This window comes from Brevundimonas sp. NPDC055311 (assembly GCF_053645695.1).
The window spans coordinates 1-57,264 of record NZ_JBSHMV010000006.1 but is presented as its reverse complement, the minus strand read 5'-3'; the positions used below and the strand labels follow the sequence as shown (position 1 = coordinate 57,264).

The window sequence follows — 57,264 nt, the reverse complement described above, 5'->3', positions numbered from 1 at the left end:
CGTCAATCTCAATCTTGGAGCGATAAGCCGGGCAGGCGGTCTGATCAACTTCGTGCTGCCGGGCGGCGGTGCGATCACGACGACCAACGCCGACGGCGTCCTGGGCGGCTGGGCAACCATCAACGGAACCGACTATGCCAAGGTAGTCGACGGCGGCATTATCGCATTCGACAACAGCGATTACGTCAATAAGGACGACGCCGGTGATTGGGTGACTGGCGATATCGTCAGCGATTCCGCGAATGCGGCAGATACGCCATTTGAAGGCACGGTGAGCAGCAACCTCCAACTCGGCGGCCTTCGTTACACCGCTGCGGCAGATTCGGTCGTCACGATCGGCGCCGGAAACACGCTTGGAATCGACGGTACGATCATCGTCGCCCCAAGCACGCTCGCCACGAACCAGCGTATTACGGGCGGCTCCATCACTGGAGGCGCCGGTGGAGGGACGTTCGGCATCCAGCAGAACGGCACTGGTACGTTCACCATCGATTCCACGATCGTCGACAATGGCGGCACCGGCTTCGTCAAGAGCGGCAGCGGCACAGTTCGCCTCAACGGCGCCAACAGCTACTCTGGGGGCACGACGCTGAGCGGTGGCCGGTTGGAAGTGGCGAGCCTGGCGAATGGCGGGGTAAGCAGCAGCATTGGCGCGTCGAGCGCCAGCTCGTCGAACCTAGTGCTGGAAAGCGGCACGCTTGCCTATGTGGGCGGCGTGGACGTCGTATCCGACCGCGGCTTCACGTTGGTGAATGGAGGTAGTCTGCGCGCTATCGAAGTCGGAGCGGGACGTTCGGTAGAGTTCGCCGGCCAGGTGACGAGTCCGGATGACGCCGGTCTGACCAAGGTCGGTTCGGGCACATTGGTTCTGTCGAACGACGCCAACGACTATGTCGGCGTCACGACCATTAGCGGCGGCACCCTTGAGGTTGACGCGTTGGCAGATGGCGGCGTCGCCAGCGGGATCGGCGCATCTTCGTCCGCTTCCTCCAATCTGGTCATCCAGACCGGCGGTATGTTGCGGTACACCGGGAACACGGCGACGACCGACCGCGGCTTTACGATCAACGGGATCGCGGGCGCTGCGGTCGACGTTGCAAATGGGGGAACGACCCTCACCTTTGAAGGCAATGTAGTGGGTATCGGCGCTGCTCCGATGACCAAGGAGGGCGCCGGCACATTGGTTCTGGCGGGCACCAACACTTACTCGGGCCCTACGAGAATCAACGGCGGTACGTTGCGGGCGGGTTCAACGCAGGCGTTTGGTAGTCCAAGCCTTGTGACGTTGGCGGACGTCGCTGGCGCGACGCTCGACCTTGATGGTTTCAACAACAAGATTGGCGGCCTGTCGGGTGGAGGCGCGGCTGGTGGTACCGTGCTTCTCGGAGGAGCCACGCTCACCATCGGAGGCTCAAACGCCACATTCAATGGCAGAATCAGCGGCTCCGGCGGCCTTGTCAAAGACAACACCAGCACTCAGACAATGGTCGGCTGCAGCAACGATTATACTGGTGTCACCAGTATTATCCGGGGAACGATAAGCGTCGACTGCCTCGCTGACGGGGGACAGGCGAGTGGAATCGGTGCGGCAAGCGCCGATGCTGGCAACCTCGTTCTCAGAGACAGCGGTATACTTCGCTACACGGGCGGTGACCAAGCGACGAACCGCGGTTTCACACTGGAAAACTCGTGGGGCTACGTCGATGTGAGCAATGCGGCAACGACGCTGAATTTCAGCGGAATTGTCGAAGGGCCTGGGCATCTCGCGAAACGTGGTAGCGGCACATTGGTGCTGAGCGGCGCAAACACTTTTGCCGGCGCGGTGGCGGTTGAGGCTGGGACGCTTCGGGCCGGCTCGTCGGACGCGTTCGATCAGGGCACCAGCTACCTGCAGATGTCCAATGTCGCAGGGGCGCTGTTCGACCTGAACGGTTATGATGCGTCATTTAGATATCTGCTCGACGGTGGCGCGACCGGCGGTAACATCGATCTGGGCAGCGGTACCCTGACGATCTCCAACGGAGGGAGCTATGGCGGGGCGATCTATGCGGGAGCGATCACCGGCACCGGCAATCTCGTCAAGAATGGCGGATCGTATCAGCGGCTGACCGGTTGCAATAGCGACTACACTGGATCCACCATCATCAACGCGGGTATCCTCGAGGTCACATGCTTGACCGATGGGGGGCTGGCGAGCTCCATGGGGTCGTCAACTGCTGCGGCAAGCAGCTTGATCCTGAATGGCGGTACGCTGCGGTACGCCGGCGCAGGGGGCAGCACCGACCGCCAGTTCACGCTGGGGCCTGTTTCCGGCAATGGACTCGACGCATCCGGGACGGGTGCGATCAATTTCACCAGCACCGCGCCGCTCACCTTCAGCGTGCTGGACCGCGCGCAAACGCTGACCCTTAAGGGCACCAACACCGACGATAATATCCTGGCCGTACAGATCACGGATAACGGCACAGGTTTGACGTCATTGACGAAAACCGAGGCCGGCACCTGGATCCTCACCAATCCGGCCAGCACTTATACGGGTGTGACGACGATCAGCGGCGGCGTTCTCGGTGTCGACAAGCTGGCCGATGGCGGAGTTGCGAGCAGCATCGGTGCGTCGTCGGCGGCCGCGTCCAATCTGGTAATCGGCAGTGGATCGACGCTGCGCTATACCGGGGCAGGCGATACAACCAATCGCCTGTTCACGCTGGCCGCAGGCACCAGCTTCATCGAGTCCTCGGGCACTGGTGCGATAATCTTCACTGACACCGGGCCGGTCACTCTGGCAGGGACCAATCAGGCGCGGACCATTGCGCTCGGAGGCACCAATACCGGCGACAATACGCTGGCTGGCGCCATCGGGGATGCGGGAACCGGCGTCACGACGCTTGCCAAGAACGACAGCGGCAACTGGATTCTGACCGGGAACAACACATTCTCCGGCAATACCGTCATCAACGACGGCAATTTGATCATCGGCAATGGTGGAACGACCGGCAATGCCGGAACCGGCAATGTGTTCGTGACGTCGGCGACCTCGACGATGTCGTTCAACCGCTCGGACACCTTCAACTTCACCGGCGCGATCAGCGGCCCCGGCAGCATCGCGCAGATCGGCAGCGGGACGACGGTGTTGACCGCGACGAACAGCATCGGTGCAGCTCGGGTCGACGATGGTACGCTGCAGGTGGACGGCCTGCTCGGCACCGCGACGTTCGCCATGAATGGCGACGGCGCCTTGGTCGTGAATGGCACCGTGCAGGGCGCGGCCGGGACGGTTTCGACATTCACCGGCGATGTCGGGGCGTCCATGATCACTGTCAACGCTGGTGGCACGTTGCGTGCGACCGGCGACCTTGGCGACGGCGATGACGTCTTCACTCTGGCGGGCACGCTTGATACGGGGGGCGCCGCCTTGAACCTGGGCGGCGGCAACGACGTCTTCATGCTGAATGATGGCGGGGTGATCACCGGCGCTGGCGTCAATGCAGGCGCGGGCACCGACAGCCTGATCGTCGACAATGCGGCCGCCCGGATTTTCGACGGGGCAAGCGTCTCCGGGTTCGAAAGCCTCGCGAAGCAGAGCACCGGCGTCCTGACCCTGACCGGTGATCACAGCTACAGCGATGGGACGACAATCGCCGCCGGTACGCTTCGCATCGGAAACGGCGGTGCGTCGGGCACGCTCGCCGGCGACATCGCAAACAATGCTGCGCTGGAGTTCAATCGCTCCGGCACGGTGACGATTGCGGGCGAGATATCCGGAACCGGTTCCGTTGAGCAGCTCGGATCGGGCACAACGATCCTGACGGCCGACAACGCCTACACTGGCGGCACGACCATCACCAATGGCGCACTGCAGCTCGGCAATGGCGGAACCAGCGGCTTCGTCACCGGAGACGTGGCGAACAACGGCTCGCTCATATTCGATCGCTCGGACAGCGTCGGCTTCGACGGTCTGATTTCCGGCACGGGCGCGGTGACGCAGAACGGTTCTGGCATCGTTACGCTGACGGCTGACAACAGCTATAGCGGCGCGACGACGGTGAACGCCGGTACGCTGCTGATCAACGGCGACCAGTCGGCTTCCACCGGCCCGACCAGCGTGGCTTCGGGCGCGACGCTTGGCGGTATCGGCACGATCGGCGGCGATGTGAACATCGCCGGAGGCGGCATCCTAACTGCCGGAAGCAATGGGGTTGGCACGCTCTCCATTGCGGGCGGCCTCACGATGGATTCGGGCTCGGTCCTCAACATGGAGTTCGGACAGGCCGGCGCCGTCGGCGGCGGGCTCAATGATCTCATCGAGGTCGCCGGCGACCTCACCCTCGACGGCGCCACGATCAATGTGAGCGTCCCTACCGGCGGCATCTTCGGGCCGGGAATCTACCGCGTATTCAATTACGACGGCGACCTTCTCAACGATGATCTCGCGCTTGGTGCAATGCCGGGTGGAAGCGACGTGTCCGTGCAGACCGCGGTCTCCGGGCAGGTCAATCTCGTCAACTCGGCCGGCCTTTCGCTCAGCTTCTGGGACGGCGACGGCGGTCCGAAGTTCAACGACGCTGTCAACGGCGGCAATGGCACCTGGCATCTCGGCGGAACGGACAACAATTGGACGGGGTCGGATGGCGCGATCAACGCTGCCTATGCGGACGGCACCTTCGCGATCTTCGCCGGAACCGGCGGAACCGTCACGATCGATAACGGCTCCGGGCAGGTCACGGCGTCCGGCATGCAGTTCGCGAGCGATGGCTACCTGATCACCGGGGATGCGCTCACCCTGATCGGTCCGCAGTCCCTGATTCAGGTGGGCGACAGCTCCGTGGTCGGCGCAGGCTTCACCGCCACCATCGATGCCGATCTGACCGGCGCCACTCAGCTCGTTAAGACCGACGCGGGCATCCTCGTTCTGTCGGGCACGAACAGCTATACGGGCGGCACGCTGATCGAGGGCGGCACGGTCCGCATTTCGAACGACGCCAATCTCGGCGACGCGGCGGGTGGGTTGACCCTCGACGGCGGCACGCTCAACACCACGTCCAACATCGCTTCCGCCCGAAACGTCACCCTGGCAGGCGCGGGTACGGTGCTGACCGACAGCGGCACGACGTTAGAACTTGCCGGCCCGATTGCGGGGGCGGGCGCTCTCACCAAAGATGGTGCAGGTACGCTTATTCTGACCGGCGATGCCGAGCATGATGGCGGCACCACCATCGCGGCGGGAACCCTTCAGGTCGGCAATGGCGGCACCATCGGTAGTCTGACCGGCGATGTGCTGAACAATGCCTCACTGATCTTCAACCGCTCCGACGACACCAGCTTCGCGGGCGCGATTACCGGCACCGGCAGTCTCACCCAGACGGGCGGCGGCGTTCTGCGCCTGACAGGCGCAAGCGACTTCAGCGGCACGACCCTCATCGAAAGCAGCGAGCTGCGGTTGGAGAATGGCGGGAGCGTCAACAGCGGCCTAACGAGGCTTGCCGGACCTGACTCGACCCTGACCGTCACCGGTGCAGGTTCTTCGCTCATCACGACGGAGTTGAGGCTGGGAGCCCCAACCGGCGGGAACGTCACGCTCAACATCGAGGATGGCGGTCAGGTTATCGCGACGGGAACGTCGCAGGTGTCGCTGGGCGGCGCCGTTTTAGCCGGCAACCCTGCGCACGATGTCACCGTGAACGTGTCCGGCGCGAATTCGTTGTGGCAGGTGGGCGGCAATGTCACTGTCGGCTTCAACACTGCGTCAACCGCGCGCGTAAATGTCACCGATGGCGCGACGGTCCGTTCGGGTAGCCTTTCGATGGGCCCGGCTCTGCTGTCCATGACGAATCCCTCGGATATTACAATCTCCGGCGCGGGTTCCAGCTGGACGACAGGCGGCCTTTCCGTTTTCCGTGGAACACTATCCCTGCTGGATGGCGGCCGGCTCGACGCCGCCACTGGGCGGATCACCGCCGCGAGCGCTACTCAAGATGGCCAAGGCCGCGTTCTCATCTCCGGCGCAGGCTCGGCGCTTGCGATCGCGGGCGCCCTGGATATTGGCGGGGGCGGGAAAGAGGCAATTGTCACCGTTGCCGACGGGGGACAACTGAATGCGGGCGGGTTGTTGACCCTCGCCAACATCGCAGCAGGTAGCGGTACGCTGAATATCGGTGCGGCGGCGGGCGACACGGCCGCAGCGGCCGGCACGGTCGATGTGGCGGATATCGCCTTTGGTCCGGGCGCTGGCACCGTTAATTTCAATCATACCGCTGCCGCCTATGATTTCGGCGCCGCCATGTCGGGCGCCGGTGCGATCAACCAGCTTGCGGGGGTCACGCTGCTGAGCGGCGACAGCACGAGCTTCTCCGGTCTGACGTCGGTTTCGGGCGGCGGGCTCTACGTGAACAACGCGCTGGGTGGCGATGTCACCGTGGCGACGGGCGGTACGCTCGGCGGAATCGGGACCATCGGCGGCAATGTGACCGTGGCCGATGGCGCGCTCAATCCAGGCAACCTCGACGCTGCTCCGGGAACGCTCACCATCAACGGCAATCTCGATCTGGCGGCCTCTTCCACGATCAACGTCAGCTTCGGCGAAGCCAATGTCGTCGGTGGCGGTTTCAATGACCTGATCGAGGTCGGCGGAGACCTGACGCTCGGCGGGACGCTCAATGTGGAGACCGCGGCAGGCGGAAGCTTCGATCCCGGCGTCTATCGGGTCATCAACTATGGCGGAACGCTGACAGACAAGGGGCTGGCAATCGGTACGATCCCGTCGCCCGACTTCTATGTTCAGACCTCGGTCGACAAACAGGTGAACCTGGTGAACACGGCCGGCCTGCAGTTCCGCTATTGGGATGGCGTCGGCACCAAGAATGACGGTGTCATCGACGGTGGCGACGGCCTGTGGCAGCGTTCCACCGGCAATGATAACTGGGTCGATGACGGTAATATCCCCAATGCGCAGTTTGCAGACGCTGCCTTTGCGGTGTTCATGGGAGCTGCCGGCACGGTAACGGTCGATCGGAGCCTCGGCGAAGTCGAAGCCTCCGGCATGCAGTTCCTCACCGATGGCTATGTGATCGAGGGCGACGCAATCACCCTTGCCGGTTCGCAGGCGACGATCCGCGTGGGCGACGGCACGGCGGCCGGTGCGGGCACAAGCGCAACGATCGCGTCCGAGCTCACGGGCGCGGCCCAGCTGGTCAAATCCGATCTCGGAACGCTCATCCTCACGGGCGACAACAGCTATACCGGCGGCACCGCGATCAAGGGTGGTACGCTGGTGGTGTCCGCCGATGCCAATCTTGGCGATGCGGCAGGCGGGCTGACCTTCGACGGCGGCACGTTGCAGACGACAGCCGACCTTGAAACCGGCCGGGCGGTTGAACTTACTGGCGCGGGCACGCTGTTGACGGACGTCGGCACGACCCTGGGTCTCACCGGCGTGGTGAGTGGTGCAGGCAGTCTGATCAAAGACGGCGCGGGCATACTGACGCTATCGGGAGCCAACAGCTACACGGGCGGCACGCGAGTCACCGCGGGGTCCCTGTTCGTGAACGGCGACCAGTCTGCGGCCACGGGCCTGACGCGCGTGGACCTGGGCGCAACGCTTGGCGGGAACGGCGTGATCGGCGGCGACGTCGCGATCTCCGATGGCGCAACGCTCAATCCGGGCGGCGGCGACGGCCTGCCGGGCACGCTGACCATCGGCGGCAGCCTGTCGCTGGCTTCCGGCTCGACGCTGGCCATGCAGTTCGGCGAGGCCAACGCGGTGGGTGGCGCGCTCAACGACCTGATCGAGGTGGGCGGCGACCTGGTTCTTGACGGCACGCTGGATGTGACCATTCCCGCGGGCGGCACGTTCGGCCCTGGCATCTACCGCGTCATCAACTATGGCGGCGCACTGACGGACAATGGTCTTGATCTGGGCGTGATGCCGGCAGGCGGCGCCAGCACCGTGCAGACATCGATCGCGGGTCAGGTGAACCTCGTGAACACCGATGGACTTCTGCTCAACTTCTGGGACGGCAATGCTGGTCCGAAGTTCAACAATGCCGTCGATGGTGGTGACGGCGTGTGGCAGAACAGCACCGGCAACGATAACTGGACCGATGCCGACGGCGTGGTGAATGCCGCTTACGCCGATGAGGCTATCGCGATCTTCGCTGGCACGGGCGGGACCGTCACGATCGACAACAGTCTGGGCGAGGTGCGTACGGCGGGCATGCAGTTTGCTGCCGATGGCTATGAAATCAGCGGGGAGCCGCTGACGCTGGTCGGGCCCCAAAGCACGATCCGCGTGGGCGATGGTTCAACGGCGGGCGCCGCGTTCATCGCCACCATTGCGGCCGACCTTACCGGCGATACACAGTTGGTGAAGACCGACGCGGGCACGCTCGTTCTCGCAGGCGACAACAGCTATACGGGCGGCACGGCCATCGAGGGCGGTACGCTGGCGGTGTCGGCCGATGTCAATCTCGGCGATACGGCAGGCGGGTTGACCTTCAATCGCGGCACGCTTCAGACGACGGCTGATATCGAAAGTGATCGGGCCGTGTCCTTTGCAGGTAACGGCACGCTGCTGACCGACGAGGGTACGACCTTCACGCTGAATGGCCTGCTGTCCGGTGCGGGCGGCCTGACGAAGGACGGGGCAGGCACGCTCGTGGTCGCCGGAAACAACACCGGATATACCGCTGCCACCACGGTTGCCCGTGGTACGCTTTCCGTGAGCGGCGTGCTTGGCGGCAGGGTCACGGTCTCTGAAGCAGGACGTCTGGAAGGCACCGGACAGGTCGGCGCTGTAACCAATAGCGGCGTGGTTGCGCCGGGCAGCGGCATCGGCACGCTCACTGTCGCCGGCGATTATGTCGGCAACGGCGGCACGCTCGAGATCGAGGCGGTCCTTGCCGGAGACAACTCGACCACGGATCGGCTCGTGGTGGGGGGCGGCACCTCCGGCAACACCCAGATCAACGTCATCAACCGTGAAGGACTCGGCGCGCAGACCGTCGAAGGCATCAAGATCATCGATGTCGCCGGCGCATCCAGCGGTACGTTTGTTCTCAACGGTGACTACGTGTTCCAGGGCGAACAGGCGGTCATCGCCGGCGCGTTCGGATATCGTCTGTATAAGGGCGGCGTTTCCAGTCCTACGGATGGCGATTGGTATCTGCGTTCCAGCCTACTGAATCCGGTCGATCCGGGCGAACCGGGCGGCCCCGAAGAACCGGTCGAACCGAGCCCGCCGCTATATCAGCCCGGGGTGCCCATCTATGAAGCGTATGGGGCCAACCTGCAGTCGTTGAACGGTCTTTCCACGCTTCAGCAGCGTGTCGGTAACCGCAGCTGGACAGCCGGCGCCAACCCTGAGGGCAACGGCATCTGGGGGCGAATGGAAGGTGTCCAGAGCCGGGCTAATGCAGCAGTTTCAACCAGCCTTTCCGATCAGAACGTCAACAGCTGGAAGATGCAGATCGGTGCCGATCGGGTCTTTGCAGGATCCGACAAGGGCGAGCGGTTAGTCGCTGGGGTTACCGCCTACTATGGCGAGGCGAGCAGTCATGTCCGGTCGATCTTCGGCAACGGTTCTCTCAAGACCGATGGTTATGGTGTTGGCGCTACGCTGACCTGGTACGGGCTCCAGGGCTTCTATGCCGACGGACAGGTGCAGTTCAGCTGGTATGAAAGCGACCTCAATTCCGATACGCTCGGAAAGCTGTCAGCCAACAACAGCGGTAGCGGCGAGGCCTTCAGCCTGGAACTCGGCAAGAAGTCTCCGATTGGCGGCAAACTCAGCGTCACGCCGCAGATTCAGATGGCGTACTCCAATGTCCGATTTGATCGTTTCGCCGATGCGGCCGGGGCCATTGTCGCGGCAGACAAGGGCGATAGCCTCAAGACCCGCTGGGGCGTCTCGCTCGACCATGAGGACGAATGGGACGGCGGCCGCAGCCATGTCTATGGCTTGGTTAATCTTAGCTATGAGTGGCTGGACGGCACACGCACGCGCGTTTCCGGCACGCCTATCGCCTATGAAAACGAGGGACTGTGGACTGAAGTCGGTCTGGGGGCGAGCATAAGCTGGATGAACGGCATGACGTTCTATGGCGAAGTCTCGGGCAATAGCTCCGTCAAGGACTTCGGGGACAGCTACATTCTGAAGGCGAATGCCGGCCTGCGCATTGCATTCTGATTATATTGGGGCGGCGCCTTCCAAAGGCGACGCCCCAATATTCGGAAAGAATCTTCGCCCCTGCCGCAAAGGCGGCGATGGCTGAACGCATGAAAAAATATCCTGGAGACGCAAATGACAACGGCGCCGCAATCAGTTGAACTGCCTGTATTCTACAAAGGGGTTATGGCGCTCAACAGCCGTGATCATGCGTCGTGGCGTAGGCGGACGACGGACAAGGCGAGCTGGCTCGCGAACCAACACGTGGTACCACTGACGGTCGAGGAGTTTCCGCAGGCGCAGCGACACTTCCCGGTCATTTTTTCTTCAGGTCGAGACCCAATACCGCTGGCCCTGATGGGCATGAATGAAGGTGTAAACGTTTTTGTCGACAGTGCGGGCGCCTTACCAGACTCCTTTTACGTTCCCGCCTATGCGCGACGGTATCCCTTCATTCTGGCCAAGCTGACGCCGGAAGCGAGTGAGCTTTCCCTTTGTTTCGATCCCTCGAGCAACCTTGTGGGAGATTTTGCTGAGGGAGAGGCGTTGTTTGACGGCGTAACACCAACAGATGCTTGTAAGGCGGCGCTCTATTTCTGTGAGCAGTTCGAGGCCGCCGGACAAAAGACTACTGCGTTCATAGCAGAACTCATCCAACACGATTTGCTCATGGAAGGAGAGGTCGCAATTCAGCAGGATGGAGCGGAGCGTCCATTCGTCTACCGCGGCTTTCAGATGGTCAACCAAGCCAAATTGCCCGATCTGCCTGGTGATGTGCTGAAGAACTGGAACCAGACCGGCGTCTTGTCCATGATCTTCGCTCATCTCCATTCATTGGAATTGACGCGGGATATCTTCCTCCGTCAGGTTCGGCTCGGCGAGGCATCTGCTGAGGTTCCGGCGCTGGCGTAGGGCGGCGACGGCTTCAACGGAGCGAGGCTGGGCCGCGCGTCCAAGGAAGCCGCCGCACAGCGATCTCATCCGGTATGCCCAAAAAAGGAAGCCGGAAACCGCTCGTGTTCGGCAGCCGTCATTCTCATGAAGAATGAACTCTTCGGTCTTCGTCATCCCAACTCCTGAACAGGAGGCTTTCGCCTTCTGACTTTCGGCTCGCCGATCTCAATCCACACCGGCGCGTGGTCACTCGTTTTCTCCCAGGCGCGCGGACGGGTATCGACTCCGGCCGCCACAAGCCGCGCGGCGGCTGGCGGGTTCAGCAGGAGATGGTCGATCCTCAAGCCCGCGTTCCGCTCGAACGCGCCGCGCCAGTATTTCCAGAAGGTGTAGATGACATCGTCAGGGTGAAGGCGGCGGATCGCGTCCGTCCACCCCTGATCAAGCAACCGCTGGTAGGCTGCCTTCACCTCGGGAGCGAAGAGGGCGTCGTCGCGCCAGCGCTCGGGGGCGTATACATCCCTGTCCGTCGGCATGACGTTGAAATCCCCAGCCACGATCACGGGGGCCTCGAGACGGATGAGGCTCGCCAAATGGGTCTGCAGGCGCTCGAACCATCTCAGCTTGAAATCGAATCTGGGGCCAGGGCGAGGGTTGCCGTTGGGCAGATAGAGGCCCGCGATCAGCACGCCCTTGACGGCGCCTTCGATGTAACGGCTCTGAAGGTCCTCAGGATCGCCCGGCAATCCGCGGCGGGTCTCGTGGATTTCGCCGACCCGGCTCAGGAGCGCCACGCCGTTCCACCGGCTCTGACCGTGCCAGATCACGTCATAGCCAAGATCGCGGATTGCGCTTTCGGGGAATTTTTCCTGAGGGGATTTCAATTCCTGCAAGCAGACGATGTCGGGTTCAGCCAACTCAAGCCAGCGGAGAAGCACCGGCAGGCGGCCGTTGACCCCGTTCACATTGTAAGTCGCTATCTTCACAGGTCGGGCAAGGCCTGATCGGCGCGTCCCCAAGATGACAGCGTCTTCAGACCAGCGCGCTTAAGCAGTTCGGTCTGATCGCCGACATGGAAGCGGGCCGGGCTTACGATCGTCTCCATCTCCTTCCAGGTGATCGGCGCGGCGACGGGCGCGCCTTCGCGAGCGCGGGCGCTGTAGGGCATGACGGCGGTCGCGCCGCGCTGATTGCGCAGATAGTCGACGAAGATGCGTCCCTTCCGCTGGGCCTTCGGCAGGGCGGCTGTGAACTTGGTCGGCTCAGTTTGAGCGACTGCGACGGCGAGCCGCCGGGCGAAATCTTTCACCTCGGACCACTCGGCCCGCGGCGTCAGCGGCGCGATGACATGAACGCCCTTGCCGCCTGTAACCATCGGGAAGGTCTCCAGCCCGATCGTCTTCAGGATGTCTCGGAAGCGGAAAGCGGCGAAGCGCACGGCCTCGAAATCGAGGCCGACGTCCGGATCAAGGTCGAAGACCAAGCGATCGGCCTTCTCGACGTCCTCGATGCGCGCGCCCCAGCCGTGGAATTCGATCGTGCCCATCTGCACGCACGTCATCAGCCCTTCGTCCGTGTCGATGTAGAGGTAGGGCTCGGCCTCGCCGTCTTTCTCCTCGATCGCCACATGGCGAACCGCTTCCCCGAAGCTGCCGGCGTCGTGTTTCTGGAAGAAGCATTTCTTGGCCCGGCCCTGCGGGCATCGAACGAGGCTGATCGGCCGCGAGGCCGCCCAGGGCAGCATGATGGGCGCAACGGCGGCGTAATATTCCGCCAACTGACCCTTGGTGATCTCGCTCTCGGGATAGATGATCCGCTCGGCGTTTGTGATCGGCACGATCACTGGCGCTTGCGCCTGTCTGGCCGACCCTGCCTTCTCGACCACAACGGCTTCGGGCTTCTTGTCGTCGCGCAGGCCGAGATAGCTCGGATGACGCAGCGTGCCTTCGTTGGTCATTTCGGTGAAGGCGATTTCCGCTACGAGCTTGGGACGGAGCCAGTGGGCGCCCCGGACCTCTGCGCGCGGCGCTTTGACGGTCGGCGATTTTTGTTCGAGCGGGCCCATGACGGACATGAGCCGCTGCAGTTCCTTAGCGTCGAATCCTGTCCCGACCTTGCCCGCATAGCGCAGGGCGCCGTCCTCGTTGACGGCGAGGATCAGGGAACGAAAGGCGCGCGCCTTGTCCGAAGGCGTCCATCCAACCACGGCGAACTCCTGGCGCTGGATGCATTTGGTCTTCACCCATCCCGCCGACCGCGCGCCGACATAGCGGCCGTCGGCCAGCTTCGACACCACGCCTTCCAGGCCAGCTGCGCAGAAGCTGTTCAACAGCTTTTCGCCGCTCCCACGGATATGGTCGGAGTAGCGGAGCCGTCCTGCCTTCGTCGGCAGCAGGTCGCGCAGAAGCGCCTTGCGCTCGAGAAGAGGCCGCCCGGTCAGATCTTCACCGTTCACTTCGAGGAGGTCGAAGGCGACATAGTCGATCCTGGCTGGATCGCCTTTCAATGCGCCCTGAAGCGTCTGAAAGCTCGAGCGTCCCTCGGCGTCGAACACGACAGCCTCGCCGTCCAGAACGGCGGAGTCGATATTTAGAGAGGCTGCGGCGTCGACGATCCTGGCGAATTTCTCCGACCAGTCGAGACCTGAGCGGGTGAAGGCGCGGGCGCGTCCGCCTCCGATGGCGACCTCCAGCCGATAGCCGTCATACTTCATCTCGTGCAGCCAGCGGTTTCCGCTCGGCACGGCGTCGACCAGCGTCGCGAGCTGGACCGGACGGAAGGCGGGTACGGAAACGGACGACGCCGAGGCGGCGCGCCGTACGGCGCGGGCCATGGTCAGGACCGACGATCGCCGCGGTCGCCCTGGCCGGGCTTGCTCTCGTGCTTCGCCTTCTGGCGGCGGTCCGCAGCAAGCGAGCGGCCGACATCGTCGGATTCCTTGAACTGTCCCTTCTCGTCGCGCCGGACGTAGCGCTTGTCCGAGCCCGTATCGATCAACTCACGTTTGGACATAGAAAGTCTCCTCTCGGGAGTCGCAACGCGCCATCGGAGCGAAAGGTGCCGTCTGCTGATTGGCAGGCCTAGTCCATGCTCATCGGAGCGGGATAGGTGACGGTCTCGTCCAAACCAATTACGGCCCCGCCTGTCAGCCGAGCCGGTTCCAGACGACCGCGTCCCATGATGTGTAGAACCGGCTCGCCGCGCGCGAGCAGATTGTCGACGATGAGCCTGCGGTGACATCGCCACCAGACCGCTTCGGAGCACATGATTGCGCAGCGCTGCTGGCGGCCGGCCTCGATCAGTCGTTCGAGCCCGTCACGAAACTCGTGTGAGAGGGCGTAGTCGGCATAGTTGTGGAAGCTCTTGTTTTCCCAATATGCGTTCACGTCCGCGGGCACGTCTTTCACCTGCCCGCGTCGACCGCCCAGGGCGGCGCTATGTTCGTAAGAAATCTGAAAATCCGCCAAGATGTCCGGAAGCGTTGTCTTGTTGAACTGAGGATGGGTTCGGGACATCGGAATCTTCCTGACGTCCACCACCCGTTCGACGTGCGCCTCCTGCAGCAGGGCGACGAAATCCTCAAAACTCCGGTTGGAGTGTCCGATCGTGTAGAACGGCAGCGTCACGCGTCGTGTCGCACATGATCCAGAGCGCTGCCCTTATGGGCGGCGATGTGATCCGTTTTGTCGCTCCTGATCTCGTATTGGGGGTCGGCTTCCGACGCGCGGTGCGTGTGACCTTTGTAATCAAAGTCGCGGGTGTGAATTTTTATGATCCGGCCCGACACGCGGCCCGCCTCGGAGTTCCAGCTGACGCGATCGCCAACGTCGAAAGTCTTGGCCATTCCTGATCTCCTAAAAGGACAATCAGGCTTTGGCGATTTCGTTCCCGCCCATGCCCGGCGACCCCCAACGGATTTCAGCAGCTTATGCGATCCGTGTTGACTCTTCACGATTGCGGGTAGAACAGAAGGGGAACATTTAGCCCGCGGCAGAATTGGGAGTCTATGTCATCGCCCTCGAAACCCCTTCTCGATGCGCTACGCACTCGCATTCGTCGGATCGAGACGAGCGAGAAGCGGGACCGCGGGGTGTTGCCGTTCGGGATCGAGGCGGTGGATCGCCGGCTGCCTAGCGGCGGGCTCTCGCTGGGCGCGCTGCACGAAGTCGCTGGCGGCGGAGCAGGCGCGCTTAACGGCGCGGCGGCGGCGCTGTTCGCCGCGGGGATCATGGCTCGCTTGGAGGGGCCGGTCCTGTGGTGCGTAAGCCAGCGCGACCTCTTCGCGCCGGCGCTGGCCCAAGCAGGGCTTCATCCTGACAGGGTGATCTACGCCGAGATCGGCGACGACAAGGCCATGCTCGCCTGTTTCGAAGAAGGCTTGCGTCACGGCGGCCTCGCCGGCGTCGTCGCTGAGCTGTCCAAACTGCCGATGACCGCCTCGCGGCGTTTGCAGCTTGCGGCGGAAGCGTCGGGCGTGCCGGGTTTGGCGGTGCGCCGCTGGCGCAGACAGTCAGACGCCAGCGATTTCGGCCAGCCGACCGCGGCCGTCACGCGCTGGCGAGTCTCGGCCCTGCCTTCGGAACCCCTGCCTGTACCGGGTGTCGGCCGCCCCCGCTGGCTGGTCGAGTTGATCCGGTCCCGCGCCGGCGAATGCGCGGATTTTGTCCTGGAAGCCTGTGATGAGAAGGGTCGTCTCGCTCTCCCTGCCGACTTGGCCGACCGATCGGTTGCGCCGGTCGATGGGCGCATCCGCGCCGCCGCCTGACGCGCCGCTCGTGCTCGTCGGTCGCGACGGCCGCAAACGCATGGTGCTGGCGGCCGATGCGGCCGCTCAGGGACTCGGACTCCATCCTGGCATGGCGGTAGCGAAGGCTCAGGCTCTGGTCGCGGAGTTGACCGTGATGGACGCCGACCGGGAGGCCGATGATCGCGCGCTGGACAGGCTCGCGCTGTGGGTGCTGCGGCGCTATGCGCCGATCGTCGCGCCCGATCCGCCCGACGGCCTGATGATCGACATTGCTGGGGCCTCTCACCTTAAGGGCGGTGAGGCGGCCTTGCTCGACGACTTGACCGGACGGCTCGCCTCGGCGGGCATCCACGCGCGGGCGGTCGTCGCACCCTCCTACGGCGCGGCCCATGCGCTCGCGCGGTTCGGCGGTGGAGCCAGCGTGGTCGCTGACGATGAGGTCGCGGACCGGCTGAGCCCTTTGCCGATCGCCGCGCTGCGCCTGACGTCCGTTGTCCTTGAGGCTCTGCGTCGGCTCGGTTTTGACCATATCGGCGAATTGGCCGCCGCGCCGCGCGCGCCGCTCGCCCTTCGGTTCGGACCCGAGGTCGGGCGGCGGCTCGATCAGGCCTATGGCCGCGTCGAAGAGCCGTTCGAATTGATGACGGCTGCGGAGTTGGTGCGGGTCGTGCGTGATTTCGCCGAGCCGATCGGCGCGCCGGAGACCCTGGCGCGCTACACCGGCAAGCTGGTCGTCCAGCTTTGCGAGGCGCTGGAGGAAAAGCGGCTCGGGGCGCGCAAGCTCGACCTGCTGTTTCACCGCGTCGACAATCGGGTCGAGGCGGTCCGCATCGGGACTGCCAAGCCGGTGCGCGACGTCCGGCGCCTGACCCGGCTCCTCTGCGACAAGATCGAGACCGTAGCGCCGGGGTTCGGAATCGAGCGCATGACGCTGACGGCCGCCGTGGCCGAACCGCTGCACTACCGGGCGGGCGCATCGAGCCTGGTCGAAGCCGCGCCCGCCGATGTCTCCGAGCTAATCGACACCCTCGCCAACCGCATCGGTGCGGACCGTCTTTATCGCCTCGCCCCGCGCGAGAGCGATGTGCCCGAGCGCTGCCTGAGCCGCCTTGCACCTCTGGCTCCGGCGGATGGGCGCACCTGGCCTCTCGACTGGCCGCGGCCCTCGCGGCTGCTCGACCCGCCCGAGCTGGTCGAAGCTATGGCGCTGCTGCCCGACCATCCGCCCGCCGCCTTCACCTGGCGCGGCCAGCGGCGACGGGTGATGCGCGCCGATGGTCCGGAGCGGATCTTCGGTGAATGGTGGACGCGCGACGCCGAACTGGAGGCGGTGCGCGATTATTTCCAGGTCGAGGATGAAGCGGGCGAGCGCTTCTGGCTCTACCGGGCCGGCGACGGCGAGGACCCGCATACGGGCTCGCACCGCTGGTTTCTGCACGGGCTGTTCGGATGAGCGCGCGCTATGCCGAACTGCAATGCGCCTCGCATTTCTCCTTTCTGCGCGGCGCCTCGTCGGCCGATGAGCTTTTCAGCCAGGCCGCCGTGCTGGGGATCGAGGCGCTGGCGATCACCGATCGCAACTCGCTTGCGGGGATTGTGCGCGCCCACGAAGCGGCCAAGGCGACCGGCGTCCGCCTGATCGTCGGCGCCCGGCTGGTGCTCACCGACGGGACCGAGCTTCTGGTCTATCCCACCGATCGGCCCGCCTACGCCCGGCTGTGTCGCTTGCTCAGCCTCGGCAAGGGTCGTGCGGGTAAGGCGAAATGCGAACTCCATTGGGACGACGTCGCCGCATGGAACGAGGGTCTGATCGCCGTCCTGGTTCCAGACGAGGCCGATGACCTGACGGCGCGGCGGCTGCGAAGGCTCGCCGATCTCTTCGGCGACCGCGCCTATTGCGCCCTGACCTTGCGTCGGCGGCCGCGAGACTATCTTCGCCTGCACGGCCTCTCCAATCTGGCGTCGGCGGCGCGCGTGCCGACCGTGGCGACCAACGATGTCCTGTTTCACCATCCCTATCGCCGCGTCCTGCAGGACGTCGTGACCTGCATCCGCGAGGGCGTGACGATCGACGACGCCGGTTTCGTCCGCAATCGCCACGCCGACCGCTATTTGAAACCGCCCGAGGAAATGGCCCGGCTGTTCCGCCTGTGGCCCGAAGCCGTCGCCCGCAGCGTTGAGGTCGCGGAGCGGTGCCGCTTCAGCCTGGATGAACTCGCCTATCAATATCCGCATGAGGTGGTCGAGCACGGTCTGTCGGCGCAGGCGACCTTGGAGAAACGGACCTGGGAAGGCGCAGCCGAGCGCTATCCCGAGGGCCTCCCGGGCGAGGTCGCCGCGACCCTTCGTCATGAGCTGACCCTGATCGCCAGCCTCGACTATGCACCCTATTTCCTGACGGTGGACGCCATCGTCCGGCAGGCGCGCAAGCTCGGCATCCTCTGCCAGGGGCGCGGATCGGCGGCCAACTCCGCCGTCTGCTTCGTGTTGGGCGTCACCTCGATCGATCCAGGCCGTAACGACCTGCTGTTCGAGCGCTTCGTCAGCCAGGAACGCAAGGAGCCCCCGGACATCGACGTCGACTTCGAGCATGAGCGGCGCGAGGAGGTGATCCAGTGGGTTTATGAAACTTACGGCCGTCACCGCGCCGCCCTCTGTTCGACCGTGATCCGTTATCGCGCCAAGGGCGCGCTACGCGACGTCGGCAAGGCGCTAGGCCTGCCCGAAGACATGATCGGCCTCCTGTCGAAGCAACTCGGCCATTGGGCGACCGAGGGGGCGGGCGAGAAGCTTGCGAGCGAACTCAATCTCAATATGGCCGACCGCCGATTGCGGCTGACGCTCGAACTCGCGCGCGAACTGATCGGCGCGCCGCGCCACCTGTCGCAGCATCCCGGCGGCTTCGTCCTGACAGAGGACCGCCTGGACGAACTGGTCCCGATTGAACCCGCCGCGATGGAAGACCGACAGGTGATCGAATGGGACAAGGACGATATCGACGCGCTGAAGTTCATGAAGGTCGACGTGCTGGCGCTGGGGATGCTCTCGTGCATGCGCCGGGGGTTCGATCTCCTTCGCGAGCACAAGGGCGTCGACCTCGATCTCGCGACCATCCCGGCGGAGGACCCGCGCACCTATGCGATGATCCGGAAGGCCGATACCCTCGGAGTCTTCCAGATTGAGAGCCGGGCGCAGATGGCGATGCTGCCCCGCATGAAGCCGCGCACCTTCTATGACCTCGTCATCGAGGTGGCGATCGTCCGGCCCGGTCCGATCCAGGGCGACATGGTCCATCCCTACCTGCGGCGGCGCGAGGGACGCGAACCCGTCGACTATCCGACGCCCGAACTGGAGCGGGTGCTGGGCAAGACGCTCGGCGTGCCCCTGTTTCAGGAACAGGCGATGCGCGTCGCCATCGAATGCGCCGGCTTCACCCCCGGCGAGGCGGACCAACTGCGCCGCGCAATGGCGACGTTCAAGCACACCGGCGGCGTATCGGCCTTCGGAGGCAAGCTGATCCAGGGCATGGTGGCGCGCGGCTATACCGAGGAGTTCGCCACCAGGACGTTCAGCCAGCTCGAAGGCTTCGGCTCCTACGGATTTCCGGAAAGCCATGCCGCATCGTTCGCACTCATCGCCTACGCCTCGTCATGGCTTAAATGCTGGCACCCCGACGTCTTTTGCGCGGCGCTTCTCAACGCGCAGCCGATGGGCTTCTACGCCCCGGCTCAGATCGTTCGCGACGCGCGTGAGCATGGCGTCGAGGTGCGACCCGTCTGCGTCAACGCTTCGCGCTGGGACTGCACGCTTGAGTCCACGGACCGCCCGGGCGCCTTCGCTGTCCGGCTCGGCCTGCGCATGGTCACAGGGCTGGCCAATTCGGACGGGGCGGCGCTCGTGGCGGGCAGGGATCGCCCTTACGCCGACATCGACGATGTATGGCGGCGCTCGGACGCCAAGGTGTCCGCGTTGGTGCGGCTGGCGGAGGCGGATGGTTTCCGCGCGGCCTTCGGTCTGGCGCGGCGCGAGGCGCTATGGGCGATCCAGGCGCTGCGCGACGAGCCCTTGCCCTTGTTCGCGGCGGCGGCCGGCGACGATGGACGGCCGCCGCCTGAGATCAACGAGGAGGCGGTGGCGCTGAAAGCGATGACCGCGGGCAGGGAGGTCGTAGAGGACTATCAGCATGTCGGTCTTTCGCTTCGTCGCCATCCGGTCGCCTTCCTGCGCGACGAACTGGCCGGCGAAGCCATCGTCACCTGCGCCCAGGCTCAGGGGACGCGCGACGGCCGCCTCACCAAGATCGCGGGTCTGGTGCTGGTGCGCCAGAAGCCGGGGTCCGCGAAGGGCGTCATGTTCATCACCATCGAGGATGAGACTGGAGTGGCCAATCTGGTCGTCTGGCCCGACATCTACGAGAAGCACCGCCGCGTGATACTCGGCTCGAGCATGATCGCCGTGCAGGGGTGCGTCCAACGCGAAGGCGACGTCGTTCACCTCGTTGCCGCGAAACTCTTCGACCTGTCGGACCGGCTGGGCCGGATCGGCGAGAAGGATGACGCTTTCCCGTTGCCGCACGGACGTGGCGACGAGTTCCATCACGGATCGAGCGGCTCCGATGCGCGCGAGGGCAGGGGTCTGCGTATCAAGCCGCGGGATTTTCGCTAGTCCCGCGACGTTAGCAGGATCGACAACGGATCCGAGGCGTTCCTCAGAATAAGAGAGCACGGCATGACGTTTGACGAAATCTGGACGCTTGAGAAAAGCCTCTGGCTCGGCGGTCGCGAAACCTACGCAGCGCTCCTGCATCCGCGCTGCCTGATGGCCTTCGCCGAGGTTGGAATCCTGGACGCTGAGACTGTCATCGATAGCATCACCGGACCGCGTTGGCGCGAGGTCACACCCAGCGACTACACAATCGCCCAAGCGAGCGCCGACCTTATTGTTATTGGCTATCGCGCGGCGGCTGATCGACCAGAAGCTCCTACCTACCGCTGCGTCTGCACGTCCACTTACCTCCTCTCCGAAGGTCGTTGGCTTATCATCCAGCATCAGCAAACCGTCGAGGCTTGATGTTTCTCGTAGCGCGTTGTCGCGACCAAGCCCAGGAGCCTGTACGTTTTGCAGCAAATCGCGAGTGCGGGCCTGGATCGGACTCGGGAGTCTATTTCACTACGGCTTGCGACTCATTGCGGTGGGTCGAAAGGTCCGCTTTGGGTTGTCCCGCGAAGAGTGACGGTATCGCCATCAAGATGCCGCGCAAGTCGGAGTTCGTGGCGACCTCAACGCTGGAGGGGTATCAGCTGGCGACTGTGACCGTGACCAACAAGGTTTCCACCGGTGGCGGCGTCGCCATGGCCGGAAACGTCCTCGTCGGGGGCATCCTTGGCGCCGGAATCGATGCGGGAACCGGCGCGATGCTCGATCTGACGCCGAACCCAGCGCACGTGGATCTCAGCCAAGAGCGCGCGCCAGCGACCGGTCGTCCGGAGTAGGAGCTCGACAGAAGAACGGCGGCTCCATCCGGGGCCGCCGTTTCCAATTGAATGAAGAGGTCACCTAGCCTGAGCAGTATGGAACAGAGAGCGTCGCGCGTCTTTCGATAGACACAACGAAGGAGCAAGACATGCCACACCAGAACACGTCATCGTCCAGCGCGACCGCTCAGAATGCCGCGACCGATCCGGCGGCTCCACGCGACCAGGCGACAGATCAGGACCGCAAAGAAGAACCTCGCTCCTACGCGGCATCGGATGTTTCCGACAGCTCGCTAGCCCCGCCCGCCGCCGGCGAGGTGTCCGACTATATGGACGAAGGGGAGGCCTTGGACGGAGAAGCCGTTCAGCAGGGCGCCAATCACGCGAACCGGCCCGACCGTACCGAAACCATGGATTCTCAGGGCCCCAAGACCAGGGCGGCTAACCGCGACATCGTGCAGGGCAGGAACTGAAGCTTGGACGGCGGCTCTGCCCGGGCCGCCGTCCGACTGAACCTCGGTTGATCAGTCTGGGTTAGCGATCGGCGGCGTCGCCGGTGGAGCTTTCGCCGCTTCCTCCTCCAGCTTTCGGCGCTGGTCGGGGTTCTCATCCGGTTGAGGCGTAGTGACGCTGGGATCAGGCTCCCGTTCCCGGCGCTCAGCTTCGTCGGTCTCGCGTCTGGCTTGCTCCTGGAGGCTGTCTTTATCGGCGGGGCCGCGAGAGTTTGGGTCGTTTGGCGGGACGTCGGTCATGGTCATATCCTCTCTAGGGTTGCCCTTAACCAAGCGGTGGGCGCCGATCCCGTTCCAGCAGGCTGCCCCTTAGGTTCCAAACTCTAGCCTAGCTAACCAATGGCTCTTCTGCACCTGTGTCTTCCCCGTCGTATCGAACGAACGATAGCCGGCCATCGGGCTCCAGCACGCCCCATTTGATCATATCCAGCCGCTCGATCCCGGCCTTGCGCATTTCCGACAGGATTTCGTCCGTTCTGATGCGATCCTTGTGCAAAGCATCTTCGACGAGCCTGCCCCTATTGATCACGATCGCAGGCAGCGCCTCGCTGACGGTTTGAAACCATTTCAGCCGGTAGGTCATCACCGAGTCGATAAAGGTCAGGAACAGAAGGGTAGCGGCCCCGACCAAGGCTCCTGGGATAGACTCGTCGCCAGCCGTCAGGGACGGCGATACGATCTCGGCTATCATCAGAAGCGTGACGATCTCGAACGGCGACATCTGGCTAAGCTCACGCTTGCCAAGGAACCGAAACCCCGCTGTTAGAGCGACGAATATGATCGTGACCCGCACGATCAAATCCAGACCGTTGCTTTCCTCCGGCTCGATGACGCCGACAGCTCCGAGGAAAACCAGGGCTGCGATAAGCGTGACGCCGAGAGCTTCTACCTTTCGTAAGCGTATTTTAGGCGGGACAGTCGCCAGCTTGGGCAGAGCACTCAGGTCCGCAAGATGGGGGGGTGCTTTCATCTTTCCGCGTCCTTGCAGTTAAGCCGATAGCTTCACAACGCAGCGCGCGGTTTAGGGTTGGCTGTGTGCCTAATCGCACCCTCAGCAAAGGGGCGGTGTAGATTCAGGAGATTCAACCGTAACCATGCAGTCCTTGTGGGGCGTCGCCGGATAGGCAGGCCGACCTCGCCGCTGCGCATGACCGCGCGGTGGCGCTCGACGCCCAGGTCAGGAAGCTCACAGCTGATCTTTACGACAGGAACGAGACGCCGCTCTGGAGAAGGCGGAGCAGAAGGAAGGCGAGATCCGCCAACTCCAACAGGTGATCGCGTCGCTGCGCCGCTCGGAGGATATCGAATGACCGACACGCCCATCCAGGTCGCGAAACAACTCTCGGGCAGTTTCAGATGAAGCTGCGGAAGTTGATAAAGCTGGATGGTCGACCGGTGAAACCTCTTGGCGCATGTACAACAATAACTGCGGAGCAGGCTCGAAATCACGCAGCAAAGGAAAACAAGGCTTATAAGGCTCGCATGAGGCTTGAGGCTTGAGGCTTGCGGCGGAAGCGCGGGGCGAGAAAGAGCTCGCGTCTATCACTCGCGCATTGAAGTGAAGCCGGAAGGCCCGCCCCAATTAACGCGCCGCCGAGTTGCCGCCAAAGCCTGGCTGACGAGCATAAGAAAACCCGTCTGCCACATTGGGACTCAGACGGGCCTAATGAGCCGAGGCTCGTAGCTTAAGTGGGAGCCAGTGTTACAAGCGCAAGGCCCACAAGAAATTAATCAGCACCGCCTGCAATGATCGTCAGAACGGCCCAGATGATTACGGCCAGTGCGATCACACCCCCAAACGCGGCGGCGATTACGAGGCGCTTTTCAGCCGCAGTCAGCCTCCGATGATCCATTGGTCCGTAATCTCCGTTGGCGGTAGCCAGCGAACAGTACGCGTAGCACCATTGTGAAGCCGCAGGTGATAAACTTCTGTGCGCTCCAGAAGCGCCCTGTAATTGCTCGATATTAAATCTGGTAGAGCGCTCAACTCGAACCAAATAATATTTACCCTTGCTTGTCCCGTCTTTGTAGCTCACCGTCTGGATGTCGATATCTCTGCGTAACGCCCTATTTCTTTGCGACGCATCGAGATTTCCGTTTCCTTAGACCCGACAGCTCTCAGGACCTTTTCCTCAGGGCAATCTTTCTCGGAGGTCATGGAAATGGCTACTGGCATTATCAAATGGTACAATCCTACCAAGGGTTTCGGTTTTATTGCTCCTGACGCTGGCGGCGGCGACGTCTTCGTCCACGTCTCGGCTGTCGAGCGTGCTGGCCTCAGCGGCCTGAACGAAGGCCAAGCGCTGTCGTATGAACTCGAGCGCGACCAGCGCTCGGGTAAGACTTCGGCAGGTCAGCTGCAGGTCGTTTAAGCGAACGCGCCAGTTTAATGGCGCTATTGAGGCTCGCTCTCTTAGGAGGGCGGGCTTTCTCGTTTCTAGAGACGCTTTGACTTCCCGGAGGCTGTGAGGCGCCGGCAGCAAGAAGGCCCGACCGGCGGCCGGGCCTTTACGCGTTCTAGAAATGACGCGTCAGATACGCGGCCCACGGCCGCGCATGCCGCCCACAACTAGCGAGACGACGAACAGAATGACGGCGATGATGGCGATGAATTTGGCGATCTCGAACGACATGCCCGAGATGCCGCCGAAGCCGAGCACGGCGGCGACCAGGGCGATGATGAAGAAGATGATGGCCCAACGAAGCATGGATGGTCCTCTGGCGTGTTGATGACGGCGTGAACGTCGACGCCTCCGCTTCGACCGCTCCACCCGTCGGCCAACGTATCGGAGGCTTGAGCGTTCCGAGGGACTGGAACCGTGCTATCCGACTTTGCAGCGACGTCCATTGGCGATCATTTGGAACCCGGCAAGCGCCCGCCAGTTGGCCTTTCGCAGCCCACCCCATCCTCGGGGCTGCCGTCTGAGAACCGCCGAGCCCCTCGCCGGATGCCCCAAGCGCCGGCGAGGGGTTTTCAGTTCTGCAGGACGCCGCGCTCGATGAGGCCGAGGACGACGGGGTCCTGAAGGGAGGCGGCGACTTCTCGCGCGAAAGCGCGATGCGCCTCTGCCTCATCCATGATCAGGCGCTTGCTGCCGTCTCGATGCGACGACAGCCGAAAGGAAATCTCGCGCTGCTGCTTGGCCAGGCGCTCTATCCGAACGAGTTTCACCCCGGCCTGATCGCGCAGGGTGGCGCGTGAACTGACGACCATGATCGACCTCCTGAACGAGCCGATAAAGCTCGGGAGGCGATAGACGGTTCCCACGGATGGAACTCTTCCGCGCTGGGCCGGTTGGCACACAGCGTCGCGCTTGCTGGCCCCGTGCGGCGCTCCGGGGAGACGAGCGCCCTCCGCTGTTATCCTGGCGGCGGAGTGGCGCTCAACCGCTGGGCAGAAGATCTCGATAGGGTTCGCCTCGATCGCCCGCCTCGGCTCTAGTCAGCACCTTGGTTTCCTGCTGCGATCCGACGTGGATGACGATGTCCCGATGGCGCAGGCCGTCGTGTAGGGCCGTGCACTTGGCTCGCACAGCAGACAACACATTGACCCAATGGTCAGTCTCGACCGTGATCAGGCCCGGCAGAAGGTTGGGGTCATCGCCAGCCGCTGCGGCCATAGCGTCGAGAGTGTCGTTCAGTTCGTCGGGCGTCATGGCGCCGCGTGTAGCTGAGTCGCCCTGTCGGGGCCTAGCGTTGGCGCCGCAGCAGGCGCGCCGCCTCTTCCTTCCACAGCGCCCGAAAGCGCAGGATGATGGACGCGGGCAGGTTGGCCGCCGCGCGCGATCGGCGGTGAAGGTCATGGGCCTCGGCTTCGAAGCGGGCCGCCTTGTGCAGATCGGTCTCGGCTGTCATGGCGATTCCGGCCAGACTTTCTGCACCGTCAACGATCCGGCCGGGCAGGGCCGCAGCATGAGGTCTTCGGCCGCGCTGAGATCCAGCCAGTGGACGCCAGCACCCTGCGGCAAGAGGACGATCTGGCGGTCATGATAGGGCGCGACGTCGGGGCCTGGTTCGGTCGTCAGCATGGCGAAGGCCCCGTCCTCAATGATGCCGGCGATCCAGAACCATGGCTGGCCGGCCATGGTGAACAGCCATTTCGTCTTCTTGCCCTGCGCCTTAGGCTCGGTGAACTCGTAAAAGCCGTCGGCCGGGATCAGGCAGCGGACGGAGTTGGCGAAAGACCGGCCGTCCGAGCGGAAGTTGAAGACGGGTTTCCCGGTCGGGCTCTTCCACGCCCAGGTCGTCATAGTCAGCTGCGGGCCATCGGCGCCTTGGGTGACGACGGGCGCAATGTCGCCGATGCAATAGTCGGCCGGAGGCAGGTTGGGTAGGCCGCCCGGAAAGCCGAGCGACCGGCCCGCGTCACGAAACGGAGCGGCGATTTGGTTGGCCAGCACGTGCAGGCGATAGTTGTTGCACATGGCGCATCCTCAACTCTGACCGAGCGACGTTCAATCCCTGGGCGGGCCGTGGCCGATAGAATCCCTCACGCGCCATATGTTTGGCTGGCCGCTCCATTCTTGGCCACAAGCCTGCACGGCGGCTATGGCCGCGAAGAGTGGGGCATGGCCGTGGGCCGCAGGGTGGAACCCGACCATGAGTTTTTGGAGCTGCCGGTGGATGTCCCCAAGGCGCTCGAGGTCTTCAGCCGTGGGGGAGGTCTTCACCCTGTACTTCTCGCAGCAGATCGCGAGTGCTGAACTCGACGGGACGCGGGAGCCCATTCCAGTACGGCTTTTGACTCATTCCGGTCAATCCGAGAGTCCGTTTCTGGGGTCCTTGACCGGCGTTAACCCCGCGGTTCCCTGCACGCAGCTGAAGCGTTTCACCGTTTCCGAGGCGGTACGCCGCCACGCCGTTTCATTCCGAAGGCCACACGGAATATGTCAGGGAAATTTACCTTCCCATTTGATCGCACCTCCGCCACGCCTACAAGTTGAAGGGTCAGAAGAAGAGCATCTTCGTCGGTTCTAACTAGTCTAGCGGTTTCGGGGGGAAGATTTTCGTACCATCTCCTCAAAGAAATATAAACCGGCTCCAGCCCTCGGTTGGGAGCTGCCCTTTTGATTGCATCGACTACGCCGTTTTCCTTCCAAACCTGGAATAGCGTTTCTTTTTCTAACGGGGTATGAAGTCCAGCTAGTCCCGTGCTGACATAATCAATCCACCAATAGTCTTGCTGAAGATCTCCAACGCGATTCTCAGAAGCAATTCCAACGCCCTGATGTAGACCTTTGTAGTCTATTACGGTTTCTTCGTTAGTTGCTGCCTGCGCTGCGCTTCTAACTGCAGTTAAAAAGCCACGGGGGGTCGTTTCTCCGTTGGCATCTGCAAGGTGCTGGACCAGCCATGAGTAGGTGGCTCCCTGCTTCCGGTCTTTTCCCATCCATTCGCCAGCAAGCCGATTGAATAGCGATCGCTGAATGGTTTCATAGTTTAAGAATTGATCTTGTATGTCACCTGTCGAAGTTACGACACCGGGAGACACGTCGTTCAACAATTTAACTAGAGATGGTTGGGCTTGGGCGTCTCGCATGATGTGAAACATCAGAAGTCCGTAGAGATCCTGCGGTCCCCACTGAAGCTCCACACGTTCCGCACGTAACTTTGACGCGTCAGGAAAGGTAAACGCGTCTTCGAGTTGGTCGGGGCGCATAAAGATCTTCAGCTTCACATTGCGCAACCCCTTAGCAAGAAGGGCGAGTTGCAAAAGCCCGATTGTGCGTAAGCGGATTTGGGACCAATCGTTCGCCAACGTGTCGAGCGCATCGAACATGACCAGCAGGGGGCCTGGGCGAGCGTTGTCAGCCATCCTTATGGTACGCTCCCCCTCTTCCGGGTGAGACTGAAGCCAGCTGGCCACGTCGACGAGGGCGCCGGGGGGTTGATTCCCGTGTGTGCCGAGCAGGATACGAATGAGCACCGCCTTCCATACGACAAGAGGGTCGGGCACCGTTTCCATGGCATGGCTAAGGACCGCCTGAGACGGAGTCAGGCCATCGCTGATACTACCTGCAAATCCAAACTGCGCCGTTACATTGCGAAGCGCCGGGAGGCGATATGCCTGAGCTGCGACTTCGCGTCCTGCCACGGAGTGAAGCGCATGAGACCAGAAGGTCTTTCCTACGCCTCGATTGCCAACGACAATTGAGCGATTCAGATCAAGAACATTTCTATGCCGCGTAGGGGTATAGATCTGATGTGGAAGCGGCGTCCTTCCGGCGGGCCAAGCTGCCCCAGCCTCCAGGCTGGAAAGGCATTCGCGTAGAATTAGAATGTCTTGCTGATCCATCAGATCGTCCGAAGGCCAAACGCTGGCAGGTTCAGAATATTGTAGGCTCGACCAAGGAAATCGCTGAATACGGCTTCTAGGATTGGACCATCAAAACTGGCGGGGTCTGCAAGGTATTCAGAATCCAAGAACTGGCTATCATGGTAAATCACCCATGCATGATGCGGAGATTCTTGATCATTTAAGCTGAAGTTGAAAACGTCCTCAGAAATGTCAGTCTCGTAAAATGCTTCCGACAAGACGTCATAAAGTTTGTCGTTAAATGCAACTAGCGATTCAGGCTTGGTGGACGCCTTGGCATGCACGAAGTGGATTTGTTCTCGCCAATCGGGCTCCCCCTCGGTTGTAGGCAAAAGCCCCAAGTGCCCCATGAGGTAGCGATAACCTTCAAATGTATGGGGATGATCCGTGCCGAACAAGAGGACGGTGCTGCCTAGACCTAGCAGCGGCCCCGCGGTGAGTTCCGCCAGGCCGGCCCGCGCGTCGATCAGTACGACATCGTAGTCAGATGTAGACGCAAAGCGCTCGACCATCTGCCGAATTTGGACGGCAAGAGAAATGGGGCCCGTCGGGGATGGCCTTTCAATCAACGCACGCGCAAGCTTAGCCATCATGGTGTGAGCACAAGATAGCGTCTCTTTCCCAGTGGCGGGGAGCAGATCGACACGACCTTGACCGCGATCACGGTCAGTCAAGGAGCTTGTCCCTATAAAGTCGTGCAGCTGATCGTCACATATGCCGTTTAAGCTAGTCTCCACTAGGTACTCTAGGGCGCCAAAGCGGGGCATTTCATCTTGGCGGAAAACCATAGAGGCGAGGCCCGGTGCCTCAAGGTCTAGGTCTACCAGAAGAACGTTTCTGCCCTGTCGAGCGAGAAACATTGCCAAAACGAACAGTGCCGTGGTTCGCCCCACGCCACCCTTCAAGCTTCCGAACGTTATCATCGGCGGAGCGCCGGGTATGGGGGCGCGAGGGCGCGAAAGCCAATCTCGACCCGAAAACCTTCTATCGACTAGCTGTATCGTTAAATCGTGAGGGCCGGCGCGCATCGCTTTCCAAATAACGGCATCGCCGACTGGAGTGTCACCGGGAGCGATTTGAATAGCTCCAGCAGGAAAGCAGGAGTTACCAAGCGCTCGAAGAGCCTTTACGTTGAAAGTCGATAGTTCTTTTTTTGTGATGGATTTGAAGGAGTAAAAGGCAACTCGCCCGAAGCCATCTCTGAGGAAGTACCCATCCTTCTCAACGTCTAGGCTCAGGGACTCGATTATCATCGTTGCCAAAATTGGGAGCGATGTGTCGAAGCGGACTTCCAAATTCGTAGCTGTCATATTTGGAACTCCGCAAAAATTCGCTCGGTCTGCAGACGCCAGGTCGCATACCGTTTCGCAATAGCAGGGCTCGACGCTTGGTGGCGATAGCGCATTCGAACATGCCAGCCATTCAAAAGGTCTCGATCGCCTATCATCACGAGTACGGAGCGGCCAAGGAGCCCTTCTCCTTGCTCGAGAAGTTCCGTGGCTAGCTCCGGAAAGTGAATGAAGAGAGGATCTTTTCGGTCCTTGATTGCCTTGCGCTTTTTCCGCTCCAGCGGAAATCCAACGTCCTGAAGGTGTGCCTTAACGGCGCACTCAGCAGCGAGGCCGATGAGGTAACACGCCTCGGCTTCCTCTCTCTTTTCGGCTAGCTGAACGGCTGAGCGAAAGTGCCGCCTCGCAGCGCTGCGTAAGTCCAATGGAAGCCCCTCCCGAGAATCGCCCAACTCTACGATAGCGACCATGGGTCGGTCATCATCCTGCTGCATCAGATTGAACGATGCTGTGCCCGCCCTAGCCCACGGGTGTTTTGCATGTCTGCAACAGATCGAATTCAGCTTTCAGCACTCGGCCAGGAAGCCAGGAAGCGGACTTTCCGATAGGCACAAGAATCCCTTCTGAATGTCGTGTTTCTGGCGAGGCAGAAATGACTGCTCCTGGCGCATCGCCGCCAATCGCGAGGTCCGGGGATCTTCATAGTCAATCCACTGCCAGGAGCAGCTCGATGCGGTTTTGATAAAGCGCCGAAAGGGCGGCGGAATCTCCGAGGTTGTTTCGCGATGAGAGGAACGCTCGCTGGGAGACGCGGAGGGCTTGGCGGTCCCGGCTGAGAGCCGAGGCGCGGGTATAGGCCATGGCCAGCATCCGGTCCTGCATAGCAAGCGCCGGCACTGTGCAGACGCTTTGCTCGCCTGCTGTGCGTGCTGCTCCGCACTCGAAGGATGGGCCAGCGGCATTGAGAGGTTCGATATAGACGGGCGAGGCGTAGCCGTTCTTTCCCAGGAACCACTGAAGGGCCTCCGGATAGGTCGCAAAGGTCAGTTCGGCTTCGGGCGGACAGGCGTCCTGGGTGCGGATCCGGCACGCCTTGGGGAGGTTCCAGTCGGAAGCCTGATCATAGGCACCGAGCATGAGGCTCCAGGCTGCATCGAGCTGGCCGAGCCGGGCCGCCGTCGCAACGAAGGCTGCGCAGGCGCCGTTCGAACCCGCCAGGCAATCCGGTCGCACTTCTTCCAGATAGGCGGCGTAGGTCGGGCGGAAAGCGCGTTCTGTCGAGAGGGTTGAGATCTTACCCTGATGGACCTGCTTGATAACAGGCGGAGCGGCGCTCTCGGCGTAGGAGGCGAAGGCGTAGAGGAAGGCCTGGTCGACGAAGACCATCTCCTTGCGGCCGTCATTGTCGAGGTCCTTGGGCGTCGCCGGAACGTCTCCGTCCCAAGATCCAAGTTCAGAACGGTTCCAGCGTCCGTCCCGACGTTCGAACACCGTCACCTGGGTGCAGCAATGGGCGCCGCCGCTGTAGTCAGCGACGATCAGCTGACGCGCGGGGTCTCCAGCATCCATCTGCACGACCATGAAGGTCAGGTTCGCCCAACTGGACCTGGAGGTCTGGTGATCCAGGGGCGCGCCGTCAGGCGCGATGATCTTGAGCTGCGCGGCCGGGAGACCTTCGCTGTCGACTATTGGCGCGACCGCCAGGCTGTAGCCGCCGACGCGGTAGGTCCGAGCGAGGTCGTCGCCTTTCCACTCGATCCACTGCCCTTCCGCGTTCGTGTCGGGCACGGGGGCAACGGCTTCGTCTGCAGGCGCAAGCGGCGAGGATAGCGAGCGGCTGCGGGTGTTCTCGCCTCCGGCGACCGCGGCGACGACGACGCCGAGCACGACCAGACCGAGAAGCCAGGGCCAGGACGGACGTTTGTCCTCCGTCGAAGGCGGGACAGAGTGCGAGGAGGGGGGCTTCTGACCTAGGTCCACGAGATGCGAACCTCGATCGCCTGGCCTACGAAGGGGGCGTAGGCGCCGTCGACCCGCATGCGGTAGAGAGCGGCGGCGCGTACGGCGGCCTGGCCGTAACGACGGCCGGGCGGGGTTTCCGACTCGGCGAAGCAGGCGAAGAGGGTTCCGTCTTCCGCCACCATACAACGTATGACGGCGCTGCCGAGCGGGTGGCGCGGGGCGCCGGAGGGGCGCAGGCGATCCAGATCAGCGGCAGTGGGTTGGTCGAGCCAGACGGGCTCGGTCGGTATGGGTTCGACCGCAGCCGGAGCCGCAGGGGCGAGCGGGGCGGCCGTAGCAGGAGCTGGGGCCGCGCCAAGCGAGGGCGTGGCTACGGTGACGCCCAGGCCGTCGAGGGTCGCCAGATCGAGATAGCCGGACTGGGGCAGGCCGTTGGCGGCCTGGTATTGCCTCAGCGCCGTCCGGGTCTTGTCGCCGAGGAGGCCATCCAAGCCGCCCGGATCATAGCCACGTACCGTTAAGGCCGTCTGGACCCTACGCACCACCTGACGGATTTCGGCCTGGGTGAAGGCGCGGCCGTTGATGCGATCGCTCGGCGTCGAGGTTGCGCTCGACACGAAGGGCGTGGTCGTGGGCGTCGAATAGGCCGTGGCCGGAGGACTGTAGAGCGGCGCCGCGCGAGGCGTCGTGGTGCGTGGGGCGGGCGTGCGCGGCGGGGTGTAGACCGGCGGCGTGTAGCGGGGCGCTCGATAGCCGCCGCTGCCGGAATAATGGGAGCGGTGCGAGCTATGGCTCCTGTGACTGCGATGGCTGCCGTGGCCAGCCAGTTGCAGCAGGCGTTTGGCCTGGGCGGGGTCGCGCCAGTAGGTGACGTTGCGCTGCACCTCGGGTTTGTCTGCCGCGACTTTGGCGTCGGTCTGCGGGGCCGCCATCGCCGGTTGCTGGGCGACGAAGGGGCTTGCGACGCCTAGGAGAAGGGTCAGGCGGTCACGCCAGTTCATGGTGCGTCTCCAGAGAACGAATAGGAGTGATGGCGCGGCTCCGCCATGTCGGCCCGGCCGAGGCGAAGAAGCCGGCGCAGTCCGCGGCGACCGTGCAGCCCTCGCATTCGGGCGCGAAGGCGTTCTTCCAGTCCGAGATAGACTGGCGCGCAAACGACCTCAGGGACAGCGGCAGGATGCAGAGCGGCAGGTTGTAGAGGGAGGTCGCCATACCGCGATTGGCGAGGTGGAAAACGGCTTCGCCGAGGGCGTCCATATAGTCGACAGGGTCGATCCAGAGGCGGTCGCGGTTGCTCTTGGCGAAGCCCATGGGCTCCAGCCCCATGAGGGCGACGTGTTCGACGAAGGGCAGACGGCGATACAGGAAGGACGCCAACTGCGGCAGGCGGTCCACGGTCAGGCGGTGCAGGACCACGCGGATCTCGACCCGGGCGCCCAGCCGCCCAAGTTCGAAGAGGCCCTGTAGCGTCTCATCGAAGGCGTCGGGCGCGTCGACTACGAGGTCATGATCGGCGGCGACGTCGCCGTAAAGTGGCACGGCCCAGACGACCTTGTCCTGATGGCGCTGAACTAGGCTTTCGGCCAGGGTGCGCGAAGCGAACAGGCGGCCGTTCGTCAGAATGTGGAGACCGGTGTCCGGCAGGTACAGCGCGCAGGCGTCGATCAGACGGCCGAGATCCTCGCCCAGAAGGGTGGGCTCGCCGCCGCTCACGCCGAGCTGGACCTCGTCACGGTCGATCAGGGGGATCAGTCTGAGAAGCTCGTCCGTCCGCCAGCTGTCGTCCTCGTCGCGCGGCGGCTGCGAGCACATCAGGCAGCGGCTGTTGCAGCGCTCGGTGACGAAGAGGGTGTTCGCGCCGGAGCCGCGCCGATAGAGGACGGAGATCTGGGTGGAATTCGGTCTCAGCCGCACCACGTCGCCGGGCTGGACGGCATGGAGATTGCGCAGGCCGGAAACGGAGATCCGGGCTTGGGGAAAAGCCTCATGGCCAACCGAGCCGGCGAAGGCGTCGCTTTCCGCTTCCCAGAGCAGGATAGCGGACGGCGGCAGATCGCTCGTCAGGGCTTCCTCGGCGGCCAGAACCTTAAGGATCTCGACATCGCGGACGCCGCTGATGCGGGCATGGGTGTGAAGCGGAAGGCTCATCGATCGACATGTCCTGGCGCGAGGATGTCGCTGCGCGGCTTGCCCATGGCCCAGGCTAGGAAGGTGGTCAGGGTGGGGGCGTCGGCGTCGGCCAGACGGTCGAAGAGCAGGGTGAACAGGCTCTTGTGCTTGAAGCAGAATTCGCTGGTCGTGCGATCGCCGATCGGATCGCCGTGGGCGGCGGCGTGATAGACGGGGTCGGCGCCGCAGAAGGGAACGAAGGCGCAGGTGTCGCAGCCAGGCAGGGTCTCCGCCACCGAGCCGGTTGCCAGCCAGCGCATGGCGGGCGACGACATCAGGGTGTCGAGCGAGTCCGTCACCCGGCCCATGGCGAAGCGCTCGTCGCCTGTACGTGCGGCCATGCGGGCTTCGTCGGCCGGATAGACCTGACCGTCGTAGTCATAGACCAGGACGCCCAGGCCCGCGCCGGCAGGTGATCTCAGGTCCATGTAGCCTGAATGGAAGGGCGTGAGCATGTGGCGCAGGAGGATGGCCGTATAGGTCTCCTCGAATGGCTCGCCGGACGCATTGAGTTCGAGGATGTAGTCGAGCGCCTCTTCATAGAAGATGAGAAACTCTCTCATCTCGTAGCCGATGGCGCGCCGGGTCTTCAGTGCGAAGCCGTAGGGGCTGATGGGGCGCAGGAAGATCGAGGGGAACCCGAGCTCACGATAGTGATCGACCAACCGCTTGGGGTCGGACAGGGCGCGCCGCGTCAGGGTGGGGAGGGCGCTGACGGCGTCGTCGCCTAGGATGGCCCGCGCCCGCGCCAGGGCGTTAAGCGTGCGGGCCCAGCTGTCGCGGCCGGGATTGGGCCGGTTGGCGTCGTGCCACTCCGCAGGACCGTCGATCGAAGTCGAGAGACGGATCTCATGGTCACGGCAGTAGGCGAGGTCGTCGTCCGAAAGATGGTGCAGGGTTGAGACCATGGCGAAGCTGAGCTTGCGGTCATGAGTCTCGTTGAGCGCTTGGGCGCGCTCCACGATGGCCCGAACTAGGTCGAAGCGGAGCGCGGGTTCGCCGCCCTGGAATTCGATGGTGAGCGCTGGGGCGGGCGCTTCGAAGACCCGGTCGAGAGCCGCATAGGCGTCGTCGAGACTCATGTCGAAACCGGCCGCGTCCACCGCCGCGCGCGACACCTGACAATACTGGCAGCTGTGATCGCAGCGCAGTGTCACCACGAAGATGTGGAGGGAAGGACCGTCCAGGGCGAAGGATTTTCGCGTGGCGTAGGCGGCGCTTTCCAGATCGCTCCAATGCTCGCGAGGGGTGTCATGGAGCAGGGCGCGCGCTTCGAGGTCGGCGTGGCGTGGGTGCTCGAGAAGGAGGGCGTCAGCCGTCAGGGCCTCGTGCTCGGCAGCGGACAACACCGCGTAGTCGCCGAAGTCATTGGTGACGAGCACCCGACGCCTATCAGCGTCCAGTTGTATCGAGCGTCGCATTGGGCCCCTCCCGCCCTAGAGCCTCATGCCTCCGATCAATGATCTTTGCAACCATCGATCATTGTTTTGCGAGGTGAGGTCGGGCCGCGAATGTCGAGTATATGGAGGGCAGCGAATGACCGCATGTGGCGCGTTCCCGCCCCTTTTCGCAGATCAGCCCGCTGAGATGTGCGTGAGTTTGTCGGGATTGCGGACGATGTAGATCGCGCGAATGCGCCCCTGATCGATATCGAGCGCGGTGGTCTGGAGACGGCCGTCGGGATTGTAGCTGATATAACCCGGCAAGCCGTCGATGATGGCGGTGCGGACGAGGATCGGCCGACGCGCGTCCTTGCCGGAGACGTGCGCGAACAGCCGAAGAGCGTGCTCGGCGCCGCGGATGATGTTGCGGAACGCCGAAACCTTTCCCCCGCCATCGGCATGAATCTCGACGTCGTGGGCCAAAAGTCCCGCCAAGGCAGTCGTGTCACCGCCGTGCGCGGCCTCGAAGAAGGCGCGGGCGATCCGGTCGGCCTCGGCTGTGTCGAGCGCGTAGCGGGTCCGCTCCGATTTCACGTTTCTGCGGGCGCGGGACGCCAGCTGCCTCACCGCCGCCGGCTCGCGGTCCAGCGTCACGGCGACGTCCTTTAAAGGCACCTCGAAGATGTCGTGCAGGAGGAAGGCCGCGCGCTCGAGCGGCGAGAGGCGTTCCATCGCCAGCATCAGGGTCACCGTGACGTCATCGGCGATCGTCTCTATTGGATCGACGGTGCCGACCAGGGGATCGGGCAGCCACGGCCCGACATAGGTTTCCCGTCGCGCCTTGGCGGACTTCAGCCGATCGAGGCACAGGCGGGTGACGATGCGGGTGAGATAGGCGCCCGGCGTATCGACGCTGATGTCGACGCCCGTCCATCGCAACCATCCGTCCTGGACGACGTCTTCCGCCTCGCTGAACGAGCCGAGCATTCGGTAGGCGAGTCGAAGCAGGCGGGGGCGCTCCGCCTCGAAGGCTTCCGTTTTCAGGTCCGTTTGCGTCATCGCACAGCAATCCCGTTGGACATCGAATGGATGACGAGCGAGCCGTCCGCAATGTGACAGGCGTGATGTGAAATCGGCCATGTCACATTCCGACGGGCCGCCTCGTCATGTCCGTACAGCGCCGATGAACGGCGCCGAAGACGGAGACCTCCCCCATGACCACCCCGAACCGCCTGACCTGGCATACGGTCGCCCCGGAGGGCGCGAAAGCCCTCTACGGCGTACATCATTACATTATGACCGGTGCCAATCTGCCCGAAGAACTCATTCATCTCGTCTTCTTGCGGGTGTCGCAGATCAATGGCTGCGCGCATTGCATCGACCTGCACACCCGCGACCTTCTGAAGACCATGTCCATCGACAAGGTGACCCTGGTCCCCGTGTGGGAGGAGGTCCCCCACCTGTTCCCCGAGACCTATCGGGCGGCGCTGGCCTGGGCCGAAGAGGTGACCCGGGTCAGCGAGACCCATGCATCGGACGAGGCCTATGCGGTGGCCGCCGCGGTCTTCGAGCCGAAGGATTTGGTGGATCTCACGATCGCCATCGCCGCCATGAACGCGTTCAACCGGCTGGGCGCGCCCTTCCGCCTGCCGGTGAAGGCGCAACCCTGATTGCCGGCGCGGCGCCTCCGCAAGGGGCGCCGCGCTGTCGCCCCGTCGACGCGGAGCGCTGAAGCCGCGTTGGGTGGCCGGCGCTCTTCGGCCTTATCCGAACCTATATCTCAAGTTCCGTGAGGTCCTCTGAGAGGGACCAAAGCCGTTCTGATAGGGCTGGATCGCAGGCCCAGGCCGCCACACCCTTGCGGCCTTGTTCACCGGTGTTGATCGGGGCGATATCGCAATCCTCGCAGTAGACCCCGCCTTGTCCTTCCAGCGCGGCGCTGGTCGCGCACCACAGGCTGGTGGCGGCGCCCTGGTCGACCGTCTTCATGCCTCGCGACGGATCGATGATTGGGCGACCTTCAGGGTCGAGGGCGTCGAAGCCGGCGATCTCCTCCGCCGAGAGGTGGCGCGCCAGCTGGGTCAGGATCTGCCCGGGATGGAGCGAAAACGCCCGTACCCCATGCGCCGCGCCGCGTGCATCCAGCGCGATCGCGAACAGCGCATTGGCCGTCTTGGACTGCCCGTAGGCGATCCATTTGTCGTAGGGACGTCGCCGGAAATCGACGTCGTCGAAGTCTATCCCGGCGATCTGATGCCCGCGCGAGGATACGGAAACGACCCGCCCGCCTTCGGCCCTCAGCAGGGGCCAGAGGCCGCACGTGAGGCGGTAATGGCCGAGGTGATTGGTGGCGAACTGGCCTTCATGGCCGTCCCCGTCGCGGAACAGCGGAGAGGCCATCACGCCTGCGCTGTTGATTAGGATGGAGATCGAGGTTGTTCGGTTGCGCAGACGGGCGGCGAAGGCGGCGACGGAGGCGGGGGATGTGAGATCCATCGCCTCGACCTCGACGCCGGCCACGCCCGCAAGTGCGGCTTCGGCTCGCTCTCGGTCCCGCGCGGGCACGATCACTTTGGCGCCGGCGGCCGCGAGGCTCTTCGCCGTTACGAGCCCGATGCCGGAGTAGCCGCCGGTGACCACCGCCACGCGACCAATCAGGTCTACGCCCTGCATGACCTCGTCGGCCGTGCTGGCGGCGGTGAACAGAGACCCGATCGGCTGCTGGGGCGTGGTCATGATGGGAGATCCTTCCTTTGGTCGACCGGAACACTCAGCTATCAACGCCGGATGAAACAGACTTCAGAGTTCGGATTTCTGTCGTGATCATCCAGAATGCGCAGACCGATCCGCTTTCCGATGTGTTGACCGGAGCCGGTTTCAACGCCGCCTGTTCCGTACGGCTGACGGCGGGCGGCGATTGGGCGCTCCGGTTTCGCCCCATCGCGCTGAAGTTCAACGCAGTGCTTCATGGCGGCTGCTGGCTTACCCCGGAGGGCGAAGCCGCGACTAGATTGGACGCGGGCGACTGCTTCATCGTCTCGGGTCGGCCGTTCGTCCTTTCCAGCGCGCCTGGCGTGCCGGCGGTGGACGCGGCTTCAGCCTTCGCCGGCTCGCCCTTCTCCGCGACCTATGGGGTGGGCGAGGATGTGGCTCTGCTGGGAGGCAGCGTCGCCTTCGCCGAGGCCGACGCGGGTTATCTTCTGGACCTGTTGCCCTCGTCCCTGGTGATCCGCACCGAGGCGGATGGCGCCGCGCCGATGGGTTGGCTCTTGGATCAGTTGGATCGGGAATGGCGGGAGGACCGCCCGGGCGCCCGGGCGGCATGCGACGACCTGCTGCGGCTGATGTTCGTTCACGCGCTTCGAGCGCACTTGGCGACGGCGGACGCCGGCGCGCTCGGCTGGCTCGCGGGACTGAATGATCCTCCGGTGGCTGCGGCTCTGAGAGCGATCCACGCAGAGCCGGCCCGCGTGTGGCGGCTGCCTGAGCTTGCTGCCCAAGCGGGCCTCTCACGGACGGCTTTCGCGGAACGTTTCAGGGCTCGGGTCGGCCGACCTCCGGTGGAGTACGCCGCGACCTGGCGAATGCGGGTCGCGGCCCGTCGCCTGAGAGAGAGCCGCCGTACGGTCTCGGCGGTCGCCCAGGAACTTGGCTTCCTGTCGGACAGCGCGTTCGGGGCCGCGTTCCGCCGTGTCCATGGCGTGTCCCCGGGACGGTACAGCACAGTCGCCCGCCGAGCCGCCCCATAGGCCGTCAGAGGAGACAGGACCGCTAAACGTCCGATGTTAGGACGAGGACCAACGTCCGTTCATGGCGCATTGCCGTCAAGCGATGTGTAGCCAGTCGGCCGCCCCGGCGCGAACCGCCTTGGTCAAGTCTTCGATCAGGCGGGTGGTGATGCGTAGATGCTGCCAGAAGAGCGGCACGTCGACGATGACGCCGGGGGCAAGATCGACTAGGCGGCCTGACGCGATCAACGGAGCGGCCAAGCGTTCCGGCGTCAGGGACCAGGCGACGCCCGCCAGAGTGAAATCCAGAAACCCCTGAGTGGACGGCACCCAATGGGTCGGGCCTTCGATCGGGCTTCCGACGACCTGCTCAGCCCACTGGAGTTGCAGTCGGTCCCGCGGGCCGAAGCGGAGCACCGGCGCCTCGGCGAGCCGTTCGGCCGTCACGCCGTCGAGGAAATGACGATCGCGATAGTCCGGTGTCGCGACGGCCAAGTAGCGAAGCGAGCCTAGCGGAAGGGTGCGACATCCTGCGACGGCCCTTCCTGTCGTGGTCACTGCCGCGATCACTTCTCCCGAACGCAGGCGCTCGGCAGTGTCGGCCTCGTCGTCGAGCACCAGAGACAGGGTGTTCGGCTGGTCTGCGGCGAAGCGGGCGGCCGCGCTAGGGAACCATGTGCCGAGGCTGTCGGCGTTGAGGGCGATCTTCAAGGTCGGGCGCGCCCCTCCGAACGCCGCTGCCCAGACGGGATCGCCCGCCATCATGTCGTGCTCCAGCAGGGCCACCTGATCGAGGTGAGCCGCCAGTCGCGCTCCTGCCTCGGTCGGTCGGCATGGCGTCGCACGGATGACCAGGGGAAGGCCCAGGCGCTCCTCAAGGCCCTTCACGCGTTGGGACACCGCCGAGGGCGTGACCGACAGGGCTTCGGCAGCCGCATCGAATGATCCGGTACGAATGACGGCGGCCAGGGCGGCGAGGGCGGGATAGTCGAGCATTAGGATCGCTAATCTACCCTAAGCAGGATTAGTTCGGCTACGGTCTCATACCGTGCGATCAGCATTCTATGATCGTTTCCATTCTTCCGCCCCTGGCGAAGGGCTTCGCCCTGTCGGCCAGCCTGATCGTTTCTATCGGCGCCCAGAACATGTTTGTGCTGCGGCAGGGCTTGCGGCGCGAGCATATCCTCCCGGTCGTCCTGTTCTGCGCCGTGGCGGATTCCGTTCTCGTCATCGCCGGTGTGAATGGTCTGGGCCAACTACTGTCGGCGGCTCCCGGCCTGTCGGCGGCGCTGAGCCTCGGCGGCGCCGCCTTCCTAACCTGGTACGCCCTCGGGGCCTTTCGGCGGGCGATGCGCTCGGAGGCTTTGGTCGTTCAGGACGGAGCAGGCTTGTCGCTCGGGGCGGCCCTGGCGGCCACCGCCGCCTTCACCCTGTTGAACCCGCATGTCTACATCGACACCGTCATGCTGATGGGAGCGGTCGGGTCCAGCCTGCCCGAGAGCCAGCGGCTGTTCTTCATCATCGGAGCCTCGACCTTCGCCGCTGTCTGGTTTGCATCCATCGGTTTCGGCGCACGCTTGCTGGCGCCGCACTTCGCCCATCCGGTCGCGTGGCGCGTGCTGGATGTCGTCACGGGTCTGATGATGACCGTCATCGCCATAGTCCTGGTGCGCGGCGTCTTCGCCTGACGCCATTTCAGAACATCGAGGTCCCCATGAACCCACCTGTCATCGCCCCGGAAATCTACGCCCTGCGCCCGGATTTCGCGGCGCTCAGCATCCTTGTCGCTGGCGCGCGCAATGGGCCGAGCGATCCTTATGGCGTAGAACAGTTGCGTCTAGCATGTGAGGCGCAGGAGCCTGAGTGGGCCGAGGCGCACCTGGACGCCTGGCGGGACGCCTACCGCGCTTTCGGCGCCAAGCCGCAGCGGACGCCCTGCTCGGTCGAGGCCTTGCGCAAGCGGGCGCAGCGGGACGGGACCCTTCCGCCGGTGAACGCCGTCGTCGATCTCTACAATGCGGTCAGCCTTCGTTACGCCCTTCCGATCGGCGGCGAGGATGCGGACGCCTACGCCGGGACGCCTCGATTGGTGGTCGCGCAGGGCGGCGAGATTTTCGACACGGCCCAAAACGGCGAACCGAAGATCGAAGTGATCGATCCCGGCGAGGTTATCTGGCGCGATGACCACGGCGCGACCTGCCGACGATGGAACTGGCGACAGGGCGTACGGACGCGGATCACTGACGACAGCACCGCCATGTGGTTCATCCTCGAGCGCCTGGCCCCCATGCCGATCTCGGCGCTGATGCAGGCGGGCGACGAACTGATCGCCGGATTGAAGCGTCTCAGTCCGTCGCTGCAGGCGAGCAGCCTTCTAATAGAGCGCCCCGACTGATCGGCTGGAATGACACAAACTGAAGCCAAGCCTGATTTGAGCCGACCGCTGCATCGGTCCTCACTAAGGCGATATTCTGGAGCAGAGCATGGCGCTGTTTTCGGGTCTTTCGGCCTTTCCCATCACTCCGATGACGTCCGAAGGCGAGGTCATTGCGCCTGACCTGCAGCGACTAATCCGACGCATTGAGGCGGGCGGCGCCGATTCCATAGGTCTGCTCGGCAGTACCGGGACTTATATGTTTCTCAGCCGCGACCAACGGCGACGCGCCGTGGCGGCGGCCGCTGAAGCCGTCGTCTCGATCCCGATCATTGTCGGCGTCGGCGCCATGCGCACCGATGAGGCCCAGGCCCAGGCGGGCGATGCGGCGGCAGAGGGCGCGTCCGGTCTGCTTTTGGCGCCGGTCAGCTATACGCCGCTGACGGAGGAGGAGGTCTTTCAGCACTTCCTCGCCGTGGCCTCGGCCACGGAGCTGCCGCTATGCATCTACAGCAATCCCGGAACGACCAACTTCACCTTCAAGCCGGAACTGGTCGCGCGTCTGGCGGCGATCACGACCGTGGCAGCGATCAAGCTGCCGCTGCCGGCGTCCGGCGACATCGCCGCCGACCTGGCGGCTTTTCGGCAGGCGGCGCCGGGCCTGTCCATCGGCTACAGCGGTGACTGGGGCTGCAAGGCCGCACTGCTGGCGGGCGCCGACTGCTGGTACAGCGTGGCTGGCGGGGTGTTTCCTGAACAGGCCGCCGCGCTCGCGGCGGCGGCTGTCAGAGGCGATCGCGAGGAAGCGGACCGATGCGACGCCGCCTTCGCCGGCTTGTGGGACCTGTTCCGCGCTCACGGCAGTCTTAGGTTGATGTATGCGGCGGCGAACATGCTGGGCTTGACCGAAGCGTCGCCGCCAAAACCGCTTCTGGGACCCGATGAAAGGCTGACGGCCAGTCTCCGAAAGGCTTTGCCGCTTTGAGACGCAGAGGGGCAGTGTGGGGTTTCGGCCATGAAGCCAAGGACCGCTACTGGCGCTTCTCGGTCCTTTGAGGGATCAACCGCCGTACGTGACTCAACTCGGTCCTTGGCGACATCTGCTTTCAGGCAAGATGTCGGTCAGCTGGCAAATGTGCATGTCTGACCCTTAGTCGACGTTGAGAACGGCACCGGTCGAAGACCAAAGTCCTGCGGCGGTAAGTCGAGGCCGTAGCCTCTAGCCGTAGCCGAGCCGGTCCTCGTGCGAATGGCTTAGCAAATGCAATCCGACGGAGTTGCCCGACGCGATGAAAAGCGGATCGAAGTCGCTCTCTACTCTTGCGTCCGGCACAGGGTCCGCCAGATCGCACCATTCAAGAAAGTGGCGCAAATCCTTGGCTGCGGAGCGGTCGAAGACATGAGTGTTCTTCAACTGCATCAACCGTGGCGTCTCGTCGATCGGCGCCAGGGCTTCAAGCTCATGGGCCGAGAATTTGGGCGATCCGTATTCTGCTGATCGAGCAATCAAGATCGTTCGAACAGCCCATGTTGCGCGCCTAGCCGCCAAGGCGGCGTTGGGCATGGTTCGTCCGAACCGAACCAGAAGCCAGGCCAAGGCCGCTCCATGCCCTATCTCAAGCTCATAGGAAGATCGAAGGCGAAACCGGGCGCGAAGACCGTCGAACACGTGTTCCGGATCGTGGATCGCTCGCCCCTCGAACAAGCAATGCCAAACGAACAGGTCGCCGTTCTCGGCCTTCTCGGTCAGATCGTTGATGCCGTAGGTGGACAGGGAGACTGGCCCCATACTGGTGTGCAGAGGCTGCCCCGGTTGGGTCGAGACGAGTAGCAGGTCCGTGTCCGAGTCAGGGGATTGGTCGCCTCGCGCGCGACTGCCAAAAAGAGCGACGGCGGCTATCGCCATTGGTATGCCTTGCTCATGCTCACGTTTCAGCGCCGCGAGCGGCGAGCGCCCGAACGGACATCTTTCTTGCGACGCCACGCTGAGCTTCAATCTCAGGGCCGTTCGTCAGAACGAGCTGAGTCTTCTCCGGTTTGTTGGTTTCCGGATCGAGGTCGAGGTTCAGGTGGGCGATCAGGTAAAAGCTCATGCTCAACCTTACAGGCATGGTCAGGGCACCTTCGACCATTTCGAATTCCTCGATCAGCGCTTCCTGCTGCTCAGGCTTGAGTCTCGGGTTGGGAACAAGGGACAGGTCTATGAAGTGGCTCCACTCATAGTCCAGGCTGTTGTCGATTCCGGCAGGCCCATCCCCTGCCACATCGCGTATGCGGTTCAGAAGGTAGTCCCTGAAATCGTTGTGCTCGGCTGACCATGCTCGAACATACCAGCGCCCGAACGCGTGAGCGATCGAGTGTGGGGCGATTGTGCGCCAGCTCGGCGGTGATCCGGTCAGTGAGCGATAGTCGATCCTCAACCGTTGCTGATCCTTGATGGCGTCCAGGACGGCCATCAAATGCTCAGGGTCGGTCGCTCGGCGTCCCACGGAAACCACCTCGACCGGAGGCAGGGGGGCTTGGAACCACGTCGCTTCCGGGTCGAGCCACCCACTCTTCAAACCGACCAGTTGCAGAAGATACCGATCGACACCCTTGGCCGCCCACTGAGCCTGGTACGCTCCAGCGCGCCGGTAGGTCTTGGCGCTGCCGTCGTAGATCAGGTTCCCGGGGGCGGCGTCGCTATAGGTCGCAATATCGGCCGAAGCCTGTTGGGCCGACATGCCGAAGGCCTCCGCCATGTCGGCTCGGTTGAGCACGCGATCCCAGAAAAGCCGGAAGTCTATATATTCCAGTCTCTTAAGGACGGCCCACTTAGGCTTGTCGGCTGGCATGTCGTTCATGATCGATACAATTGTCAGTTATCCACATCCAAAATGCGTCTAATAAATAGACGCATCGTCGCGGTTGTCCTATATTAACTTCGAAGGCGGCGTCGAGATCGGTCTATTGCTGGTGCGGCTTTCGTTGCGGTTGTGGGCGGTTCTTGGAACCTTCCGCCGTGTCTATGGGCACAGGCCGCTGCCAATTGCCAGTTGGCGGGGAATGAAAATTCCGTGCCGGACACCCAACCCCTCGCGCCGCAGACGTTGCCGGCGACGGAGAACGATCAATGAGCGCTGCGATCCATCCGATGTTCGGAACCGACTTGCCCAAGGGCATCAGCAGGGCCCGCGCTCTGCCCGACGCGGCGCTCGGAGCGCTGTGGGACTCGATTTTCATCGATGAGGGACTGAAAAAGCAGTTGCTCTCTCAGGCGATGCTGAATTTCTCGGTCCGGGGAAAGGTCGATCGAACAATCATTCCCCTGCACGGCGTAATCTTGCTTACGGGGGAGCCGGGTACTGGAAAGACATCGCTTGCTCGGGGGCTTGCGCACCGAACTGCGGCGTCTTTCTCCGGCGGAATGTTCAAGCTCCTTGAAGTTGAACCGCACTCGTTGACCAGCTCTGCGATGGGCAAAACCCAGCGCGCGGTATCCGATCTTTTCTCCCAATCCATCGCTGAGGCCGCCAGCAGCGGGCCCACGATCGTGCTTCTGGACGAGGTGGAGACGCTCGCGGCTGATCGGTCCAAGATGAGCCTTGAAGCCAACCCCATCGACATCCACCGGGCGACCGACGCGGTTCTGGTTCAGCTCGATGCGCTGGCCGAGCGCTTCCCTCAGCTTCTCTTCGTGGCGACAAGCAATTTTCCCGATGCCGTCGATAGCGCCTTCACGTCGCGCTGCGATCTCGTTCTGCGAGTTCCTCTGCCAGACCGGGCTGCGTGTGCGCATATCCTGCGCGACTGCCTGATCGGGCTCGGCAAAACCTACGCTTCGATCTCCGCGCTAATTTCCCAGCCCGGGTTCGACCGTTGTGCAGGGGAGTGCGTCGGCCTGGATGGGCGTGCGATCCGTAAGATGGTGGCGAACGCTCTGGCCAGTCGGCCGGAGGTGGCGATGGACCCGAGCAAGGTGACCCTCGACGACATCTATCGAGCGGCGCAGCAGGCGAAGTTGAATCGCAACTCGGGGGTGAAGACGAAATGACCACCGTCGTCCGGCGCACCTTCAGCAGTACGCCTCACCGCGACGCGGGAGAGACTTGGCGCGCGATTGTCGACCTGCTGACGCAGGGCAAAACCGGAGCCAAGTGTGACGAACTGCTGTCCGTGCATGGCATCGCGTCCAGCATCATCGCGGACAAGGCTCCAAAGGACGCAGCCATCGTCGTGACATGCGACGGTCCTCGTACCCGTATCTACTGCGTCTACGACGAAGACGCGACGGATGGCTCCGACGCGAACGAAGACGCGTTGGGGTTTGACCCACTTGATGGCGACTGGCGCGTCTCGCTTCCCTGCGAGACGGATGACCTCGCCTGGGTTCAGGGCGCGCTCAAGGGGCACAGCGAGCGCATCACCGCCCGCGACAAGTCGGAAACGACAAAGGCGGAAGCCGCCAAAAGCTCTGCGGGGCCGGCAGCGCTGGTCTTTGATCCGAAAGGATTTCTCAACTCATGAGCACCGTCAGCGTCAACACCTATACCCATTCGGTGACCTACGTCGCCGACAACATGCTCAAGAGCCTGAAGGATATCATCCGGCTGAGCGGTCTCGACCCGACCAACTTCATCGAGGACTGGGACATCAACATGCGCGGTATCAAGCGCTGGTTGGAGACCGAGGACCTGCAGCGTGTCGATCTGGAGATCTACGATCCAAAGACCGATGCGCTTCTGTTCCGCTGGGACATGGATGTTGTCTACGGATGGAGCTCTGGCGACGGGAATTTCTGGGTCGATACCGAGCAGCTCAGGTACGCGATCCGAAAGGCGGGGCTAGTGCCCAGCCAGGCGAAGTACCGTTTGTTGGTTCGCACCAAGCCCGGCCGTCCTGATGTCGACGGCTGGAGTAAAGTCACGGCCCGATCGACATCCGGCTTCACCCGGCAATCGCTGGGGACGACCATCGACCATAGCGGCTTGGGCGCAAACACTTCTTACTGGAGACAAGCCGGATGATTACCGTCGACGAAGCGTTTCGGAAGTTTAAGAGCCGTCTCGAACTGAACGAGAAGGAGCAGAAGAACGCGTCCGATCGCCAGAACGAGGTGCGGGACTATCTGGTCACGAAGTTCGCGATCGACCGGAGCTTCCTGACCGGATCCTATAAGCGACACACCAAGACGAAGCCGCTCAAGGACATCGATATCTTCTTCGTCCTCAAGGACACAGAGAAGGGCAAATATCACGACAAGGCGCCGTCGGTCGTGATCGGCGACTTTTACGATGCGTTGGTTGAGAAATACGGCTCCAAGGCGGTTCGGAAACAGGGGCGATCGGTCAACGTCGATTTCGGGGTGGTCGTCGATTCAGACGACAACACCGACTATCGTGTTCTCAGTGTGGACGTGGTGCCTGCCTTCGCATCGGCGTCGGACTACGAGATTCCCGACACCGAAAAGGGCAAGTGGATTAAGACCAACCCCGAGACCCATGCGGCAAAGGCGACGGCAGCGCATCAAGCCTACTCCAGTGAGTGGAAAGGCTTGGTCCGCATGGTGAAGTACTGGAACAACCAGCCCCGCCACGGAGAAAAGCCGGTCAAACCGTCGTTCCTTATCGAGGTGATGGCGCTGGAGTGCCTGTATGGCGGCTGGCAGGGCAGCTTCACCTATGAGTTCCAATCCTTCTTCGCCACGCTGGCAGATCGTATCCTGGATACGTGGCCCGACCCGGCGGGCCTGGGGCCGGCGGTAAGTGACGGGATGGATGATGCGCGCAAGGAGCGTGCGCGCTCGCTTCTGATGGCGGCGAGCCGTGAAGCGAGCCTTGCGATCAATCTCGCCAGACAGGGCAAGAACGGAGAGGCCTTGAAGGCATGGCGGGCGCTGTTCGGCCCGAAGTTCCCGCTCTCATGAAACGCAAGACGAACTCCACGTCCAAACGGGTGCACAATGGCTGACGCCGTCAACGCGCGCTGGAATGGCGACAGATATCAGGCGCGGGTTTTCTGGCAGAACGCGCTGAGCATGCTCGCGCATGACTCGGTCGTAGTGGAAGTGACCTTCGAAGCCGATGCGCCGAAGTCATTCGACGACGTTGTTGTGCGTTATGATCCGCCTATCCCGGGAAGTGGGCCAGAACGAGTTTCAGCTGCCTATCAGCAGGTGAAGTGGCACGTCGATACGGGGGGGCGGTTCGGCTACGAGGATTTCGTCGATCCCGAGTTTATCGGGGCGACGAGGGTGTCGCTACTTCAGCGCCTGCGCGACGCCAAGAAGAACGCACCGTTGGGCGCGCGGTTTGATTTCATCACGACGTATCGCATCAAGGACGATGACCCGCTGGGCTATGTTCAATCGGGTGCCGACAAGTCCATCCTTTTGGCCCGCCTGTTCGATGGCACGAAGGACGGCAGCCGTATGGGCAAGGTCCGTAAGCTATGGCGCGAACATCTCGAGCTAGCGTCTGATGACGAACTCAAGGAGGTCGTGACGGGCCTCCGGATTATGGATGGCGAGCGCTCGCTGGAACAGCTGCGCGAGGACGTCAACGTGCGGGCCCAGATTGTAGGCGCGCTGACCTGTTCGACCGAATCCGACTTCCGATATGACGGGCTTGCTCAAGCGCTGAAATCGCGGAAGCTGAATAGCTTCACGCGAGAGGCTTTACGGCAGGTTCTCCGGGAGGAGGGCGTTCTCACCGATAAGGCGCCAGCCCTTCCTCCTGGGCTGACGATCGCGATCCGGACGTTCCAGGGCGTAGCGGCTGATCTGGGTGGGACGTCGCCGGAGAACACACTCTCGCTGACCGATAGCTTCAATCAGCGCTATCTCCTGGATGACCGGTCTTGGCAGGGCGACATTCGTCCTCGGGTCGAGACGTTCCTGAGAGAGGCTGCAAAACGCTCGGGTGTGCTGAGGATCATTCTCGATGCGCACGCCTCCATTGCATTCCTCACAGGCGCCGTCCTCGATCTGAAATCGGGGGTCGACAGCTCGTTGGTCCAGAAAGGTCGGGTAGGTTCGAGAACTTGGCGCGCGGACGACGGTACCGAAAAGGAAGCGGCTCGATTGACCAGCACGACGATCAGTATCGATTCCGGGCCCGATATCGCCTTGGCAATCGGTATTTCACAAAGCGTCGATGCTCACGCCCGGGCCTATGTCGGCAAAGAGCTGTCGACTGTCGGGACGTTGATCTCGTTTGCCCCTCCGGCCGGCCCTGGACAGCAAACGATTGTCGGCGGTGGACATGCCGCCGCCTTGGCAGAGCAGATCGCCAATGAAGTGCGTGCTCTGAAGGTGGATGACCCTGATTGCACGGTCCACATCTTCGCCGCCTGCCCAAATAGTTTGCTCTTCTATCTGGGGCAGCAGTATCGCGGGATCGCTCCCTGCATCGTCTACGAGTTCGATTTCGATCGAGCTGGAAACAAGAGTTATCAGCCGTCGTTCGTGATCGATTAGCGATAGGTTGGCCGGGTTGATCAGGCGTTGCGCGAGATGGCCCGCCCATCAGACTGGATAGGTCTGCAGCTAACGGAATTGTCCGTGGCTGCGCGCACGCAGCTATCGCGATGCTCGATCTTGATGCGAACCGCTGGCGGGCACCCATTACACTCAAACGTCCGCTACGGCTCGAAAGCGGACTTCAATGACCGACGTGCTCAACGTCCGATTTCAGGACTGGTGCCAAAGTCTGCTCATGGCGCGAAGACGCCGTTGGCCAATCCCAATTCTGTGCGGGTTTGTTCGCTCTGCCTTTGACTAATTTTTGCCCCTTAGCTTGAGGCGGAAATTCGAGGCGTCAAGGCAGTCCGATATTGTTCTTTCAGATGGACCGCCGTTTGCTCGATGCTGGGGTAGACCGTAGTCGCATTGATGTTGAGGCGATCCAGCTGCTTCAGAATTTCTGGCTTGTTCGTGATGGTGATGCGGCTGATTGCGATGCCATCCTGACCTTCGTCGGGAAGAACGGCTTCGTGGCCGAACAGGAGAAAGGCGCCCGACTGCGACTTGATCCGGCTGTTGGTGCGCTTCGCCTTCACGCAAAGAATGGATCCCAGGTGGTCCGGCGAGAGACGTTTCTCGAAGAAGCCCTTTTCCGACCGGATGTAGTGAAGAAGTTTCCCGGCGACCCCAGTTTCATTGAAAGCGACCAGATCGAGCCCGAGATCGAGATCGTTCTTTTGCGCGTAGGTGAGCTTCGACAGGTTGGCGAGGCAGCTCACCGTATCTGAGTCATAGTATTTCACCCGTTCCGGCGACACTTGGAAGACGATCACCTCTCCATCGGCCTCCAACGGTGCCGGGCTAGAATGGCAGGCGAAAAACAGCGCTACGAGGGGGTTGCCCGAGATGTCGAGAAGCCGGGTCGGCAGCTTGTAATGCTGCATCCGGACCAGTCGGTCGAAGCAGTATTCGTCACCCTGGAACTCGTCGTGGTGGCCGATGAGAAGTTCCTGACACAGTCGGTCCTCATTCGGCATGAACTGCCAGCCGCCGTCCGGCCACCGGCGCAGAAGCGACGGCGTGAGTTCGAAGCGCGCGTCTTCGTGGCCACGAAAGAAGGTCTCCGCGCCCTCCTTGTCGGGAGAGTTGAAGAGGAGGCGGAGGAAGGACTCCACACTGTCCGCCGTGCCGAGGATCTGTTTGGCGCGGGGCGGCGGCTCGACAGGAGTCTCGGCCGGCGCGGTCTCGGTGACTTCGTCGATCCGGCTTTCGAGGGCAGGCCTGAAAGGCGCCAGACCATCTAGGACGTCGCGCGCATTCCCGTTTCGAACCGCCCAGTGGGTGCGAAACAGCTGGAGGCGGTCGGCGCCGAAGGTGGACCAGGCGGTGTCGAGATCAGGGAAGACGACGCGCCCGAAATCGACCTGAGTGTCGAAGTTGAACCGGACCTCACGCCCGACGTGTTCCATGCCCGTGATCCGACCGTACCGGATGAACATGGCGACTTCATCGTCGCTCTGGTCGACCTCGCTGCACAGAAAGGTCGGCAGAGATTGAAGGAAGGCGACGGCAGCGCTGTCCAGACGCTCGAGGCGTCTCTCGATGTCGGTCGGCGTATATTCGAACATCCGGCCGCGGGTCATTGCGGCCGTATCGTCCGCCTGACCCGTCCAGCCCCCGATCGAGATGTAGTTGAAGTTCTTCTCGGTCATGGTGTTCCGGCGGGCTGGATGCCGACAAAGGGTCCAGCCTGCGGGTTAAATTGGGCTTACCGGTGCGGGCTAGAGAGCTGCTTTCAAGGCCTTGATACGCTCGCCGCAGGTCTGATCGACGAGGTCGCGCAACCGCTTCACCCTTTCCGTCAACCAATGAAGGTCTTCAGCGGAAACGTCATACTGGTCGGAATAGCGGGCTTCGACATATGCGCGCTTCAGCAGTTCGAAACGGCGGCGGTCAGCCTTCAGCTCACGGGGCCAAGCGTCGGACAGGGCGACGAAAGGCACGTCCTCCAAAGAATGAGGCTACTGGCCGAGTCCCGGTCCGCAGTATGGTCTTGGCCCAAGGAACGTTCGGCTTAGCTGTCGAAAGCGGATAAGCGGAACTAAGCGCTTTGAAGGTCAGCTATTTGGTCGCCGGCCAATGTCCGCTGCTGGCGCGGACCTGACCCAGTGGCCGTTGTCAGACCGATCCCGGGCGCTTCTCTGGCGATCCTTAGAGTGCCGACTAGCCAGTCGCGGAACGCTCTTACCTCTCCGCGCTGCACTGCCCGCCGAGAGGCGACAACGTAGTAGGCCCAGCGGACCGGCCAGCGCACATGGGGCAGAAGATGGACCAAACGGCCGCGTTCCAGGTCCTGCTCGACCAGGGCCCGCCGGACGAGCGCGATCCCTTGACTGGCGATCACCGCGTTAATCACGGCCGCAGTCGAGTTGATACGCAAGCCGCGGTCAGCAGGGGCGTGGTTGGCGCCCGTTTTCGCCAGCCACTGCGTCCAGGTCGGGAAATCGCCGTCGGGGTGCGGCGTTCCGTCGTGGATGAGGGTTTGCTCCGCTATCCACCCGGCGGTGACTTCATGGCTGGTCGGCAGCAGCTGGTGATTGCAGACGGCGATGATTTCTTCGCCCATCAATAATCTGGCTTCGACGCCCGGCCAGGCGCCTAGGCCGCAGCGTATGCCTATGTCAGCTTCGCCCTGCGCCAGGTCAATGACGCGGTCGGAGACATCCAGGCGCACGTCGATCAACGGATGGTTCGTCGCGAAGTCGGTGAGTTGTGGCAAGAGCCAGTTCGCCACCAGCGCCTGGGACGCCGTCACGACGACGATCGACCGCGCCTTTCGACCGCGCAGCTTCTGCAGGCCTGCCTCCAGGCGATCGAGTCCGGCCGCAATGTCATCCAGCGCATCGCGAGCCTCTTCAGTAGGCGTGAGGCGTTGCACGCCCGAACGTGCGCGGTGAAACAGGGGATAGCCGACCCAGTCTTCGAGCGAACGGACAAGCTGACCTATGGCGGCGGGCGTCACGCCCAACTCGGTTGCAGCACCGACGAAGCTGCCGTGACGTGCTGCGGCGTCAAGAGCCTGAAGGGATTTGAGCCGAGTGAGAGACCTCATTCCTAACGCATATCACGGGATAGATTTTCTTTCGCCTCGATGCGGGTCGTTTGCGTCGCCGACCGAGGCGTGAACGGGCAGCATGAGGACAAGAAAGGGGGCCCCATGAACCTTGAAGGCAAGCACGCCCTGATCACGGGTGGATCAAGCGGCATTGGTCTCGCAACGGCACGGCTGTTCGGAGAGCACGGAGCGCGCGTAGCGATCATGGGTAGAGACGATGCTCGTCTGGCTAAGGCGAAGGCTGAGCTCGGCCCGGACGTCCTCGCCATCCAGGGCGATGTGACGACGCTCTCCGACCTGGCTCGAGCGCGAAAAACCCTTCAGGAATCGTTCGGTCGACTGGACATTTTGTTCGCCAACGCCGGCGTGGCGCTGGGAACGCCTGTCGTGACGACCGACGAAGCGACCTACGACCGCATCATGGACGCCAATGTGAAAGGCGTCTTTTCAGCGTGCAGGCGATGTTGCCGCTGATGCACGCGGGCGGCTCCATCGTTCTCAACGCCTCCTGGCTCAATCAGGTGGGCGCGCCGGGACGGGCTGTCCTTTCGGCGTCCAAGGCCGCAGTGCGATCCTTCGCACGCACCCTTTCGGCCGAACTTCTTGATCGGGAAATCAGGGTCAACGCGATCAGCCCCGGCTCGATCGAAACGCCCATCCATCGCAGTGCCGACCAGTCCGAGGAAAGCTTCCGCGAGTACGCCGAGCGCGTCGGCGCGCAGGCTCCATTGGGCCGAATGGGCCGGCCGGAAGAAATCGCGGCGGCGGTCCTGTTCCTCGCCAGTGACGCGTCCAGCTACATGCTGGGCGCTGAGATCGTGGTCGACGGCGGGCGGGCGGAGCTGTGACATGCTGCTGAACGAAGATGTCTCCGTCCGCACCGTGGTTCACGCGGGCAAAGCGGACTGGATCCCGAGCCCGATCAGGGGCGTCGAACGACGCATGCTTTTCCGGATCGGCGATGAAAAGGCGCGAGCGACCTCGATCGTCCGCTATGCGCCGGGCAGCCGCTTCGGCCGCCATGGCCATCCCGGCGGCGAAGAGTTTCTCGTTCTGGAAGGCACGTTTCAGGACGAGACCGGCGACTTCCCGGCTGGAACCTACGTCCGCAACCCGCCGGGGACGGCCCATTCGCCAGGCAGCGACGAAGGCTGCGTCATCCTCGTCAAGCTTTGGCAGTTCCGTCGGGATGACCGCGCCCGGATCATTGCGCGGCCCGACGAGGCGAAGCGCGCTGCGGTTCGGCCGGGTGCGCATGCCGCCCGCCTCCTGGTCGACGGCGCCGATGAACGGGTCGTCATCGAGCACTGGACGCCCGGCGCAAATGTGGATGTGTCGAATAGTACGGGGCTGGAGGTGCTGGTTCTGGAGGGCGGCTTCGCCGCCGGTTCGGAGACCTTCTTGCGGTGGAGTTGGCTCCGCCTGCCCGCTGGCCGGCATCTCCGGGCGTCAGTCGGCCCTGACGGCGCGCAGGTCTGGATGAAGGCGGGTGCGCTTCTGCATGCAGATGTGTGCGCTTTCGAGAATGAAGGACGAATTCAATGATGGACCTGGAAGCCTTTGGGCAGGCGATCCTGATCGGAATCGGCGGGACAGCAGTGCTCGACGTCTGGGCTTTAGCGTTGGACCGGATACTGAAAATTCCCGCGCCGAACTGGTCCATGGTGGGCCGCTGGATCGGCAACATGCCGCGAGGGCGCTTCAGTCATAGCTCCATGGGAGCCGCCCCGCCGGTCGCTGGAGAGGCGGCCATCGGCTGGACGGCGCACTACGTCATCGGAGCGGGTTACGGGCTGCTGCTCGTCGCAACCTTCGGGGCGCAATGGCTTGAACAACCTAGGCTGCCGCCGGCTTTGGTCGTCGCCTGGGTTCTGCTCATCGCACCCTTCTTCATCATGATGCCCGGCATGGGCTCCGGCATCGCTGCATCGCGAACACCGCGACCGAACGCCGCCCGTCTGAAGAGCGTGGTGAGTCACACCATCTTCGGCCTGGGCATGTATCTGACCGCGTTGCTCCTCGCAGCCGGGATGTCGCAAGGTCTCGCTGGATGAGAAGCACGGACATCGCCATCGTGGGAGGCGGTCTTGCCGGACTTTCGGCCGCCCGTGTCTTGCAGGCCCACGGCGCGGACTTCGTGCTGCTGGAGGCCCGCGAGCGCCTGGGCGGTCGCATCCTGACGGTTGATGAAAGAGGCATGCCGGCCGTTGATGGTTTCGACCTGGGTCCCTCCTGGTTCTGGCCCCGCCTGCAGCTGGCGATCGGCGACCTGGTGAAAGACCTCGGCCTGCAGGCCTTCGCCCAGAACAGCGAAGGGGATGTGATCTTCGAACGCATGTCTCGCGAGCCCGCCCAGCGGTATCGCGGCAGTGCGCCGGATGGGCCATCGATGCGCTTGGTCGGAGGCTCCGCCGCGCTGATCAGCGCCCTTGAGGGATCGTTGCCCGCCGGCCGCATAGTCCGAGGCTCGCGCGTCACAGCGATGCGCCTCGCGGACGGCGCGGTGCAACTGAGCGTATGCGGACCGTCAGGAAGGGCCGCGAGCGTGCAGGCGAACCGAGTCATCGCCGCATTGCCTCCGCGTCTGTTGGACGCGACCGTGACGTTCGCCCCTCCGCAAGACGCGAGCACCACGGCCCGCTGGCGCGACACCGCCACCTGGATGGCTCCCCATGCGAAATTCTTCGCGATCTATGACCGACCGTTTTGGCGAGAGGCCGGCTTATCCGGGACAGCGCAGAGCATGGTCGGCCCGATGCCGGAAATTCACGACGCAACCATAGCATCTGGCGCGGCCGCGCTGTTCGGCTTTATCGGCCTGCCCGCCGACCAGAGAGCGGCCGTCGGCGATGAGGCTCTGAAGAGCGCGTGTCTGGCTCAGTTCGCCCGTATTTTCGGCGAGGAGGCGCTTAAACCCCGTTCCACTCTACTGAAGGACTGGGCGGCCGATCCGTTGACGGCGACCTCCGCTGACCAGGTCGCCGGATCCCACGAGGCTTCAAGCGAGCGCCCTTGGGTCGAGGGCGTGTGGCGTCAGCGCCTTGTCATGGCTGGCAGCGAGACCAGTTGCTCGGAAGCTGGCTATCTCGCCGGCGCGGTTCTCGCCGGCCATCGCGCCGCGGACGCGGTGTTGGGCGCCAAGCCATGAAGTTCCCGCCTTGTCGTTGATTGCAACACTCGGCGGAGCAGGGCCCTGGCCCCATGGCCGTGCTTGGGCACGGTGAGTTTGTCATGCGGGCGAGCGCCGTCGAACTGTCACAGCCCGAGCGCAATGAACTTGGCGGCCATGCTTACGATCGCCCATTTCCAACTCGACGGATATGCACTGTTCGTCCTCCACCAATTGGATGGCTCACGCGCCTGACGCATCTCTGCGGTTGTCTGGGCTAGGGGCTGCCGGTCGAAGGTCCTGTTTTGGTCGAAAGGCAATGACCGCTTCTCTAATCGGGCATACGGGTCAAGCTGGTTTGTGATCCTTGCCGGCCTGATCGATCACGCGGGTCACGCTTCTCTTCGCAGTCTGGATGACTCCTTGCGAGCGGAGGGTGGCGCGAACGTCGGAGTCGCGGCGTGGGAGGTGCGCCCGGGGTTGTCCTTCTCGCCTGATTGGAAGCGTCGAGGCGTCAGCCCTCGCCGACAACAAGGCCCTCGGCCATGCAGCGTCGCAGCACTGTCTCGAACAATTCGCGCTGCAGACCGCTGTCGCGGAAACGGCCATGGCGGTTCTTCGAGAAGGTCGAGTGGTCCGGCACGTCGCCGTCCAGGCCCAGGCGGCAGAACCAGCGATAGGCCAGGCTGAGGTGGACCCCCTCGCACAGCCGTCGCTCCGAGCGGATGCCGAAGCAGTAGCCGACCAGCAGCATCCGGATCAGCAGTTCCGGATCGATCGAGGGGCGACCGATGGCGCTGTAGAATGGCGCCAGATGCGCCCCCAGGCCGTCCAACGCCACGAACCGGTCGATCGCGCGCAGCAGGTGATCGGCTGGCAAATGCCGCTCCAACGAGAATTCGTAGAACAGGGCTAACTGATCGATCCGACGCTCGCCCATCATCGCTGCAACTCCCGTCTCAACGACCAGAGTGAATCAGCGCGGCGCCCCCATGCCAATTGTCTAGGCGGCCTTTTTCAACGAAATCGGCGCATTGGCGACGTCTTGCGCTGCTGCAGCTGATTTTCAGCGGCGACCTCGGCTGGCTTTCCGTGGTCTCGCAGACCGTAGGTGCGGCGATGCATCTCTTAGAACGCTTAACGAAGCCGCCTAAGTTGCTGATGAAATTATACGCGCGCACAGATTTCGAAGTAGATATTCTTTAAAATAAATTAAAGGAGTATGGTTCAATTCGTTAATATCATAATCTTTATTACCTATTCAGGCGGAGAAAGGTGCTGTCGGTATGTTTTCCAGGATTTAACATGAGAGAGAGAGACGATATCTAATATTCTTAGCGGGATATATTTCTTTTTAAAGAAAAGTTTTTCTGGTTCAATTTCCGAAGGACATAATTGCCTCATATCGCATCCATCTAAGTCTACGCTGAACTCGTTCGATATCCACACCATTATATCGTAATAATCATCTCCATATATCCCTATATCATGATACAGTCTATTGTTGTCGTTTAGAAGTTCATGGTCAATACACATATCCTTTTGCAGGAAATTTAATATGCGCTCTTTATTATCCATTTTATCGACCAACGTTTGCCTCGCACCTTTGGGCGGCTTCTGAAAATCGTTCGGCCGCTTCGCCTAGCAGGGCCACTCCTAGCATCCCAGATCCACGGCTAGCGATGCGACCTACATTCCCCCCAATTTTGGGAGAGCTGGAGTTTTCTGGGGATACAGCAGCGCCCGCTCCACGCAACCAACTCGGTGCTCTGACATTAAAAATCGGCATTCGCCTAACGGAGTCAGATATCATTGAAGTTCTCGATCCGCTAGGACCTCCGCCACCAAAACCAGCTCGAGGTTTCTCTACTATTGGAGTACTCGCCAGTCCAAGTCCCGTTGCCGCGACGAGATTCCCCAGAATGGTGCCGTCACCTCCTACAGCTTTGCCGAAACATTCTCTGTAGATCTGGGAGGGTATAATTCTAGGAATTCGAAAGCCGCCGCCTGTGCCGCCGCGCTCTCTCATTGAGCGATCTGGGTCAAAGTGTTCGGTCAAGCATTCGTACGTTACCATTCTCCAGCCGCCCCCTTGTGGGATGCCGCCTTCTCCGCCAACCCGGACGTAACGGTAAGTGCATAGCCCCCATGGATCGGCCGCATTCACCGGATCCGCCCCGACATAGGCATAGAGGTTGGCCCCATCGCCATAGCCGATGGGGTCGGTCTGCATGAAGCGGCCGAGCTGGGGCGCGTAGACGCGGGCCTTGTAGTGATAGGCTTGGGCCTGCGGCAGCCAGATCTGGCTGGTGTACTGATAGAGGCCGGTGTTGCCTGAGCCCGGCTGGCCGTACTCGTCATAGGTGTTGATGTTGAGCCCGGCGGCCGTGGCGCCGGTCAGAGCGACGACCGAGCCGCGCTCATCCATCATCGCCCAGCGGCGATGGGTCAGGGTGGCGTCGTTATAGGTGACCACCACCTCGTCTAGCCCCGCGCCGGGGATATGGCGGCGGGTCAGGGTTCCGGCGGCGTTGTACTCGCCGATGGCCTGGGCGCCGTCATAGAGTAGGCGCGACGCTCCCATCTGGCTCAT

General features: G+C 62.9%; 48 protein-coding genes and 2 pseudogenes (1 of these 50 only partly in view). 23 read left to right on the top strand and 27 right to left on the bottom strand.

Annotated elements, in window-relative coordinates; all coding sequences use genetic code 11:
• A protein-coding gene (locus ACWIDZ_RS15270; protein WP_453990102.1) for an autotransporter-associated beta strand repeat-containing protein crosses the window boundary here: on the top strand, positions 1-10,180 show its 3' portion. The gene continues 2,048 nt to the left of window position 1, outside the view; the window shows 10,180 of its 12,228 coding nt (coding positions 2,049-12,228); its start codon lies off the left edge, out of view; its stop codon occupies positions 10,178-10,180.
• A gap of 114 nt (positions 10,181-10,294) precedes the next feature.
• Positions 10,295-11,071 (top strand): SapC family protein, encoded by a 777-nt coding sequence (locus ACWIDZ_RS15265; protein WP_453990100.1) that lies wholly within the window; start codon positions 10,295-10,297, stop codon positions 11,069-11,071.
• 152 nt (positions 11,072-11,223) lie between these two features.
• Here ACWIDZ_RS15265 and xth read toward each other — a convergent pair whose 3' ends face one another.
• The 5 genes from xth to ACWIDZ_RS15240 all read right to left on the bottom strand — a co-directional run bounded on the left by xth (position 11,224) and on the right by ACWIDZ_RS15240 (position 14,897).
• Positions 11,224-12,039 carry an exodeoxyribonuclease III gene (gene xth / locus ACWIDZ_RS15260; RefSeq protein WP_346487781.1) on the bottom strand — a complete coding sequence of 272 codons (816 nt, stop codon included), beginning with the start codon at positions 12,037-12,039 and terminating at the stop codon, positions 11,224-11,226.
• Positions 12,036-13,886, bottom strand: coding sequence for a DNA ligase D (gene ligD, locus ACWIDZ_RS15255; protein ID WP_453990098.1), 1,851 nt, complete (start codon positions 13,884-13,886; stop codon positions 12,036-12,038). Before ligD ends, xth begins: the two co-directional genes overlap by 4 nt.
• 2 nt (positions 13,887-13,888) lie before the next feature.
• Positions 13,889-14,065, bottom strand: coding sequence for a hypothetical protein (locus ACWIDZ_RS15250; protein WP_145915895.1), 177 nt, complete (start codon positions 14,063-14,065; stop codon positions 13,889-13,891).
• Positions 14,066-14,133: 68 nt separating this feature from the next.
• Complete coding sequence (locus tag ACWIDZ_RS15245; RefSeq protein ID WP_453990096.1) at positions 14,134-14,679, bottom strand: DUF488 domain-containing protein; 546 nt, start codon at positions 14,677-14,679, stop codon at positions 14,134-14,136.
• Complete coding sequence (locus ACWIDZ_RS15240; protein WP_453990094.1) at positions 14,676-14,897, bottom strand: DUF2945 domain-containing protein; 222 nt, start codon at positions 14,895-14,897, stop codon at positions 14,676-14,678. The genes ACWIDZ_RS15245 and ACWIDZ_RS15240 overlap by 4 nt, the downstream gene beginning before the upstream one ends.
• Positions 14,898-15,059: 162 nt before the next feature.
• Between ACWIDZ_RS15240 and ACWIDZ_RS15235 the strand changes: the two genes are divergently transcribed.
• From ACWIDZ_RS15235 to ACWIDZ_RS15210, 6 genes are all read left to right on the top strand, one after another.
• Complete coding sequence (locus tag ACWIDZ_RS15235; RefSeq protein ID WP_453990092.1) at positions 15,060-15,818, top strand: ImuA family protein; 759 nt, start codon at positions 15,060-15,062, stop codon at positions 15,816-15,818.
• Positions 15,793-17,253, top strand: a complete 1,461-nt coding sequence (locus tag ACWIDZ_RS15230) for a DUF6504 family protein (RefSeq protein WP_453990090.1) — start codon at positions 15,793-15,795, stop codon at positions 17,251-17,253. The genes ACWIDZ_RS15235 and ACWIDZ_RS15230 overlap by 26 nt, the downstream gene beginning before the upstream one ends.
• Entirely contained in the window at positions 17,250-20,465 is a 3,216-nt protein-coding gene (locus tag ACWIDZ_RS15225) for an error-prone DNA polymerase (RefSeq protein WP_453990088.1), read from the top strand. Before ACWIDZ_RS15230 ends, ACWIDZ_RS15225 begins: the two co-directional genes overlap by 4 nt.
• Positions 20,466-20,528: 63 nt before the next feature.
• Positions 20,529-20,870 (top strand): nuclear transport factor 2 family protein, encoded by a 342-nt coding sequence (locus ACWIDZ_RS15220; protein ID WP_269298575.1) that lies wholly within the window; start codon positions 20,529-20,531, stop codon positions 20,868-20,870.
• Between the two features lie 179 nt (positions 20,871-21,049).
• Complete coding sequence (locus tag ACWIDZ_RS15215) at positions 21,050-21,292, top strand: hypothetical protein (RefSeq protein ID WP_269298577.1); 243 nt, start codon at positions 21,050-21,052, stop codon at positions 21,290-21,292.
• A 131-nt stretch (positions 21,293-21,423) separates the two neighbouring features.
• Positions 21,424-21,747, top strand: a complete 324-nt coding sequence (locus ACWIDZ_RS15210) for a hypothetical protein (protein WP_338575352.1) — start codon at positions 21,424-21,426, stop codon at positions 21,745-21,747.
• A 367-nt stretch (positions 21,748-22,114) separates the two neighbouring features.
• On the opposite strand, the gene ACWIDZ_RS15205 is transcribed toward ACWIDZ_RS15210, so the two are convergent.
• On the bottom strand, positions 22,115-22,756 hold the full coding sequence (locus tag ACWIDZ_RS15205; RefSeq protein WP_453990085.1) for a DUF421 domain-containing protein: 642 nt from the start codon (positions 22,754-22,756) through the stop codon (positions 22,115-22,117).
• Between the two features lie 1,192 nt (positions 22,757-23,948).
• Between ACWIDZ_RS15205 and ACWIDZ_RS15200 the strand changes: the two genes are divergently transcribed.
• Positions 23,949-24,158, top strand: a complete 210-nt coding sequence (locus ACWIDZ_RS15200) for a cold-shock protein (protein ID WP_200165182.1) — start codon at positions 23,949-23,951, stop codon at positions 24,156-24,158.
• A gap of 159 nt (positions 24,159-24,317) precedes the next feature.
• Here ACWIDZ_RS15200 and ACWIDZ_RS15195 read toward each other — a convergent pair whose 3' ends face one another.
• The 12 genes from ACWIDZ_RS15195 to ACWIDZ_RS15140 all read right to left on the bottom strand — a co-directional run bounded on the left by ACWIDZ_RS15195 (position 24,318) and on the right by ACWIDZ_RS15140 (position 36,044).
• Positions 24,318-24,494 carry a DUF1328 domain-containing protein gene (locus tag ACWIDZ_RS15195; protein ID WP_200165181.1) on the bottom strand — a complete coding sequence of 59 codons (177 nt, stop codon included), beginning with the start codon at positions 24,492-24,494 and terminating at the stop codon, positions 24,318-24,320.
• A 266-nt stretch (positions 24,495-24,760) separates the two neighbouring features.
• Positions 24,761-25,000, bottom strand: coding sequence for a hypothetical protein (locus ACWIDZ_RS15190; protein WP_024353828.1), 240 nt, complete (start codon positions 24,998-25,000; stop codon positions 24,761-24,763).
• A 169-nt stretch (positions 25,001-25,169) separates the two neighbouring features.
• Complete coding sequence (locus ACWIDZ_RS15185) at positions 25,170-25,442, bottom strand: hypothetical protein (protein ID WP_253107937.1); 273 nt, start codon at positions 25,440-25,442, stop codon at positions 25,170-25,172.
• Between the two features lie 34 nt (positions 25,443-25,476).
• Positions 25,477-25,641, bottom strand: a complete 165-nt coding sequence (locus ACWIDZ_RS15180) for a hypothetical protein (protein WP_253107936.1) — start codon at positions 25,639-25,641, stop codon at positions 25,477-25,479.
• Positions 25,638-26,210, bottom strand: a complete 573-nt coding sequence (locus ACWIDZ_RS15175) for an SOS response-associated peptidase family protein (RefSeq protein WP_453990081.1) — start codon at positions 26,208-26,210, stop codon at positions 25,638-25,640. The genes ACWIDZ_RS15180 and ACWIDZ_RS15175 overlap by 4 nt, the downstream gene beginning before the upstream one ends.
• Positions 26,211-26,614: 404 nt before the next feature.
• Positions 26,615-28,081 (bottom strand): hypothetical protein, encoded by a 1,467-nt coding sequence (locus ACWIDZ_RS15170; RefSeq protein ID WP_453990079.1) that lies wholly within the window; start codon positions 28,079-28,081, stop codon positions 26,615-26,617.
• Complete coding sequence (locus ACWIDZ_RS15165) at positions 28,081-29,412, bottom strand: ParA family protein (RefSeq protein WP_453990077.1); 1,332 nt, start codon at positions 29,410-29,412, stop codon at positions 28,081-28,083. The genes ACWIDZ_RS15170 and ACWIDZ_RS15165 overlap by 1 nt, the downstream gene beginning before the upstream one ends.
• A 684-nt stretch (positions 29,413-30,096) precedes the next feature.
• Positions 30,097-31,278: a lysozyme inhibitor LprI family protein gene (locus tag ACWIDZ_RS15160; protein ID WP_453990076.1), complete on the bottom strand. Its 1,182-nt coding sequence runs from the start codon at positions 31,276-31,278 to the stop codon at positions 30,097-30,099.
• 83 nt (positions 31,279-31,361) lie between these two features.
• Positions 31,362-32,354 carry a His-Xaa-Ser repeat protein HxsA gene (gene hxsA, locus ACWIDZ_RS15155; RefSeq protein WP_453990074.1) on the bottom strand — a complete coding sequence of 331 codons (993 nt, stop codon included), beginning with the start codon at positions 32,352-32,354 and terminating at the stop codon, positions 31,362-31,364.
• The gene (gene hxsC / locus ACWIDZ_RS15150) at positions 32,341-33,501 is read right to left on the bottom strand and encodes a His-Xaa-Ser system radical SAM maturase HxsC (RefSeq protein WP_453990072.1); all 1,161 of its coding nucleotides are present in this window, start codon (positions 33,499-33,501) and stop codon (positions 32,341-32,343) included. Before hxsC ends, hxsA begins: the two co-directional genes overlap by 14 nt.
• Positions 33,498-34,943 carry a His-Xaa-Ser system radical SAM maturase HxsB gene (gene hxsB / locus ACWIDZ_RS15145; RefSeq protein WP_453990070.1) on the bottom strand — a complete coding sequence of 482 codons (1,446 nt, stop codon included), beginning with the start codon at positions 34,941-34,943 and terminating at the stop codon, positions 33,498-33,500. The genes hxsC and hxsB overlap by 4 nt, the downstream gene beginning before the upstream one ends.
• 153 nt (positions 34,944-35,096) lie before the next feature.
• Positions 35,097-36,044 carry a sigma-70 family RNA polymerase sigma factor gene (locus ACWIDZ_RS15140; protein ID WP_453990068.1) on the bottom strand — a complete coding sequence of 316 codons (948 nt, stop codon included), beginning with the start codon at positions 36,042-36,044 and terminating at the stop codon, positions 35,097-35,099.
• Positions 36,045-36,118: 74 nt separating this feature from the next.
• On the opposite strand from ACWIDZ_RS15140, the gene ACWIDZ_RS15135 reads away from it, so the two are divergent.
• Positions 36,119-36,574, top strand: coding sequence for a carboxymuconolactone decarboxylase family protein (locus ACWIDZ_RS15135; RefSeq protein ID WP_453990066.1), 456 nt, complete (start codon positions 36,119-36,121; stop codon positions 36,572-36,574).
• A gap of 103 nt (positions 36,575-36,677) precedes the next feature.
• Here the strand turns inward: ACWIDZ_RS15135 and ACWIDZ_RS15130 are convergent, their stop codons facing one another.
• On the bottom strand, positions 36,678-37,640 hold the full coding sequence (locus tag ACWIDZ_RS15130; RefSeq protein WP_453990064.1) for an oxidoreductase: 963 nt from the start codon (positions 37,638-37,640) through the stop codon (positions 36,678-36,680).
• Positions 37,641-37,657: 17 nt separating this feature from the next.
• Here ACWIDZ_RS15130 and ACWIDZ_RS15125 point away from each other — a divergent pair, with 17 nt between their 5' ends.
• Complete coding sequence (locus ACWIDZ_RS15125) at positions 37,658-38,653, top strand: AraC family transcriptional regulator (protein WP_453990062.1); 996 nt, start codon at positions 37,658-37,660, stop codon at positions 38,651-38,653.
• Between the two features lie 75 nt (positions 38,654-38,728).
• Here ACWIDZ_RS15125 and ACWIDZ_RS15120 read toward each other — a convergent pair whose 3' ends face one another.
• A complete protein-coding gene (locus ACWIDZ_RS15120; protein ID WP_453990060.1) occupies positions 38,729-39,628 on the bottom strand; it encodes a LysR family transcriptional regulator ArgP in 900 nt (299 codons plus the stop codon).
• Positions 39,629-39,696: 68 nt separating this feature from the next.
• Here ACWIDZ_RS15120 and ACWIDZ_RS15115 point away from each other — a divergent pair, with 68 nt between their 5' ends.
• From ACWIDZ_RS15115 to ACWIDZ_RS15105, 3 genes are all read left to right on the top strand, one after another.
• Positions 39,697-40,320, top strand: a complete 624-nt coding sequence (locus tag ACWIDZ_RS15115) for a LysE/ArgO family amino acid transporter (protein ID WP_453990058.1) — start codon at positions 39,697-39,699, stop codon at positions 40,318-40,320.
• 26 nt (positions 40,321-40,346) lie between these two features.
• Positions 40,347-41,027, top strand: coding sequence for a B3/B4 domain-containing protein (locus ACWIDZ_RS15110; protein ID WP_453990056.1), 681 nt, complete (start codon positions 40,347-40,349; stop codon positions 41,025-41,027).
• Between the two features lie 88 nt (positions 41,028-41,115).
• Positions 41,116-41,991, top strand: coding sequence for a dihydrodipicolinate synthase family protein (locus ACWIDZ_RS15105; RefSeq protein WP_453990054.1), 876 nt, complete (start codon positions 41,116-41,118; stop codon positions 41,989-41,991).
• Between the two features lie 234 nt (positions 41,992-42,225).
• Here ACWIDZ_RS15105 and ACWIDZ_RS15100 read toward each other — a convergent pair whose 3' ends face one another.
• Both ACWIDZ_RS15100 and ACWIDZ_RS15095 read right to left on the bottom strand, forming a co-directional pair.
• Positions 42,226-42,912: a nucleotidyltransferase domain-containing protein gene (locus ACWIDZ_RS15100; protein ID WP_453990052.1), complete on the bottom strand. Its 687-nt coding sequence runs from the start codon at positions 42,910-42,912 to the stop codon at positions 42,226-42,228.
• A gap of 19 nt (positions 42,913-42,931) precedes the next feature.
• Entirely contained in the window at positions 42,932-43,849 is a 918-nt protein-coding gene (locus ACWIDZ_RS15095; protein ID WP_453990050.1) for a helix-turn-helix transcriptional regulator, read from the bottom strand.
• Positions 43,850-44,118: 269 nt separating this feature from the next.
• Between ACWIDZ_RS15095 and ACWIDZ_RS15090 the strand changes: the two genes are divergently transcribed.
• The 5 genes from ACWIDZ_RS15090 to ACWIDZ_RS15070 are packed head-to-tail and all read left to right on the top strand — an operon-like array spanning position 44,119 to position 48,462.
• Positions 44,119-45,039 (top strand): AAA family ATPase, encoded by a 921-nt coding sequence (locus tag ACWIDZ_RS15090; protein WP_453990048.1) that lies wholly within the window; start codon positions 44,119-44,121, stop codon positions 45,037-45,039.
• The gene (locus ACWIDZ_RS15085; RefSeq protein ID WP_453990046.1) at positions 45,036-45,512 is read left to right on the top strand and encodes a hypothetical protein; all 477 of its coding nucleotides are present in this window, start codon (positions 45,036-45,038) and stop codon (positions 45,510-45,512) included. The genes ACWIDZ_RS15090 and ACWIDZ_RS15085 overlap by 4 nt, the downstream gene beginning before the upstream one ends.
• The gene (locus ACWIDZ_RS15080) at positions 45,509-46,012 is read left to right on the top strand and encodes a hypothetical protein (RefSeq protein ID WP_453990044.1); all 504 of its coding nucleotides are present in this window, start codon (positions 45,509-45,511) and stop codon (positions 46,010-46,012) included. The genes ACWIDZ_RS15085 and ACWIDZ_RS15080 overlap by 4 nt, the downstream gene beginning before the upstream one ends.
• Positions 46,009-46,911, top strand: a complete 903-nt coding sequence (locus ACWIDZ_RS15075) for a CBASS oligonucleotide cyclase (RefSeq protein WP_453990042.1) — start codon at positions 46,009-46,011, stop codon at positions 46,909-46,911. Before ACWIDZ_RS15080 ends, ACWIDZ_RS15075 begins: the two co-directional genes overlap by 4 nt.
• A 36-nt stretch (positions 46,912-46,947) precedes the next feature.
• The gene (locus ACWIDZ_RS15070; RefSeq protein ID WP_453990040.1) at positions 46,948-48,462 is read left to right on the top strand and encodes an SAVED domain-containing protein; all 1,515 of its coding nucleotides are present in this window, start codon (positions 46,948-46,950) and stop codon (positions 48,460-48,462) included.
• Between the two features lie 314 nt (positions 48,463-48,776).
• Here the strand turns inward: ACWIDZ_RS15070 and ACWIDZ_RS15065 are convergent, their stop codons facing one another.
• The 3 genes from ACWIDZ_RS15065 to ACWIDZ_RS15055 form a co-directional block, all read right to left on the bottom strand.
• Complete coding sequence (locus ACWIDZ_RS15065) at positions 48,777-50,159, bottom strand: FRG domain-containing protein (protein ID WP_453990038.1); 1,383 nt, start codon at positions 50,157-50,159, stop codon at positions 48,777-48,779.
• 69 nt (positions 50,160-50,228) lie between these two features.
• On the bottom strand, positions 50,229-50,450 hold the full coding sequence (locus tag ACWIDZ_RS15060; RefSeq protein WP_453990036.1) for a hypothetical protein: 222 nt from the start codon (positions 50,448-50,450) through the stop codon (positions 50,229-50,231).
• 98 nt (positions 50,451-50,548) lie between these two features.
• Positions 50,549-51,559, bottom strand: coding sequence for a LysR substrate-binding domain-containing protein (locus ACWIDZ_RS15055; protein ID WP_453990034.1), 1,011 nt, complete (start codon positions 51,557-51,559; stop codon positions 50,549-50,551).
• 39 nt (positions 51,560-51,598) lie between these two features.
• On the opposite strand from ACWIDZ_RS15055, the pseudogene ACWIDZ_RS15050 reads away from it, so the two are divergent.
• The 4 genes and pseudogenes from ACWIDZ_RS15050 (at position 51,599) to ACWIDZ_RS15035 (ending at position 54,710) form a co-directional block, all read left to right on the top strand.
• A pseudogene (locus tag ACWIDZ_RS15050) lies at positions 51,599-52,410 on the top strand (SDR family oxidoreductase).
• Between the two features lies 1 nt (position 52,411).
• On the top strand, positions 52,412-53,107 hold the full coding sequence (locus ACWIDZ_RS15045) for a cupin domain-containing protein (RefSeq protein ID WP_453990032.1): 696 nt from the start codon (positions 52,412-52,414) through the stop codon (positions 53,105-53,107).
• Positions 53,104-53,616: a DUF2938 domain-containing protein gene (locus ACWIDZ_RS15040; protein WP_453990030.1), complete on the top strand. Its 513-nt coding sequence runs from the start codon at positions 53,104-53,106 to the stop codon at positions 53,614-53,616. Before ACWIDZ_RS15045 ends, ACWIDZ_RS15040 begins: the two co-directional genes overlap by 4 nt.
• Positions 53,613-54,710 carry a flavin monoamine oxidase family protein gene (locus ACWIDZ_RS15035; RefSeq protein ID WP_453990028.1) on the top strand — a complete coding sequence of 366 codons (1,098 nt, stop codon included), beginning with the start codon at positions 53,613-53,615 and terminating at the stop codon, positions 54,708-54,710. Before ACWIDZ_RS15040 ends, ACWIDZ_RS15035 begins: the two co-directional genes overlap by 4 nt.
• 478 nt (positions 54,711-55,188) lie before the next feature.
• Here ACWIDZ_RS15035 and ACWIDZ_RS15030 read toward each other — a convergent pair.
• Positions 55,189-55,614 (bottom strand): annotated as a pseudogene (locus ACWIDZ_RS15030) (transposase); the annotation flags it as partial.
• A gap of 636 nt (positions 55,615-56,250) precedes the next feature.
• The coding region (locus tag ACWIDZ_RS15025) for an RHS repeat-associated core domain-containing protein (RefSeq protein WP_453990026.1) at positions 56,251-57,264 on the bottom strand (1,014 nt) is incomplete at its 5' end.

Excerpts from the sequence above, each read along its gene's own strand:
- ACWIDZ_RS15265 (WP_453990100.1), top strand. The coding sequence starts at position 10,295 with ATGACAACGGCGCCGCAATCAGTTGAACTGCCTGTATTCTACAAAGGG.
- ligD (WP_453990098.1), bottom strand. The coding sequence starts at position 13,886 with ATGGCCCGCGCCGTACGGCGCGCCGCCTCGGCGTCGTCCGTTTCCGTA.
- ACWIDZ_RS15250 (WP_145915895.1), bottom strand. The coding sequence starts at position 14,065 with ATGTCCAAACGTGAGTTGATCGATACGGGCTCGGACAAGCGCTACGTC.
- ACWIDZ_RS15240 (WP_453990094.1), bottom strand. The coding sequence starts at position 14,897 with ATGGCCAAGACTTTCGACGTTGGCGATCGCGTCAGCTGGAACTCCGAG.
- ACWIDZ_RS15235 (WP_453990092.1), top strand. The coding sequence starts at position 15,060 with ATGTCATCGCCCTCGAAACCCCTTCTCGATGCGCTACGCACTCGCATT.
- ACWIDZ_RS15230 (WP_453990090.1), top strand. The coding sequence starts at position 15,793 with ATGGGCGCATCCGCGCCGCCGCCTGACGCGCCGCTCGTGCTCGTCGGT.
- ACWIDZ_RS15225 (WP_453990088.1), top strand. The coding sequence starts at position 17,250 with ATGAGCGCGCGCTATGCCGAACTGCAATGCGCCTCGCATTTCTCCTTT.
- ACWIDZ_RS15220 (WP_269298575.1), top strand. The coding sequence starts at position 20,529 with ATGACGTTTGACGAAATCTGGACGCTTGAGAAAAGCCTCTGGCTCGGC.
- ACWIDZ_RS15215 (WP_269298577.1), top strand. The coding sequence starts at position 21,050 with ATGCCGCGCAAGTCGGAGTTCGTGGCGACCTCAACGCTGGAGGGGTAT.
- ACWIDZ_RS15210 (WP_338575352.1), top strand. The coding sequence starts at position 21,424 with ATGCCACACCAGAACACGTCATCGTCCAGCGCGACCGCTCAGAATGCC.
- ACWIDZ_RS15205 (WP_453990085.1), bottom strand. The coding sequence starts at position 22,756 with ATGAAAGCACCCCCCCATCTTGCGGACCTGAGTGCTCTGCCCAAGCTG.
- ACWIDZ_RS15200 (WP_200165182.1), top strand. The coding sequence starts at position 23,949 with ATGGCTACTGGCATTATCAAATGGTACAATCCTACCAAGGGTTTCGGT.
- ACWIDZ_RS15195 (WP_200165181.1), bottom strand. The coding sequence starts at position 24,494 with ATGCTTCGTTGGGCCATCATCTTCTTCATCATCGCCCTGGTCGCCGCC.
- ACWIDZ_RS15190 (WP_024353828.1), bottom strand. The coding sequence starts at position 25,000 with ATGGTCGTCAGTTCACGCGCCACCCTGCGCGATCAGGCCGGGGTGAAA.
- ACWIDZ_RS15185 (WP_253107937.1), bottom strand. The coding sequence starts at position 25,442 with ATGACGCCCGACGAACTGAACGACACTCTCGACGCTATGGCCGCAGCG.
- ACWIDZ_RS15180 (WP_253107936.1), bottom strand. The coding sequence starts at position 25,641 with ATGACAGCCGAGACCGATCTGCACAAGGCGGCCCGCTTCGAAGCCGAG.
- ACWIDZ_RS15175 (WP_453990081.1), bottom strand. The coding sequence starts at position 26,210 with ATGTGCAACAACTATCGCCTGCACGTGCTGGCCAACCAAATCGCCGCT.
- ACWIDZ_RS15170 (WP_453990079.1), bottom strand. The coding sequence starts at position 28,081 with ATGGATCAGCAAGACATTCTAATTCTACGCGAATGCCTTTCCAGCCTG.
- ACWIDZ_RS15165 (WP_453990077.1), bottom strand. The coding sequence starts at position 29,412 with ATGACAGCTACGAATTTGGAAGTCCGCTTCGACACATCGCTCCCAATT.
- hxsA (WP_453990074.1), bottom strand. The coding sequence starts at position 32,354 with ATGAACTGGCGTGACCGCCTGACCCTTCTCCTAGGCGTCGCAAGCCCC.
- hxsC (WP_453990072.1), bottom strand. The coding sequence starts at position 33,501 with ATGAGCCTTCCGCTTCACACCCATGCCCGCATCAGCGGCGTCCGCGAT.
- hxsB (WP_453990070.1), bottom strand. The coding sequence starts at position 34,943 with ATGCGACGCTCGATACAACTGGACGCTGATAGGCGTCGGGTGCTCGTC.
- ACWIDZ_RS15140 (WP_453990068.1), bottom strand. The coding sequence starts at position 36,044 with ATGGCCGATTTCACATCACGCCTGTCACATTGCGGACGGCTCGCTCGT.
- ACWIDZ_RS15135 (WP_453990066.1), top strand. The coding sequence starts at position 36,119 with ATGACCACCCCGAACCGCCTGACCTGGCATACGGTCGCCCCGGAGGGC.
- ACWIDZ_RS15130 (WP_453990064.1), bottom strand. The coding sequence starts at position 37,640 with ATGACCACGCCCCAGCAGCCGATCGGGTCTCTGTTCACCGCCGCCAGC.
- ACWIDZ_RS15120 (WP_453990060.1), bottom strand. The coding sequence starts at position 39,628 with ATGCTCGACTATCCCGCCCTCGCCGCCCTGGCCGCCGTCATTCGTACC.
- ACWIDZ_RS15115 (WP_453990058.1), top strand. The coding sequence starts at position 39,697 with ATGATCGTTTCCATTCTTCCGCCCCTGGCGAAGGGCTTCGCCCTGTCG.
- ACWIDZ_RS15110 (WP_453990056.1), top strand. The coding sequence starts at position 40,347 with ATGAACCCACCTGTCATCGCCCCGGAAATCTACGCCCTGCGCCCGGAT.
- ACWIDZ_RS15105 (WP_453990054.1), top strand. The coding sequence starts at position 41,116 with ATGGCGCTGTTTTCGGGTCTTTCGGCCTTTCCCATCACTCCGATGACG.
- ACWIDZ_RS15100 (WP_453990052.1), bottom strand. The coding sequence starts at position 42,912 with ATGGCGATAGCCGCCGTCGCTCTTTTTGGCAGTCGCGCGCGAGGCGAC.
- ACWIDZ_RS15095 (WP_453990050.1), bottom strand. The coding sequence starts at position 43,849 with ATGAACGACATGCCAGCCGACAAGCCTAAGTGGGCCGTCCTTAAGAGA.
- ACWIDZ_RS15090 (WP_453990048.1), top strand. The coding sequence starts at position 44,119 with ATGAGCGCTGCGATCCATCCGATGTTCGGAACCGACTTGCCCAAGGGC.
- ACWIDZ_RS15085 (WP_453990046.1), top strand. The coding sequence starts at position 45,036 with ATGACCACCGTCGTCCGGCGCACCTTCAGCAGTACGCCTCACCGCGAC.
- ACWIDZ_RS15080 (WP_453990044.1), top strand. The coding sequence starts at position 45,509 with ATGAGCACCGTCAGCGTCAACACCTATACCCATTCGGTGACCTACGTC.
- ACWIDZ_RS15075 (WP_453990042.1), top strand. The coding sequence starts at position 46,009 with ATGATTACCGTCGACGAAGCGTTTCGGAAGTTTAAGAGCCGTCTCGAA.
- ACWIDZ_RS15070 (WP_453990040.1), top strand. The coding sequence starts at position 46,948 with ATGGCTGACGCCGTCAACGCGCGCTGGAATGGCGACAGATATCAGGCG.
- ACWIDZ_RS15065 (WP_453990038.1), bottom strand. The coding sequence starts at position 50,159 with ATGACCGAGAAGAACTTCAACTACATCTCGATCGGGGGCTGGACGGGT.
- ACWIDZ_RS15055 (WP_453990034.1), bottom strand. The coding sequence starts at position 51,559 with ATGAGGTCTCTCACTCGGCTCAAATCCCTTCAGGCTCTTGACGCCGCA.
- ACWIDZ_RS15045 (WP_453990032.1), top strand. The coding sequence starts at position 52,412 with ATGCTGCTGAACGAAGATGTCTCCGTCCGCACCGTGGTTCACGCGGGC.
- ACWIDZ_RS15040 (WP_453990030.1), top strand. The coding sequence starts at position 53,104 with ATGATGGACCTGGAAGCCTTTGGGCAGGCGATCCTGATCGGAATCGGC.
- ACWIDZ_RS15035 (WP_453990028.1), top strand. The coding sequence starts at position 53,613 with ATGAGAAGCACGGACATCGCCATCGTGGGAGGCGGTCTTGCCGGACTT.